Annotated in this window: 59 protein-coding genes, 4 tRNA genes and 1 riboswitch (2 of these 64 running past the window's edge); of the genes, 39 read left to right on the forward strand and 24 right to left on the reverse strand. The window is 71.7% G+C overall.

Annotation, left to right across the window (positions count from 1 at the left end):
- On the reverse strand, window positions 1–576 hold the 5' portion of the coding sequence (gene glgX, locus ABIC52_RS04265; protein WP_354026697.1) for a glycogen debranching protein GlgX. It extends 1,710 nt beyond the left edge of the window; the window shows 576 of its 2,286 coding nt (coding positions 1–576); it begins with the start codon at window positions 574–576; its stop codon lies off the left edge, out of view.
- A gap of 129 nt (window positions 577–705) precedes the next feature.
- Here glgX and ABIC52_RS04270 point away from each other — a divergent pair, with 129 nt between their 5' ends.
- The 5 genes from ABIC52_RS04270 (at window position 706) to ABIC52_RS04290 (ending at window position 5,086) form a co-directional block, all read left to right on the forward strand.
- Complete coding sequence (locus tag ABIC52_RS04270) at window positions 706–1,026, forward strand: hypothetical protein (protein ID WP_209823285.1); 321 nt, start codon at window positions 706–708, stop codon at window positions 1,024–1,026.
- Window positions 1,027–1,116: 90 nt separating this feature from the next.
- A riboswitch (TPP riboswitch) is annotated at window positions 1,117–1,228 on the forward strand.
- Window positions 1,224–1,973, forward strand: coding sequence for an ECF transporter S component (locus tag ABIC52_RS04275; protein ID WP_209823287.1), 750 nt, complete (start codon window positions 1,224–1,226; stop codon window positions 1,971–1,973). (Overlaps the previous riboswitch by 5 nt.)
- A complete protein-coding gene (locus tag ABIC52_RS04280; protein WP_435526061.1) occupies window positions 1,970–3,670 on the forward strand; it encodes an ABC transporter ATP-binding protein in 1,701 nt (566 codons plus the stop codon). The genes ABIC52_RS04275 and ABIC52_RS04280 overlap by 4 nt, the downstream gene beginning before the upstream one ends.
- Window positions 3,667–4,473 carry an energy-coupling factor transporter transmembrane component T family protein gene (locus ABIC52_RS04285; protein ID WP_354026699.1) on the forward strand — a complete coding sequence of 269 codons (807 nt, stop codon included), beginning with the start codon at window positions 3,667–3,669 and terminating at the stop codon, window positions 4,471–4,473. The genes ABIC52_RS04280 and ABIC52_RS04285 overlap by 4 nt, the downstream gene beginning before the upstream one ends.
- Window positions 4,466–5,086, forward strand: a complete 621-nt coding sequence (locus ABIC52_RS04290; protein ID WP_238638256.1) for a nucleoside/nucleotide kinase family protein — start codon at window positions 4,466–4,468, stop codon at window positions 5,084–5,086. The genes ABIC52_RS04285 and ABIC52_RS04290 overlap by 8 nt, the downstream gene beginning before the upstream one ends.
- 116 nt (window positions 5,087–5,202) lie before the next feature.
- On the opposite strand, the gene ABIC52_RS04295 is transcribed toward ABIC52_RS04290, so the two are convergent.
- Window positions 5,203–6,579 carry an MFS transporter gene (locus ABIC52_RS04295; protein ID WP_354026700.1) on the reverse strand — a complete coding sequence of 459 codons (1,377 nt, stop codon included), beginning with the start codon at window positions 6,577–6,579 and terminating at the stop codon, window positions 5,203–5,205.
- Window positions 6,580–6,679: 100 nt separating this feature from the next.
- On the opposite strand from ABIC52_RS04295, the gene ABIC52_RS04300 reads away from it, so the two are divergent.
- Window positions 6,680–8,116 carry an NtaA/DmoA family FMN-dependent monooxygenase gene (locus tag ABIC52_RS04300; protein ID WP_354026701.1) on the forward strand — a complete coding sequence of 479 codons (1,437 nt, stop codon included), beginning with the start codon at window positions 6,680–6,682 and terminating at the stop codon, window positions 8,114–8,116.
- Entirely contained in the window at window positions 8,113–9,381 is a 1,269-nt protein-coding gene (locus ABIC52_RS04305) for an acyl-CoA dehydrogenase family protein (RefSeq protein ID WP_354026702.1), read from the forward strand. The genes ABIC52_RS04300 and ABIC52_RS04305 overlap by 4 nt, the downstream gene beginning before the upstream one ends.
- A 35-nt stretch (window positions 9,382–9,416) precedes the next feature.
- Here the strand turns inward: ABIC52_RS04305 and ABIC52_RS04310 are convergent, their stop codons facing one another.
- The 5 genes from ABIC52_RS04310 to ABIC52_RS04330 all read right to left on the reverse strand — a co-directional run bounded on the left by ABIC52_RS04310 (window position 9,417) and on the right by ABIC52_RS04330 (window position 13,228).
- A complete protein-coding gene (locus ABIC52_RS04310) occupies window positions 9,417–9,761 on the reverse strand; it encodes a metallopeptidase family protein (RefSeq protein WP_126892533.1) in 345 nt (114 codons plus the stop codon).
- Window positions 9,762–9,835: 74 nt separating this feature from the next.
- Window positions 9,836–9,911, reverse strand: a tRNA-His gene (locus ABIC52_RS04315).
- A gap of 97 nt (window positions 9,912–10,008) precedes the next feature.
- Window positions 10,009–10,647 carry an oligoribonuclease gene (orn, locus tag ABIC52_RS04320; protein ID WP_354026703.1) on the reverse strand — a complete coding sequence of 213 codons (639 nt, stop codon included), beginning with the start codon at window positions 10,645–10,647 and terminating at the stop codon, window positions 10,009–10,011.
- An 896-nt stretch (window positions 10,648–11,543) separates the two neighbouring features.
- Window positions 11,544–12,782 carry an MFS transporter gene (locus tag ABIC52_RS04325; RefSeq protein ID WP_354026704.1) on the reverse strand — a complete coding sequence of 413 codons (1,239 nt, stop codon included), beginning with the start codon at window positions 12,780–12,782 and terminating at the stop codon, window positions 11,544–11,546.
- Window positions 12,779–13,228: a MarR family winged helix-turn-helix transcriptional regulator gene (locus ABIC52_RS04330; protein ID WP_354026705.1), complete on the reverse strand. Its 450-nt coding sequence runs from the start codon at window positions 13,226–13,228 to the stop codon at window positions 12,779–12,781. Before ABIC52_RS04330 ends, ABIC52_RS04325 begins: the two co-directional genes overlap by 4 nt.
- Window positions 13,229–13,289: 61 nt before the next feature.
- Between ABIC52_RS04330 and ABIC52_RS04335 the strand changes: the two genes are divergently transcribed.
- The 3 genes from ABIC52_RS04335 (at window position 13,290) to ABIC52_RS04345 (ending at window position 14,306) form a co-directional block, all read left to right on the forward strand.
- On the forward strand, window positions 13,290–13,580 hold the full coding sequence (locus ABIC52_RS04335; RefSeq protein WP_126892530.1) for an oligoribonuclease: 291 nt from the start codon (window positions 13,290–13,292) through the stop codon (window positions 13,578–13,580).
- 29 nt (window positions 13,581–13,609) lie between these two features.
- Window positions 13,610–13,870 (forward strand): thioredoxin family protein, encoded by a 261-nt coding sequence (locus ABIC52_RS04340; RefSeq protein WP_126892531.1) that lies wholly within the window; start codon window positions 13,610–13,612, stop codon window positions 13,868–13,870.
- A 363-nt stretch (window positions 13,871–14,233) separates the two neighbouring features.
- Window positions 14,234–14,306, forward strand: a tRNA-Arg gene (locus tag ABIC52_RS04345).
- Window positions 14,307–14,365: 59 nt separating this feature from the next.
- Here the strand turns inward: ABIC52_RS04345 and ABIC52_RS04350 are convergent.
- A complete protein-coding gene (locus ABIC52_RS04350) occupies window positions 14,366–15,544 on the reverse strand; it encodes a hypothetical protein (RefSeq protein WP_354026706.1) in 1,179 nt (392 codons plus the stop codon).
- 92 nt (window positions 15,545–15,636) lie between these two features.
- Window positions 15,637–15,903, reverse strand: a complete 267-nt coding sequence (locus ABIC52_RS04355; RefSeq protein ID WP_126891791.1) for a hypothetical protein — start codon at window positions 15,901–15,903, stop codon at window positions 15,637–15,639.
- Between the two features lie 170 nt (window positions 15,904–16,073).
- On the opposite strand from ABIC52_RS04355, the gene msrA reads away from it, so the two are divergent.
- From msrA to ABIC52_RS04380, 5 genes are all read left to right on the forward strand, one after another.
- The gene (gene msrA, locus ABIC52_RS04360) at window positions 16,074–16,601 is read left to right on the forward strand and encodes a peptide-methionine (S)-S-oxide reductase MsrA (RefSeq protein ID WP_354026707.1); all 528 of its coding nucleotides are present in this window, start codon (window positions 16,074–16,076) and stop codon (window positions 16,599–16,601) included.
- A gap of 37 nt (window positions 16,602–16,638) precedes the next feature.
- A complete protein-coding gene (locus tag ABIC52_RS04365) occupies window positions 16,639–16,842 on the forward strand; it encodes a hypothetical protein (RefSeq protein WP_082687396.1) in 204 nt (67 codons plus the stop codon).
- A 117-nt stretch (window positions 16,843–16,959) separates the two neighbouring features.
- Window positions 16,960–17,658: a single-stranded DNA-binding protein gene (locus ABIC52_RS04370; protein ID WP_354026708.1), complete on the forward strand. Its 699-nt coding sequence runs from the start codon at window positions 16,960–16,962 to the stop codon at window positions 17,656–17,658.
- Between the two features lie 137 nt (window positions 17,659–17,795).
- The gene (ettA, locus tag ABIC52_RS04375; protein ID WP_354026709.1) at window positions 17,796–19,481 is read left to right on the forward strand and encodes an energy-dependent translational throttle protein EttA; all 1,686 of its coding nucleotides are present in this window, start codon (window positions 17,796–17,798) and stop codon (window positions 19,479–19,481) included.
- A gap of 3 nt (window positions 19,482–19,484) precedes the next feature.
- Window positions 19,485–19,967 carry an acyl-CoA thioesterase gene (locus ABIC52_RS04380; protein WP_126891787.1) on the forward strand — a complete coding sequence of 161 codons (483 nt, stop codon included), beginning with the start codon at window positions 19,485–19,487 and terminating at the stop codon, window positions 19,965–19,967.
- Window positions 19,968–19,976: 9 nt separating this feature from the next.
- Here ABIC52_RS04380 and ABIC52_RS04385 read toward each other — a convergent pair whose 3' ends face one another.
- Window positions 19,977–20,834 carry an acyl-CoA thioesterase gene (locus ABIC52_RS04385; protein WP_354026710.1) on the reverse strand — a complete coding sequence of 286 codons (858 nt, stop codon included), beginning with the start codon at window positions 20,832–20,834 and terminating at the stop codon, window positions 19,977–19,979.
- Between the two features lie 43 nt (window positions 20,835–20,877).
- Between ABIC52_RS04385 and ABIC52_RS04390 the strand changes: the two genes are divergently transcribed.
- Window positions 20,878–21,579: a DUF8185 domain-containing protein gene (locus tag ABIC52_RS04390; protein WP_209823295.1), complete on the forward strand. Its 702-nt coding sequence runs from the start codon at window positions 20,878–20,880 to the stop codon at window positions 21,577–21,579.
- 99 nt (window positions 21,580–21,678) lie between these two features.
- Entirely contained in the window at window positions 21,679–22,521 is an 843-nt protein-coding gene (locus tag ABIC52_RS04395) for an NAD-dependent epimerase/dehydratase family protein (RefSeq protein ID WP_354026711.1), read from the forward strand.
- A 79-nt stretch (window positions 22,522–22,600) separates the two neighbouring features.
- Here ABIC52_RS04395 and ABIC52_RS04400 read toward each other — a convergent pair whose 3' ends face one another.
- The 3 genes from ABIC52_RS04400 to pepN form a co-directional block, all read right to left on the reverse strand.
- Entirely contained in the window at window positions 22,601–23,062 is a 462-nt protein-coding gene (locus ABIC52_RS04400; protein ID WP_435526062.1) for a globin, read from the reverse strand.
- Window positions 23,059–24,141 (reverse strand): mechanosensitive ion channel family protein, encoded by a 1,083-nt coding sequence (locus tag ABIC52_RS04405; protein ID WP_126891783.1) that lies wholly within the window; start codon window positions 24,139–24,141, stop codon window positions 23,059–23,061. The genes ABIC52_RS04400 and ABIC52_RS04405 overlap by 4 nt, the downstream gene beginning before the upstream one ends.
- An 85-nt stretch (window positions 24,142–24,226) precedes the next feature.
- Window positions 24,227–26,806, reverse strand: coding sequence for an aminopeptidase N (gene pepN / locus ABIC52_RS04410; protein WP_126891782.1), 2,580 nt, complete (start codon window positions 26,804–26,806; stop codon window positions 24,227–24,229).
- 120 nt (window positions 26,807–26,926) lie between these two features.
- On the opposite strand from pepN, the gene ABIC52_RS04415 reads away from it, so the two are divergent.
- The 7 genes from ABIC52_RS04415 to ABIC52_RS04445 all read left to right on the forward strand — a co-directional run bounded on the left by ABIC52_RS04415 (window position 26,927) and on the right by ABIC52_RS04445 (window position 31,745).
- Window positions 26,927–27,571: a mycothiol-dependent nitroreductase Rv2466c family protein gene (locus tag ABIC52_RS04415; protein ID WP_435526063.1), complete on the forward strand. Its 645-nt coding sequence runs from the start codon at window positions 26,927–26,929 to the stop codon at window positions 27,569–27,571.
- A 152-nt stretch (window positions 27,572–27,723) separates the two neighbouring features.
- Entirely contained in the window at window positions 27,724–28,005 is a 282-nt protein-coding gene (locus tag ABIC52_RS04420) for a hypothetical protein (RefSeq protein ID WP_126891781.1), read from the forward strand.
- Window positions 28,006–28,013: 8 nt separating this feature from the next.
- On the forward strand, window positions 28,014–29,231 hold the full coding sequence (locus ABIC52_RS04425; RefSeq protein ID WP_354026712.1) for a hypothetical protein: 1,218 nt from the start codon (window positions 28,014–28,016) through the stop codon (window positions 29,229–29,231).
- A gap of 2 nt (window positions 29,232–29,233) precedes the next feature.
- Entirely contained in the window at window positions 29,234–29,692 is a 459-nt protein-coding gene (locus tag ABIC52_RS04430) for a hypothetical protein (RefSeq protein WP_354026713.1), read from the forward strand.
- A 32-nt stretch (window positions 29,693–29,724) separates the two neighbouring features.
- On the forward strand, window positions 29,725–30,180 hold the full coding sequence (locus ABIC52_RS04435; RefSeq protein WP_354026714.1) for a hypothetical protein: 456 nt from the start codon (window positions 29,725–29,727) through the stop codon (window positions 30,178–30,180).
- A 58-nt stretch (window positions 30,181–30,238) separates the two neighbouring features.
- Window positions 30,239–30,697 (forward strand): hypothetical protein, encoded by a 459-nt coding sequence (locus ABIC52_RS04440; RefSeq protein WP_354026715.1) that lies wholly within the window; start codon window positions 30,239–30,241, stop codon window positions 30,695–30,697.
- Window positions 30,690–31,745 carry a hypothetical protein gene (locus tag ABIC52_RS04445; protein WP_354026716.1) on the forward strand — a complete coding sequence of 352 codons (1,056 nt, stop codon included), beginning with the start codon at window positions 30,690–30,692 and terminating at the stop codon, window positions 31,743–31,745. The genes ABIC52_RS04440 and ABIC52_RS04445 overlap by 8 nt, the downstream gene beginning before the upstream one ends.
- Before the next feature lie 17 nt (window positions 31,746–31,762).
- On the opposite strand, the gene ABIC52_RS04450 is transcribed toward ABIC52_RS04445, so the two are convergent.
- The gene (locus ABIC52_RS04450) at window positions 31,763–32,290 is read right to left on the reverse strand and encodes a GNAT family N-acetyltransferase (protein ID WP_354026717.1); all 528 of its coding nucleotides are present in this window, start codon (window positions 32,288–32,290) and stop codon (window positions 31,763–31,765) included.
- On the opposite strand from ABIC52_RS04450, the gene ABIC52_RS04455 reads away from it, so the two are divergent.
- From ABIC52_RS04455 to ABIC52_RS04465, 3 genes are read left to right on the forward strand one after another with little or no spacing between them, the layout of a single operon-like run.
- Complete coding sequence (locus tag ABIC52_RS04455; RefSeq protein ID WP_126891776.1) at window positions 32,289–32,942, forward strand: helix-turn-helix domain-containing protein; 654 nt, start codon at window positions 32,289–32,291, stop codon at window positions 32,940–32,942. The genes ABIC52_RS04450 and ABIC52_RS04455 overlap by 2 nt on opposite strands.
- A 10-nt stretch (window positions 32,943–32,952) precedes the next feature.
- Entirely contained in the window at window positions 32,953–33,441 is a 489-nt protein-coding gene (locus ABIC52_RS04460) for a ribose-5-phosphate isomerase (protein WP_058725512.1), read from the forward strand.
- Window positions 33,442–33,459: 18 nt separating this feature from the next.
- Entirely contained in the window at window positions 33,460–34,389 is a 930-nt protein-coding gene (locus ABIC52_RS04465) for an Fpg/Nei family DNA glycosylase (RefSeq protein ID WP_250366535.1), read from the forward strand.
- Window positions 34,390–34,398: 9 nt separating this feature from the next.
- Here ABIC52_RS04465 and ABIC52_RS04470 read toward each other — a convergent pair whose 3' ends face one another.
- Both ABIC52_RS04470 and ABIC52_RS04475 read right to left on the reverse strand, forming a co-directional pair.
- Window positions 34,399–35,877, reverse strand: a complete 1,479-nt coding sequence (locus ABIC52_RS04470) for an amidohydrolase family protein (protein ID WP_354026718.1) — start codon at window positions 35,875–35,877, stop codon at window positions 34,399–34,401.
- Complete coding sequence (locus ABIC52_RS04475) at window positions 35,874–36,527, reverse strand: FMN-binding negative transcriptional regulator (protein WP_161972655.1); 654 nt, start codon at window positions 36,525–36,527, stop codon at window positions 35,874–35,876. Before ABIC52_RS04475 ends, ABIC52_RS04470 begins: the two co-directional genes overlap by 4 nt.
- A 33-nt stretch (window positions 36,528–36,560) precedes the next feature.
- On the opposite strand from ABIC52_RS04475, the gene ABIC52_RS04480 reads away from it, so the two are divergent.
- The 4 genes from ABIC52_RS04480 (at window position 36,561) to ABIC52_RS04495 (ending at window position 41,291) form a co-directional block, all read left to right on the forward strand.
- Complete coding sequence (locus tag ABIC52_RS04480) at window positions 36,561–37,967, forward strand: serine hydrolase domain-containing protein (RefSeq protein WP_354026719.1); 1,407 nt, start codon at window positions 36,561–36,563, stop codon at window positions 37,965–37,967.
- Between the two features lie 94 nt (window positions 37,968–38,061).
- Window positions 38,062–39,657: a sensor histidine kinase gene (locus ABIC52_RS04485; RefSeq protein ID WP_354026720.1), complete on the forward strand. Its 1,596-nt coding sequence runs from the start codon at window positions 38,062–38,064 to the stop codon at window positions 39,655–39,657.
- A 61-nt stretch (window positions 39,658–39,718) separates the two neighbouring features.
- Entirely contained in the window at window positions 39,719–40,381 is a 663-nt protein-coding gene (locus ABIC52_RS04490) for a response regulator transcription factor (protein WP_354026721.1), read from the forward strand.
- A 22-nt stretch (window positions 40,382–40,403) separates the two neighbouring features.
- Window positions 40,404–41,291 (forward strand): EamA family transporter, encoded by an 888-nt coding sequence (locus ABIC52_RS04495; protein WP_209677883.1) that lies wholly within the window; start codon window positions 40,404–40,406, stop codon window positions 41,289–41,291.
- 36 nt (window positions 41,292–41,327) lie between these two features.
- Here the strand turns inward: ABIC52_RS04495 and ABIC52_RS04500 are convergent, their stop codons facing one another.
- Window positions 41,328–41,483, reverse strand: coding sequence for a hypothetical protein (locus ABIC52_RS04500; RefSeq protein ID WP_153257446.1), 156 nt, complete (start codon window positions 41,481–41,483; stop codon window positions 41,328–41,330).
- A 100-nt stretch (window positions 41,484–41,583) separates the two neighbouring features.
- Entirely contained in the window at window positions 41,584–41,907 is a 324-nt protein-coding gene (locus tag ABIC52_RS04505; RefSeq protein WP_126892100.1) for a hypothetical protein, read from the reverse strand.
- Window positions 41,908–42,148: 241 nt separating this feature from the next.
- Here ABIC52_RS04505 and ABIC52_RS04510 point away from each other — a divergent pair, with 241 nt between their 5' ends.
- Both ABIC52_RS04510 and ABIC52_RS04515 read left to right on the forward strand, forming a co-directional pair.
- Entirely contained in the window at window positions 42,149–43,315 is a 1,167-nt protein-coding gene (locus ABIC52_RS04510; RefSeq protein ID WP_354026722.1) for a hypothetical protein, read from the forward strand.
- Complete coding sequence (locus tag ABIC52_RS04515; RefSeq protein ID WP_354026723.1) at window positions 43,312–45,054, forward strand: glycosyltransferase; 1,743 nt, start codon at window positions 43,312–43,314, stop codon at window positions 45,052–45,054. The genes ABIC52_RS04510 and ABIC52_RS04515 overlap by 4 nt, the downstream gene beginning before the upstream one ends.
- Before the next feature lie 75 nt (window positions 45,055–45,129).
- On the opposite strand, the gene ABIC52_RS04520 is transcribed toward ABIC52_RS04515, so the two are convergent.
- Window positions 45,130–45,203, reverse strand: a tRNA-Gly gene (locus ABIC52_RS04520).
- A 55-nt stretch (window positions 45,204–45,258) separates the two neighbouring features.
- Between ABIC52_RS04520 and ABIC52_RS04525 the strand changes: the two genes are divergently transcribed.
- The 5 genes from ABIC52_RS04525 (at window position 45,259) to ABIC52_RS04545 (ending at window position 48,572) form a co-directional block, all read left to right on the forward strand.
- Window positions 45,259–45,582 carry a hypothetical protein gene (locus ABIC52_RS04525; RefSeq protein WP_209677911.1) on the forward strand — a complete coding sequence of 108 codons (324 nt, stop codon included), beginning with the start codon at window positions 45,259–45,261 and terminating at the stop codon, window positions 45,580–45,582.
- 53 nt (window positions 45,583–45,635) lie between these two features.
- Window positions 45,636–45,712: transfer RNA gene (locus tag ABIC52_RS04530), tRNA-Pro, on the forward strand.
- 36 nt (window positions 45,713–45,748) lie between these two features.
- Complete coding sequence (tig, locus tag ABIC52_RS04535; RefSeq protein WP_126892097.1) at window positions 45,749–47,092, forward strand: trigger factor; 1,344 nt, start codon at window positions 45,749–45,751, stop codon at window positions 47,090–47,092.
- A gap of 167 nt (window positions 47,093–47,259) precedes the next feature.
- Window positions 47,260–47,886: an ATP-dependent Clp protease proteolytic subunit gene (locus tag ABIC52_RS04540; protein WP_058742932.1), complete on the forward strand. Its 627-nt coding sequence runs from the start codon at window positions 47,260–47,262 to the stop codon at window positions 47,884–47,886.
- Window positions 47,887–47,912: 26 nt separating this feature from the next.
- Window positions 47,913–48,572: an ATP-dependent Clp protease proteolytic subunit gene (locus ABIC52_RS04545; RefSeq protein WP_058728413.1), complete on the forward strand. Its 660-nt coding sequence runs from the start codon at window positions 47,913–47,915 to the stop codon at window positions 48,570–48,572.
- A gap of 127 nt (window positions 48,573–48,699) precedes the next feature.
- Here ABIC52_RS04545 and ABIC52_RS04550 read toward each other — a convergent pair whose 3' ends face one another.
- Both ABIC52_RS04550 and ABIC52_RS04555 read right to left on the reverse strand, forming a co-directional pair.
- Complete coding sequence (locus tag ABIC52_RS04550; protein WP_354026724.1) at window positions 48,700–49,323, reverse strand: copper resistance CopC family protein; 624 nt, start codon at window positions 49,321–49,323, stop codon at window positions 48,700–48,702.
- Between the two features lie 65 nt (window positions 49,324–49,388).
- Window positions 49,389–50,114 (reverse strand): YcnI family copper-binding membrane protein, encoded by a 726-nt coding sequence (locus ABIC52_RS04555; protein WP_209823307.1) that lies wholly within the window; start codon window positions 50,112–50,114, stop codon window positions 49,389–49,391.
- Window positions 50,115–50,310: 196 nt separating this feature from the next.
- On the opposite strand from ABIC52_RS04555, the gene clpX reads away from it, so the two are divergent.
- The gene (gene clpX / locus ABIC52_RS04560; protein WP_354026725.1) at window positions 50,311–51,591 is read left to right on the forward strand and encodes an ATP-dependent Clp protease ATP-binding subunit ClpX; all 1,281 of its coding nucleotides are present in this window, start codon (window positions 50,311–50,313) and stop codon (window positions 51,589–51,591) included.
- A gap of 74 nt (window positions 51,592–51,665) precedes the next feature.
- Here clpX and ABIC52_RS04565 read toward each other — a convergent pair whose 3' ends face one another.
- The 3 genes from ABIC52_RS04565 to ABIC52_RS04575 all read right to left on the reverse strand — a co-directional run.
- Complete coding sequence (locus ABIC52_RS04565; RefSeq protein ID WP_354026726.1) at window positions 51,666–53,693, reverse strand: M3 family metallopeptidase; 2,028 nt, start codon at window positions 53,691–53,693, stop codon at window positions 51,666–51,668.
- 86 nt (window positions 53,694–53,779) lie between these two features.
- A complete protein-coding gene (locus ABIC52_RS04570; protein WP_354026727.1) occupies window positions 53,780–54,388 on the reverse strand; it encodes a TetR/AcrR family transcriptional regulator in 609 nt (202 codons plus the stop codon).
- A 135-nt stretch (window positions 54,389–54,523) separates the two neighbouring features.
- Window positions 54,524–54,636, reverse strand: partial view of a hypothetical protein gene (locus tag ABIC52_RS04575; RefSeq protein ID WP_126892563.1) — the 3' portion only. 139 nt of this gene lie beyond the right edge of the window; only the last 113 of its 252 coding nucleotides appear in the window; its start codon lies off the right edge, out of view; it ends in the stop codon at window positions 54,524–54,526.

Below are 54,636 nucleotides of genomic sequence, written 5' to 3' on the forward strand. Positions count from 1 at the left end.
CTTGAGGTGCTCGATCACGGCGGGGTGGGCGACGCCGGCGTAGGTGCCGCGCTGCTCCTCGGGCACGTCCGGGTGCGTCTCGGTGAGGCCCTTGACGTGCGCCTCGTAGATCACCGTCTCGCCGTAGGGGATCCGGGGAGCCCGGTCGCCCTGCCAGTCGAAGAACGGGTTGATGACGACGCCCTTCATCATGTGGGACGCCGAGTCCTGGTCGTCGGTCGAGTCCGGGTCGCCGAACGTGTACGAGAACAGCGCCTGGTCCCAGTCGATGTCGCCGCTGGTCGCCTTGGCGTAGGGGTCGAGGAGCAGCTTGTTCGGGTTGCCGCGCAGCCCGTTCGCCGGATCGTACGGGGCGTGCACACGGAAGCCGTACTCCTGCCCCGGGGCGACGTTCGGCAGGTAGGCGTGCCAGACGTGGGCGTCCACCTCGACCAGGTCGACGCACTCCTCGTTCCCCGCGTCGTCGAACAGGCACAGTTCCACGCGGTCGGCGACCTCGCTGAACAGGGCGAAGTTCGTGCCGCTGCCGTCGTAGGTCGCCCCGAGGGGGTACGGGTTGCCGGGCCAGGTGTGCAAACGGTCCTCCAGGTGTGGGTCCGGCCAACATATCGGCGTAGCCTGCCCGCGTCCGCAGACAAGCCACAGCCGTGGACACCAGGAGCGCGGCCCCGGCCTGTGGAGGAACGGCCGAGTAGCCTCGCGCGCATGGCCAACATCGTGAGTCAGATCGCAGACAAGGTGCGCCCGGTGGGCGTCTCGACGAACTACGGGGAGCCGGTCGAGGTCGGCGACCAGACCCTGATCCCGGTGTCGATCGGCTGGTTCGGCTTCGGCGCCGGCGGCGACGACGAGAACGGCGGCGGCGGCGGTGGCGGCGCCTCGCTCCCCGTCGGCGCGTACGTGCGCCGACCGGGTCAGGACCTGCAGTTCGAGCCGAACCTGATCTCGCTGCTCGCGGTGAGCATCCCCACCATCTGGGTGACCGGCAAGGCCCTGAGCAAGGTGATCCGCGCCCTCAAGAAGTGACCCACCGGACGGGAGGCCCGTGGCGACGCCGCCACGGGCCTCCCGTCCGTCACGGGGGCACGTCCTCCGACGCGACCGCGTCTAGACTGCTGGCACACACACGGGAGTCCGGGACCGCCGGGCTGAGAGGGAGCGAACGGCGCTCCGACCGTCGAACCTGATCCGGGTCATGCCGGCGCAGGGAGGAGTCAGCAACCATGCCTGCAACCACGCAGTCCGCAGCACCGTCCACCACCGTCCGGCGCTCGTTGCGCTGGCGGGTGGTCGACATCGTCGTCGCGAGCGTCCTCGCCGTCGCGATCGGTGTCGTCTTCAAGCTCTGGGAGTTCGGCTACGAGCCGATCAGCGCCGTCGCAGGCCTGGTCCTGCCGGGCACCCAGGCGCTCTTCGGCGGGGTCTGGCTGCTCGCCGGGCCCGTCGTCGCGATCGTCGTCCGGAAGCCCGGCGCCGCGCTCTACGCCGAGATGGTCGCGGCCAGCGTCGAGGCGCTGCTCGGCACCCAGTGGGGGTGGCTGACGCTCGAGGCCGGGCTCGTGCAGGGCCTCGGGGCCGAGCTCGTGCTCGCACTGTTCCTCTACCGGGCCTACCGACTGCCCGTCGTCGTGCTCGCCGGTGCCGCCGCCGGGCTCGCCCTCGGCATCAACGACACCGTGCTCTGGTACCCGGGCCTCGACGCCGCGTTCAAGACCGTCTACGTCGTGTCCGCCGTGGTGTCCGGCGCCGTGATCGCCGGGCTCGGTTCGTGGCTGCTCGTGCGGGCGCTCGCCGCGACCGGCGTGCTGTCCTCGTTCGCCGCGGGGCGTGAGCACGCCCGCCGCTCGACCGTGACGACCGCGCAGGAGCCGTCCGCCCCGACCGACGCGACCGCTCCGGCCGACGGTGCGCGGTCCGGCACCGCGACGCCTGCCGCCGAGCAGGCCGAGCGCGGGTCCCGCGCCGCCCGGTGACGGCCGTGTCGTCCCCGGGGGCGGCGCGCGTCGCCTTCGACGACTGGGGTTGGCGGTACGCCGGGCGTGACGCCTGGGCGGTCCGCGGCCTGGACCTCGTCGTCGAGCCGGGTGAGCGCGTCGCGGTCGTCGGCCCCTCGGGAGCCGGCAAGTCGACGGTGCTCCGGGCGGTGGCGGCGGTCCTCGCCGACGAGCCCGACCCCGACGACGACACCGCCGCAGCCGTGCAGGGCTCGGTCCTGGTCGACGGTGCCGAGCCCCGCGCGGTCCGCGGGCGTGTCGGCCTCGTCATGCAGGACCCCGAGGCGCACACGGTGATGTCGCGGATCGGCGACGACGTGGCCTTCGGGTGCGAGAACACCGGCGTCCCCCGGGCCGAGACGTGGGAACGCGTCCGGCACGCGCTCGGGGTCGTCGGACTCGACCTGCCGCTCGACCGGTCCACGAGCCGACTCTCCGGCGGGCAGCGGCAGCGTCTGGCGCTCGCGGGCGTGCTCGCGATGCGTCCGGGGGTGCTCGTGCTCGACGAACCGTGCGCCAACCTCGACCCCGAGGGTGTCGCCCAGGTCCACGACGCCGTGCGGGCGCTGCTCGACTCCACCGGCGCGACCATGCTCGTCGTCGAGCACCGGATCGGCACCTGGCTCGACCTGGTCGACCGGCTCGTGCTGCTCGAACCCGGAGGCGGCGTGGTCGCGGACGGGGCTCCGGCGACGGTGCTCGCCGAGCACGGCGCCGCCCTGACCGCGGCCGGCGTGTGGGTGCCCGGCGCCGAGCCGGCCCGGGGGTCGTCGCGAGCGGGCGGCGGACGTCCGGTCGCGCGGACGGCCGGCGCCGGTCGTCCGGTCGGGTCGACGGCCGGTGCCGGTCGTCCGGTCGTGTCGACGAGCGAGCGAGCGGGCGGATCAGCACCGGGAACACCGGTGGCCGGGGGCGCCTTCCGCCCGCTCGACGAGGGCGCGGGGCTGCTCGAGGCGCGGGGGCTCGCGACCGCGCGTGGGGGCATCCTCGGGCGTGCCGGCAGCAGCCCCGTCGGCAGCGACATCGACCTCGGGGTCCGGCGCGGACGGGTCCTCGCGGTCACCGGCCCGAACGGCGTCGGCAAGTCGACGCTCGGCCTCACCCTCGCCGGACTCCTGCGCCCCGCGAGCGGCACGCTGCATGCGACGCCCGACCTCGCCGGTTCGGCCGGTGACGCGCCCATCCGGTGGACGAGCCGACAGCTCGCCGCCCGCATCGGCACGGTGTTCCAGGACCCCGGACACCAGTTCGTCGCACGGAGCGTCCGCGAGGAACTCGCCGCCGGCCCGCACGCGCTCGGCCTCGACGACGCGGACGCACGGGTGGAGGACCTCCTCGACGCCTTCGGGTTGCGGCACCTCGCCGACGCCAACCCCTTCACGCTCTCCGGCGGCGAGCAGCGGCGGCTCGCGATCGGAGCCGTCGTCGCCTCGCGGCCGCCCGTGGTCGTGCTGGACGAACCCACGTCGGGGCAGGACCGCGCGACGTGGCAGGCCGTGGTCGACCTGCTCGGCGCGATGGCCGACGCCGGGACGGCCCTCGTGGTGGTGACGCACGACCGTGACCTCGTGCGCGCGCTCGACGCCGACGAGGTCGTGCTCGCCGCCGACGGCGTGCGCCCCGTACCCCCGGCCGGAGCCGATCAGCCCCGAACGACCACGGAGGTGCCCCGGTGACCACCTCGACCACGCACGTCGACCCGGGCGGGCGAGCCGTGCCTCCCGGCCGGACGCGTCGCGGCGTCGCCGGTGTGCAGCCCGTGGCGGCGATGCTCGGCGTGCTCGCACTCGGCCTGTGCCTCGTGACGAGCCTCGACGTCGTGTCCGCGGCGGTCGCGCTCGCGCTGGAGCTGCTGCTCCTGCCGGTGCTCCGGATCCCGCCGCGGACCGCGCTGCTGCGGGCGTCGCCGGTGCTCGTCGCCGTGCCCCTGACCGCGCTGAGCATCGCGCTGTACGGGCGGCCCTCCGGACGGGAGTGGTTCGACCTCGGCTTCGCGCACGTCACCGACGGGTCGCTGGCACTCGCGCTGGCGACCGCGCTGCGGGTCCTCGCGGTCGGGCTGCCGGCGGTCCTGCTCTTCGTCGGGGTCGACCCGACCGACCTGGCGGACGGCCTCGCACAGCTGCTGCGGCTGCCGGCTCGCTTCGTGCTCGGGGCCCTGGCCGCGGTGCGGATGACGACCCTGCTCGGCGAGGACTGGCGTCAGCTCGCGATGGCACGACGGGCACGCGGCCTCGCCGACCACGGACGGCTGCGGCGCGGGGCGTCGATGGCCTTCGCGCTGCTCGTGCTCGCGCTCCGGCGGGCGACCACCCTGGCGGTGGCGATGGAGTCGCGTGGCTTCGGCGCTCCCGGTCCGCGGACCTGGGCGCGGCCGGTGCGGTTCGCGGGCCGCGAGTGGGCGATGGTCGGGGTGCTGGTCGCCATCGGCGTCGTCTCGGTCGGCGTGGCCCTGGCTGCAGGGACCTGGCGTGCCTGAGCGCTCGTGGCCGGACGCACCCGCCGGGGGAGTGGGACCCGACGCGACGCCCGGACCGGCGCGCGACCCCGCGCTCGGATCGGCGCTCGACCCGGCGCTCGTCGACGGGCTCGCGGCCGCCGCGGCCGGGGCTGCTGCTGCCACCGGTCGGCGCCTCGTCGTGCTGGTCGACGGGCGCTCGGGCACCGGGAAGACCACGCTCGGTGACGCGCTCGCGGCGCGGCTCGGCGCAGTCGTCGTGCACCTCGACGACGTCTACCCCGGGTGGGACGGGCTGCGGGCGGCCTCCGACGCGGTCGTGTCCGACCTGCTCGGGACGCCGTCGGGGTACCGGCGCTGGGACTGGGAGCGGTCCGAGCCCGCGGGGTGGGTGGCGATCGAGCCCGACGCGCCGCTGGTGGTCGAGGGGTGCGGGGCGTTGTCCCGGGCCTCCGCTCCGCTCGCGGCCCTGAGGGTGTGGCTCGAGGCCGACGACGAGGTCCGTCGTGACCGCGCGATCGGCCGCGACGGCGAGGTGTTCGCCCGCGAGTGGGAGCGCTGGGCCGCGCAGGAGCGGGCGTTCATCGTCGCCGAGGCGCCCGCGGAGCTCGCCGACGTGCTCGTCCGGACCTAGGGGCGGGCGCGGCCCGGTGCCGGCGGCTGGGCCAGCTACCCCGCCGGGTCGAGGGGCCGGCGGCGAGACTCGGGCTGGCCGACGACCCTCGCGGCCCGGAGCCCGAGCCCCGTCGCTCAGCCCGAGACTCGCCCACCCGCGGCGGCACCCGCACCGTCGCCACGCCGCCGCGCGTCGCGCACCGGGTCGACCGCGAACACCGCGGCCACGACCGAGAGCACCGCGTACACGCCGAGGTACGCGCACAGGATCCACGGCGAGCCCCCGCCCACCTCGACGAACACCGCCGCGAGCAACGGCGTCAGCCCCACCGAGAAGATCGACCCGATCTGGTACCCGAGACTCATGCCCGAGTAGCGCCGCCCGGTCGGGAACTGCTCCGCGAACCACGCAGCCTGCGGCCCGTAGATGCTGTCGTGGAACACGCTCATCCCGATCAGCGCCACGACCGGCAGCAGCACCAGGGGCCCGGCGTCGAGGAACGCGAAGAACGGCCAGATCAACACCCCGATCCCGATCGCCGACCAGATCGCGAGCGGCCGGCGCCCGACCCGGTCGGACAGCCACCCCCAGAACGGTGTCGACACGAGCGACACCGCCGAGATCACGAGCACCGCCTGGAGCCCCGCGGCCGATCCCTCCTCGCCGCGCTTCGCCCCGAGGTAGGTCAGCGAGTACGTCGTCAGGACCGAGTACAGCGCCGGCTGCACGAGTCGCAGCCCGGCGGTGACCAGGATCGCCCGCGGGTGCCGACGGATCGCCTGCACCACCGGGAAGCGCTCGACCCCGCCCGACGCCCGGAGCTCCTGGAAGACCGGAGCGTCCTGCACGCCGAGCCGGATGACGAGTCCGACCGCGACGATCACCGCCGAGAACAAAAACGGCAGGCGCCAGCCCCACGCCAGGAACGCCTCGTTGCCGAGCAGCGTCCGCACGAGCGTGAAGACCCCCGTCGCCAGGAGCATGCCGCCCGCCGAACCCATCTGGGTGAACGCCCCGAACAGACCCCGGTGCCGTGCCGGGGCGTGCTCGACCGACAGCAGCGCGGACCCGCCCCACTCGGCCCCCGCGGCGACGCCCTGCAGCAGACGCAGGACCACGAGCGCGACGACCGCCCCGACGCCGATCGTCGCCGCCGAGGGAATCACCCCGATCAGCGTCGACGCGATCCCCATGAGCACGAGCGAGGCGACGAGCAGCTTCTTCCGCCCGATCCGGTCACCGAGGTGCCCGGCCACGATGCCGCCCAGCGGCCGTGCCACGAACCCGACGCCGTAGGTCGCGAACGACGCGATGACGCCGACGGCGGGTGTCACGGACGGGAAGAACGTCGGGGCGAACACCAGGGCCGAGGCCGTCGCGTACAGGTAGAAGTCGTAGTACTCGACGGTCGTCCCGACGAACGACGCGAGGGCGACACGACGTCGGGTCGCGTTCGTCGACGGTCGGGCGGGACGGACTGGAGGCGCGGCTGCGGTCGTCTGGGTCGGCATGCCTCAGGAGCATGGTCGCCGCCCGGCCGCGACGGAACACCGCCCGTAACGCGAGGTCACGTCATGTCGCCTGCGCGACGTCGGTGGACACCATGGAGCCATGAGCGATGCACCGACCCGTCCGCTGCGCTTCGCGGCCTTCGTCATGAACACGACGTCGCACATCCAGCACGGCCTCTGGCGGCACCCGGACGCCCGGCAGGCCGACTTCGACGACGTCACGCTCTGGACCGACCTCGCCAGGACGCTCGAGCGGGGGAAGTTCGACGCGATGTTCTTCGCCGACGTCGTCGGCACGTACGGCCCCGCCCGCGGCGACTACGCGACGAACCTCCGCGAGGGCCTGCAGATCCCCTCGAACGACCCGTCGGTACTGCTCTCCGCGCTCGCCGTGTCGACCGAGCACCTCGGTCTGGCGTTCACGTCCAGCGTCATCCAGGCGCACCCGTTCGACTTCGCCCGCAAGGTCTCGACGCTCGACCACATCACCCGCGGACGCATCGGTTGGAACGTCGTCACGAGCGCCCTCGACAGCGCGGCCCGGAACTTCGGCGCCGACCGACTCGAGGAGCACGACGAGCGCTACGCCTGGGCCGAGGAGTACCTCGAGGTCTGCGCGAAGCTCTGGGAGGGCTCGTGGGAGGACGGTGCCGTGCTCAAGGACCCGGTGCGCGGCTACGCCGACCCGGAGAAGGTGCACCGCATCGACCACCACGGCGGGCGCTACGACGTGCAGGGGCCGCACCTGTCTGCGCCCTCGCCGCAGCGCACGCCGGTGCTGTTCCAGGCCGGGTCCTCGCCAGCCGGGCGGGCGTTCGCCGCGCGGAACGCCGAGGCGCAGTTCATCCTCACCTCGAACCGCGACGCCACCGAGCAGCTCATCCGCGAGACCCGCGACCTCGCAGCCGCTTCCGGCCGACGCCGTGAGGACATCGCCTTCTTCCTCGGGCTGACCTTCGTCACCGGGTCGACCGAGGCGGAGGCGAAGGCGAAGGAGGCGGAGATCGACGAGTACCTCGCCGCCGACGGATTCCTCGTGCACTCGAACCTCGGCTTCGACCCCGACAGCGGCGAACCGCTCGACCCCGCGACGCCGCTGTCCGAGGTCCGCACGCACGCCGGGCAGTCGCACCTGCAGTGGCTCCGCGAGGCCGCCGGTGACCGCGAACCGACCATCGCCGACCTCGCCCGACTGTCCGCGAAGCTGCGGGCCCGCGTCGTCGGGACGCCCGAGCAGATCGCCGACGAGCTCGCCGCGTGGCAGCAGGTCGGCGTCGACGGCGTCAACGTCATCAACTGGACGCTGCCCGGCTCGTACGAGGAGTTCGTGGACCACATCGCGCCCACCCTGCAGAAGCGCGATCTCATGCAGTCCGAGTACCGGGAGGGCACCCTGCGCGAGAAGCTCTTCGGTCACGCGCAGCTGCCGGACTCGCACCCGGCCAGGCGCTGGCGCGGGGCGTTCTCCGGCGGAGCGAGCGGCGCCGGCGCGACCGGCGACGCCGGTGCACGCGACGCCGCGGAGGTGACCGCATGACGGACGCGACGACGACCGCCGGAGGCAGTGCGCGCCTCCCGGCCGACCGGCTCGCATCCCTGCGGGCTCGCTTCGCGCCGGTGTTCGACCACATCCGCGAGGGGGCCGTCGCACGCGAGCTGGCGTCCGGGACGCCGGGGGAGCGGGAACTGCCGCACGGCGAGGTGCGGGCGCTGGCGGAGGCGGGGTTCGGCCGACTCCGCGTGCCCGAGGACCGCGGCGGCTTCGGGGTGACGCTCGTGGAGCTCGTCCACCTGGTGTCGGACCTCGCGGCGGCAGACTCGAACATCGCGCACCTGTGGCGGGGCCACTTCGGGTACACCGAACTCGTGCTCCTGCGTCCGGGTTCGCCCGCTCGCGACGAGTGGCTGCGGCGGATCGTCGACGGGGCGATCGTGGGGAACGCGACCTCGGAGCGGACCGGAACGACGCTCGCCGACATCTCGACGACCGTCGCTCCGGACGACGCCGGCACGTGGCGGCTCGACGGGCGGAAGTTCTACTCGACCGGCACGCTCTACGCCGACTGGATCTACCTGGCGGCCGACCGCGACGGCGAGCGGGTGACCTTCGCCGTGCCGACCGATGCGCCGGGGGTCACCGGCGTCGACGACTGGGACGGGTTCGGGCAGCGCCTCACCGCGTCCGGGACGACGGTGTTCGACGGCGTCCTCGTCGACGAGTCGGCGATCTCCGCGTACCGGGACGCGCCGCTCTCGCACATCCAGGCCTTCTACCAGCTGTACCTGCTGGCGGTCCTCGCCGGGATCGGGCAGGCCGTCGTCGACGACGCCGTGGCGTTCGTCCGACCGCGGACCCGGACGTACATCCACGCGAACGCCGCCGTGCCGGGGGACGACCCGCAGGTGCTGGCCGTGCTCGGGCGGCTGTCGGCGGGGGCGTTCACCGCGCGGTCGCTCGTCGCGGCGGCGGCCGGGCTGCTCGACGCGGTCGTGGTGACGAACGAGCCGGGGGTCGGCGTCGACCACGCGCTGCTCGACACGGCCGAGAACGCCGTCTACCAGGCGCAGGTCGAGGTCGGGCCGCGTGTGCTCCGAGCGGCCACGGAGTTGTTCGAGGTCGGTGGGGCCTCGGCGGCGGACCGGACCCGGGCGCTCGATCGGCACTGGCGGAACTCGCGGGTGGTGGCGTCGCACAACCCGGCCGTGTACAAGGAGCGGCTCGTGGGGGAGTACGTGCTGCACGGGAGGGGGCCGGTGGACGCGTGGGAGCGGTACCACGAGGTGGGGCCGACGCGGTTCTGAGGGTGGGCTGCGGGCTGCGGGCTGCGGGCTACGGGCTACGCCCAGCCGAGCTCGTGCAGACGAGCGTCGTCGATGCCGTAGAAGTGGCCGATCTCGTGGACGAGCGTCGTGTGCACCTCGTCCCGGAGCTCCTCGACGGTGTCGCACTCCTCGAGGTGCTGCTTCCGGAACACCACGATCCGGTCCGGGAGCTCGCCGAACCCGTACTGCCCGCGCTCGGTCGCGGCGACTCCGTCGTAGTACCCGAACAGGTCGGAGCCGTCCTCGGGTTCGTCCTCGACGACGAACACCACGTTGTCGAGCCCGTCGACCATCTCGTCGGGCAGCAGGTCGAGCTCGTCGGTCACGAGTTGCTCGAACGCGTCGGCGGACATGTCCATCACAGATCGATCGTGGCACACGATCATCCGAGAACGGCAAAGGCCCCGTCCTGCGGGACGGGGCCTTTGCCTACTGGGGTGAATAACGGGTCTCGAACCCGCGACCTCCTAGACCACAACCAGGCGCTCTACCAACTGAGCTATATCCACCATGTCCGAACCGGCTGACCGGCGCGACCACTCAATAGTAGTACATGCCGGAGGCGACGACGACCACGCGTGTCGCTGCTCGTGTCTCCGCTCGTGACTACTCGCCGGCGGGCTGCGCGAGCCGCGGTTCCCACTTCTCGACGACCTCGGCCGCGACGGCGCGGACGACCTCGGTCGTGGGGCCGGGCTCGGGGATGAAGCCCGCGCGGCGGTAGTACTCGAGTTCGCGGATCGACTCGAGGATGTCCGCGAGGGCACGGTGCCCACCGTGCTTCTCCGGAGCGTTGAAGTACACGCGCGGGAACCAGCGACGGCAGAGCTCCTTGATGCTCGACACGTCGACGCTGCGGTAGTGCAGGTGCCCGTCCACGCGCGGCATGTACTTCGACAGGAACGCGCGGTCCGTGCCGATCGTGTTGCCCGCCAGCGGGGCGCTGCCCTCGGCCGGGACGTGATGGAGGATGTACTCGAGCACCTGGTACTCGGCGTCCGCCAGGGAGACCCCGTCCGGGATCGCCTCGGCGAGGCCCGAGGTCGCGTGCATGTTCGTGACGAACTCGTTCATGTTGTCGAGTGCCGACTGGTCCGGCTTGATGACGATGTCGAAGCCGGGGTGCACGGGAACCAGGTCGAAGTCCGTGACGACGACGGCCACCTCGACGAGTTGGTCGACCTCGACGTCGAGGCCAGTCATCTCGCAGTCGATCCAGACGAGGCGGTCGTTCGCAGTTGCCATGTCCCCGATCCTATTCCGCACGTGCGACGCTCCCGCGCCGGTGGTGTGCGGCTGTGGAACGAGGGCGGCCCTGCGCGCCCGGCCACCGCGAGCGGGCGGAACCTGCATGCGTTGGTGGGATGTTCGCGAGTGGGCGGAACGTGCGCGCAGGGGCTGCCCCGCGGCCCGGTTCCGCCCCTTCGTAACGGGACCGGTTCGCCCGAGGCGGCCCGGAGGCGGGCCGCGCCTCCGGACCGAGGGCGAATCCGGCCCAGGTGTTGGCGAGCGGGTGGAACGTGCGCGTAGGGGCTCTCCCGCGGCCCGGTTCCGCCCGTTCGCAACGGGACCAGTCCGCCGGAGGCGGGCCGTGCCTCCAGGCCGAGGCGAATACGTCCAAGGTGTTCGCGAGCGGGCGGAACCCGCGCAGAGCGAGGCGTCCCGGGAGCGAGATTCACCCGTTCACGACGAGCGGCACGGACCGTCAGGCGAATCGCTCAGATCCACCCTCACGAGCGGGCGGAACCAGCGCCCTGGGATCGGAGCGACAGCAGCATTCCGCCCGCTCGCGTGCGAGTGACGGAGGCTGCCGCTCCGAACAGTGGAGCGAGCGAGCGGGCGGAGCGGAGCGATTCGCTGGCCGCCACCCCGGACTGGAGGCTCCTCGTGCGTCCGGCGATCCGCTCCGGCCCGTCCTCGGTCCCCCGTGCGGGCGGAAGCTGCCGAACGGTCTGCTCCCGACCCACGTGTACCGCCCGCTCGCGCGGCTCGCGCGGCTCCTGCCCGGAGCTCGCGTCCTGCCCGGAGTCAGCGTCCGTCCCGAACACGAACCCGAACCCGAACACGACGAACGGGCGGGAACCACGACCGGACCAGAGTCCGCTCGTGGTTCCCGCCCGCTGTGCAGGGAGCTGCCGGCCTCAGACCATCTCGCCCGCCGAGATCGCCTCGGCCTCGATGCGTTCCGACTCTGCCCCGTCGTCGACCCGCCGCAGCACCTTCGTGGTCAGCACCACGACCACGAACGCGACCGCCACCGAGATCCCGGCGAACACGTACGCCGCCGAGGGCGAGAACTCGTCCGCGAGCAGCGTCGCCACGGGCGGGGCGATCGCACCTCCGATGAAGCGCACCGCCGAGTACGCGCTCGACGCCACCGAGCGGGGGAGGTCCGTCGCCTCCATCACGCACTCCGTGAGCACGGTGTTGAGGACACCGAGCACGAGCCCACCGATGACCACGCAGATGATCAGCCCGACCTGGGAGGTCACGACGACCGCCGCGGCGAACAGGTCGAGGGCGAGCAGCGGCAGCGCGATCTTCAGGACGGTCGTGCGGCGCATGCGTGCGGTGAGCATCGGCGCGACCCAGACCGAGGTGATCGCCAGCCCGACGCCCCACCCGAAGAACGTGAAGCCGATGCCGAGCGCGCCGAAGCCGAGCGGGAACGGCGTGTACGCGAGGAGCACGAAGAACCCGATGTTGTAGAAGAGCGCGGTCACGGCGAGTGCCGCGAGTGCCGGCTGTCCGAGGGCACGGAACGGCGCCGAGAGCTTGGTCGGTGTCGGCTTCTCGAGCCCCGAGGACTTGAGCAGCACGACGACGGCGATGAACGCGATCGCCATCAGGGTGGTGACGCCGAAGAAGGGTCCGCGCCAGCTCACCGAGCCGAGCAGACCGCCGACCAGGGGGCCGACCGCGATGCCGAGCCCGAGTGCTGCCTCGTACAGGATGATCGCCGAGGCCGTGCCGCCCGAGGCCGCGCCGACGATGGTCGCGAGCGCGGTGGAGATGAAGAGCGCGTTGCCGAGGCCCCATCCGGCCCGGAAGCCGATGATGTTCCAGACGCTGCCCGAGGTCGCGGCGAGCACCGAGAACACGACGATGAGCGCGAGCCCGATGAGCAGCGTGTTCTTCGCGCCGATGCGGCTCGACACCCAGCTGGTGAAGAACATCGCGACGCCGGTGACGGCGAGGTAGCTCGTGAAGAGCAGCTCGGTCTGCGCGGCGGTCGCGTGCAGCGACGTCGCGATCGCGGGCAGGATCGGGTCCACGAGGCCGATGCCCATGAAGGCGACGACGCAGGCGAACGCGATCGCCCAGACCGCGGACGACTGCTTGAGGATGCTGCCGGACGCAGCGGGTGCGTGGGCGTTCACGCGTGGATGTCCGTTCTGGTGGGGTTCGTGGTGGTGCGCGAAGCGATGATGGCGGCGGCGTCGCGCAGGACGTCCCAGTCGTCGTCGTCGAGGTCGGCGAAGACCGGTCCGACCGAGCCGGCGATCGTCGCCCGCCAGGTGGCGAGCCCCTCGCGGCCCGTGTCGGTCAGCTCGATGAGCTGGCCGCGGGAGTCGTCGGGGTCGACGGTGCGCGAGAGGAGCCCGTCGGCGAGCATCCCGGAGACGATCCGGGTCATGGTCGGCTGCGCGACGCGTGACGCGGCCGCGAGTTCACCGAGGCGCAGGGGCTGGTCGGTGTCGAGGATGCCGAGCGTGCGCCAGACCGCGGCCGAGGTGGCGTCGCCCGAGGCTCGCGCCGCGGCGCGGACGAGGCGGTTGACCGAGACGATCAGCGTCTCCAACGTCTGCGCCCGAGATGATTCCATGTGCAAACTATATAGCGGTGCTATGCATCCGTCAACAGGGCGCCCCTGGTACAAGGGACGCATGAGCGACATCACCATCCACGAGGGCGACGAGTACACCGCGATCTTCCACGGCGGTCCCTTCGACGGCACGACCGACACCCGCACCGCCACGAGCGACGCGGTCGACGACGAGGTCACGGTGTACGCGGACGTCGAGGGCCTGCAGACGGCCTTCACCTACAAGGCCACCAAGACCCGTCAGGTGCTCGACCAGACCTCGGTCGAGTACGAGTACGATGCCGCGGACTCCGACCCGGTCGACGACCTGCAGGACCGCGGCGACCGCAGCGGCGAGTTCGACCGGGAGTAGATCCCGCGCCGCGCACGTTGCACCGTTCCGTGCAGCTCGACCTCTGGACCTCCGCCTTCTGCGCACCGTGCGCAGCCGCCCGCCGCGTGACCGGCGAGGCCGCGGCGCTCGTCCCCGGGCTCCGGGTCACGGAGCGCGACGTCGCGGCACACCCCGACACCGCAGAGGACCTCGGCATCCGTTCGACCCCCACGATCATCGTGCGGCGGGAGGACGGCGCCGAGGTCTTCCGTTCTCCGGGCGTCCCCTCGCGGGACCAGCTGCTGGTGGCGGTCGCGAAGGCGCTCTGACCGGCCCGCCGGGAGGCGCGGTGCCCGCCCGCCCCGCCGGTCGCCACGCTGCCGTCCCCGGCCGGGAGGCGCGGTGCGCGCCCGTCCCGTCGGTCGCGCTGGCTGGGCGCGCTCGCGCGCGAGCGGGCGTTCCCTGCTGTCGCGCGCTGGCAGGCGTTCGGGTTCCGCCCGCTCGGCGCCGTGGTCGTCCGTGCTGGCTGCCGGAAGCGCCGCGGGCGGGCGCTTCCTGCTCCGCCGCGCCGCTCGTCGTGCCGCTTCCGCCCGTTTGGGTCGCTCCGAGCGTCGCGCACGATCACCGCACGCGGGCTCACGTGGTGCCCTGCAGCGCCACGTGGACCGACGGCGGTAGAATCGTCGCCGCTCGCCTCCGTAGCTCAGTGGATAGAGCAGGTGGTTTCTACCCTCCGTGTCGCGGGTTCGATTCCTGCCGGGGGCACACGCGACGAGAGGCCGCCATCCAGTGGGATGGCGGCCTCTCGTCGGACGTGGCAGGTGTCAGTCGTCCTCGGACGCCCTGCGGCGGAGTTCGCTCGCGCTGATGGGCTGGGTGTAGGGCGAGGCGTCCTCATCGTCCGCTCGTGCAGTCGCCGAAGCGCTCGACTCCGCGGAGCGGTCGAGCCCGCTCGCCGAGGCAGACGCGCGGTTCACGTGCGCGTCGGCGGAGGTCGGGCTCGCGATGTGCGGCGCGGAGGACGGTCGGACGTCGGAGCGGCGGTCCTCGCCGCGGTCGGTCACGTCGACCTCGCCGGAGTCCGAGGCGTCCGTGCCGCGGGAGCCCAGGTCGTTGCGCGCGGACGGTGCCGTGCCGCTGCCCGGTCGCCCGGACGCGATCGGCGAGCCCAGCTGCGGGCGCACCGGCGCGCCGTCCAGCGGCACGGTCTCACGGTCGCCGTAGGGCCGCGTCCGGTTGTCGGACGAGCCGCGGAGGTCGTCGATCGGGGTGGTGGCATCGTGGTCGGTCGTCGGCACCGCGGCCGAGCCGGACGGGTGCACTCCCGATGCTGCCGGCGCGGCCCCTCCGGCGGGGGAACCGGACTGCTGCGGCGCCGGACGGAGCGAGGTCGTGGTCGGTGTCGGGCTCGACGGGGCCGAGCCAGCGTCCGTGTCGGCCTGTCGCTGCTGCTGTCGGCCGGCGTTCCAGTCCTGCTGGCGGGTGATGAGTTCGGCGTCGGGGTCCGGGGAGTCGAACTTCCACCGTTCGAGATCGGCCTTGAACAGCTTCTTCGCGCGGCCCGGCTTGGCGTTCCACTCGAGCAGACGATCGCGTAGCTCACCGAGCGACTGTTCCGCCTGCGACGTGAACGTCGACGAGTTGCGCTTGATGTCGGCGATCTCGTGCTGCACCCAGTCGGCGGCCAGCGGAGCGCCGCTCACCGGCAGGAGCCGCAGCCGCACGTCGGAATCCTCGGCGAGGTGGTCCGCATAGGCGCGTTCCTCGTGTCCGAGCACTCCCCAGCGAGAAGCCTTGCGCGCCGCGGTGACCACGCCCGCGACCGCCGAGTTCCGGCTCTCGCGGTCGTGGAGCGCGACGACCCGCTTCGCTGCCGCACGCCCGATGAGCGCGGCGATCACTCCGGCGACGACGATCGCGACGAAGGGGATGATCGCGCCGGACAGCACGCGCCAACCCTCGTCGGATGCGGTCCAGTCGGTCAGGTCGTTCCACCAGTCCATGCGCGAACCCTACGCAGCGCGCGGCCCGGAACCGCGGAGGCGGGTCGGCGTTCCGTCGAGCCGGGAGTGTCCCGTCGCCGCCGCCCGGTGGCTCAGCCCCAGCGCAGGCAGTCCACGGCGTCGTCGGCCGACCACACGTTCGGCAGCTCGACGAACCGGCGCTCCGTCGCGACGTACCGACGGGCGCGGTACGCGGTGCCGCCCGCGACGTCCACCCGGTCGACGTACCCGACGATCTCGCCGTTGGCGCGGGTGACCCTGCTGAGGTCGTCCCGCACGTCGAGCACGCGCAGGTCACCACGGCTGCGTGCAACCGACGTGGAGCGGATCCGGAACGCTGGTTCGGTGCTGGTCTGCACGGGTGCCTCCTGGTGGTCTGTCGCGGTCTCGTTGCCTCGACGCTACGGCCGACCACCGACAGTGCACGGGCGTGCAGTCAGCCTCGGGAAGGCCGGTGGCGGGGAGCATCCTGTGCAGGAGCCGTACCCCCTCCTCGAGCACCGGAGCAGCGGAGCGTACGGTGAGGCACATGACGACCTTCGTGCTCGCAGGTGGATGCTTCTGGTGCCTCGACGCCGTGTACCGGACCCTGCAGGGCGTCCGGGACGTGGTGTCCGGCTACACCGGCGGCGCGACCGACCACCCGACCTACGAGGCCGTCTGCACCGGTACGACCGGCCACGCCGAGGCGGTCGCGGTCACCTTCGACGAGTCGGTCATCCCGGCCGACGTGGTCCTCGACGTCTTCTTCACGCTGCACGACCCGCGCCAGCTCGACCGCCAGGGCGCTGACGTCGGGACGCAGTACCGCTCGGCGATGTTCCCGGCGGACGACGAGCAGCGTGCGGTCTTCGAGCGGGCGGTCCAGCGCGCCGCGGACATGTGGGACGGCGGGATCGTGACGACGATCGAGCCGCTCGGTACCTTCTTCCGTGCGGAGGAGTACCACCAGGACTTCTTCGCGAAGAACCCCGGACAGGGCTACTGCCTCGCGGTCGCGCTGCCCAAGGTGAACAAGGTCCGCAGGGCCTACAGTCAGTACATCCTGGCGTCCTGACGCACGGACGCCGGGGCCACGAGGAGGTGGTCGAACGATGATGGACAACACCGGGACCTGGGTGGCCGTCGGTCCGGCGGGCGCGGTCGGCAGCATCCGCCGCGCGCCGGACGGGTTCCAGGTCGAGCTCTACGGCCGACGGGGTCGAGGGGGGACCTACCCGTCGCTGGAGTCCGCGAAGGGCGCGGTCCACGCGGCGCTCGGACCCCTCGCGGACCGTCCCGAGTTCCGCGCGCACTGACCCGTCGGCCGGGAGGCACGGGGGACTCTTCCTCCACAGCCCCCCTGAACGACGTGGTGAGTCACAGATCGAGCCCCGGGTCGCCTCCGCGACCCGGGGCTCGCCCACGATCGAGTCATGAACGACACGATCACCGTCTGCGGCATCGTCGCGACCGAGCCCCGCCACCTCGTCACCGACACCGGCATCGCCATCACGAGCCTCCGTCTGGCCTCCCCCTCACGACGATGGGACCGCAGCACCTCGTCCTGGACCAACGGCCCGACAAACTGGTACACCGTCACCGCCTTCCGCTCCCTCGCCGCCAACGTCCACAAGTCCATGAAGAAGGGCGACCGGATCCTGGTGACCGGGCGTGTGCGGATCCGAGCCTGGGAGCGGGACGGGCGGGGCGGGACCTCGGTCGAGATCGACGCCGACGGCATCGGGCACGACCTCGCCTGGGGGATCAGCAACTGGATCCGCGTCCCGCGGCAGGTCGGCGACTCGAACGCGGGGCCGGGGGTCCCACCCGGGGTGCCGACGGTGAACCCGGACACGGGTGAGGTGACGGGCACGGTACCGGAGGACGACCACCCCTCGGCCGTGGACGCGATCGACGGCGGTCACACCCTGCCCGCGGCCGCGGTCGACACGGCGCTCCCGCACCACGACGTCGAGCCCGTCCGGCTCGGACGCGCTGACGGCGGAGTCGACGGCGTCGAGCACGGCGGAGCCGCGGATCCTCGCGATCCGCGGACGAGCGGTACCGGCGACCGGACCGCCGCCGAGCAGCGTGCGCCCGACCCCGACGAGGACGACCGTGCTGTCGCGTGACCGGAGCGCCGACCGGACCACCTGCCGCGGAGCGCAGGTGCTCGGACACGGGCACGCGACGGCCACACGCCGGGTACGCGGCGCCCAGCGGCGCAGGGGGAGCGGTGGCGCGCCCGGGTCAGTAGACTTGCGCCGATATGGCTGAGTACATCTACCAGATGGTCCGCGCCCGCAAGACGGTCGGCGACAAGCTGATCCTCGACGACGTCACGATGTCGTTCCTCCCCGGCGCCAAGATCGGCGTCGTCGGGCCGAACGGTGCGGGCAAGTCGACGATCCTGAAGATCATGGCGGGTCTCGACCAGCCGTCCAACGGCGAGGCGAAGCTGACGCCCGGCTTCTCCGTCGGCATCCTCATGCAGGAGCCCGAGCTCGACGAGTCCAAGACCGTGCTCGAGAACGTCCAGATGGGCGTCGGCGCGATCAAGGGCAAGCTCGACCGCTTCAACGAGATCTCCGCGCTGATGGCCGAGCCGGACGCCGACTTCGACGCCCTCCTCGCCGAGATGGGCACCCTGCAGGAGGAGATCGACGCGGCCGACGCGTGGGACCTCGACTCCCAGCTCGAGCAGGCCATGGACGCACTGCAGTGCCCGCCGGCGGACGCACAGATCGCCAACCTCTCGGGTGGTGAGAAGCGCCGCGTCGCGCTCTGCAAGCTGCTCCTCGAGAAGCCCGACCTGCTCCTCCTCGACGAGCCCACCAACCACCTCGACGCCGAGTCCGTCCTCTGGCTCGAGCAGCACCTGTCGAAGTACCCCGGCGCCGTGCTCGCGGTCACCCACGACCGGTACTTCCTCGACCACGTCGCGCAGTGGATCGCCGAGGTCGACCGCGGTCGTCTCTACCCGTACGAGGGCAACTACTCGACCTACCTCGAGAAGAAGCGCGAACGTCTCGAGGTCCAGGGCAAGAAGGACGCGAAGCTCGCGAAGCGCCTGACCAGCGAGCTCGAGTGGGTCCGGAGCAACTCGAAGGGCCGTCAGGCGAAGTCGAAGGCTCGTCTGGCCCGCTACGAGGAGATGGCTGCCGAGGCCGAGCGCACGCGGAAGCTCGACTTCGAGGAGATCGTGATCCCCGTCGGTCCGCGCCTGGGATCCCAGGTGATCGACGCCGAGAAGCTCCGCAAGCAGTTCGGTGAGCGCGTCATCATCGACGGCCTGTCGTTCACGCTGCCGCGCAACGGCATCGTCGGCGTCATCGGCCCGAACGGTGTCGGCAAGACCACGCTGTTCAAGACCATCGTCGGCCTCGAGCCGCTCGACGGCGGGCAGCTGAAGATCGGTGACACCGTCGACATCTCGTACGTCGACCAGAGCCGCGGGGGCATCGACCCGAACAAGAACCTGTGGGAGGTCGTGTCCGACGGTCTGGACTTCATCCAGGTCGGCAAGACCGAGATCCCGTCCCGCGCCTACGTCTCGCAGTTCGGCTTCAAGGGCCCGGACCAGCAGAAGAAGGCCGGCGTGCTCTCCGGTGGTGAGCGCAACCGCCTGAACCTCGCGCTGACGCTCAAGCAGGGCGGCAACCTGCTGCTCCTCGACGAGCCGACCAACGACCTCGACGTCGAGACCCTCGGCAGCCTCGAGAACGCGCTGCTCGAGTTCCCGGGCTGCGCCGTCGTGATCACCCACGACCGCTGGTTCCTCGACCGGATCGCCACGCACATCCTCGCGTGGGAGGGCCTGAACGAGGACGGCACCCCCGACTGGTACTGGTTCGAGGGCAACTTCGAGGCGTACGAGGAGAACAAGCTCGTCCGTCTCGGGCCGGACGCGAACAAGCCCGGTCGCTCGACGTACCGCAAGCTCACGCGCGACTGACCCGTGGCGAGGCTGCACGTCCCCGTCCGCATCCGGTGGAGCGACATCGACGCGTACGGGCACGTCAACAACTCCGCGATGCTGCGTCTCCTGGAGGAGGCGCGCATCGCGGGGTTCTGGGGCCACGACCCCGCCGACGTCGCGCCCGAGGACGACCTGCCGGACCCGATCATCGACGGTCGCCCCGGCTCCGGGACGATGACCGTGATCGCCGCCCAGCGGCTCGAGTACCTGGCGTCGATCCCGTACCTGCGGCGGCCGCTCGACGTCCAGATGTGGATCGGGCGCATCGGGGGCGCGAGCATCGACGTCTCGTACGAGATCCGGTCGCCCGCCGGTGTCGAACCCCAGGTGCTGTACACCCGTGCCACGACCGCCCTGGTCATGGTCGATGCGGCGACGAACCGACCCCGGCGCCTGTCCGAGGCCGAGCGTGCCGCGTGCGCGCCGTTCGTCGAAGCCCCGGTGGAGTTCTCCCGCCCGTAGCGCGGAGCGTCAGCGCGGGACGCGCATCATGCCCTCCTGCGCGACCGAGGCCAGCAGACGGCCGTCACGGGAGAACATCCGCCCGAACGCCAACCCCCGGCCACCCTGAGCGCTCGGCGACTCCTGCACGTACAGCACCCAGTCGTCGGCACGACCGTCCCGGTGCCACCACATCGCGTGGTCGAGACTCGCGCTCTTGACCCCGGGCGTGCCCCAGGCGACCCCGTGCCGACGCATGATCGGCTCCAGGATCGACACGTCGCTCGCGTAGCCGAGCACGGCCCGGTGCAGCGACGGGTCCTCGGGCAGGTCGCCGTCGACGCGGAACCACACGGCCTGGTGCGGGACGCGCTCACCCTGCACGTCGACGAACACCGGGCCTTCGACGTGCCGCAGGTCGATCGAGCGCTCCGCCCAGGCCTGCGCCACGGGGTGGTCGATCGCCGAGAGGATCGACGCGGCAGACGGCAGCGACTCCGGCTCCGGGGTGTCGACGGGGAAGGGGTCCTGGTGCTCGACTCCGTCGTCCGGTCGCTGGAACGACGCGATCATCGAGAAGATCGGGACACCGCGCTGGTAGGCCTGGACGCGTCGGGTGGCGAAGGACCGGCCGTCGTGGATGCGTTCGACGGCGAACGTGATCGGCACGTCGATGTCACCGGGACGCAGGAAGTACCCGTGCATCGAGTGGATGTCGCGGTCCTCGATCGTGTGCTGCGCGGCGACGATGCACTGCGCGAGCACCTGTCCGCCGAACACCCGGCCGCCGGGTGACCAGTGGCTGGCACCGGTGAGGATCGTCTCGCCCGTGCTCGCGCCGGTGTCCTGCAGGCGGAGGGTGCTGAGGAAGTCGGGTTCGCCGTTCACCCCCGCAGTCTACGAACCCGCCACCGGTAGGATCGGTGTCGACATGGGCACCTCGTTCACGCTTCCCGACGCCGCCTCGCTCGGCGACCTCCGCACCTACCTCGGACGCGCTGCCCGGATCGAGGACGGCTCCGTGCGGCTCATCGCCGACTCGGGCGTCCTGGCGGTCTACACGGCGATCCTCTACCCGCTCGGACTGCTCGACGAACTCCCGACCGTGCTCGGCCTCCGCACCTTCTCGCTCACGGAGCCGGCGACGATCGACGCGGTCGTCCCGCTCGCGTCGTTGCAGGAGCGACTCCGTGTCCTGGCCGAGGAGCACGACGCCGCCGGGGCCGACGGCGCCGATCCGACGCGGCCGACCCCGATCGAGGTCGAGCTCCCGCACGAGGTCAACACGGTCACGTGGGCCGCGATCTCGCCGCCCCGCGGCGGCTGGGTACCGCTGCCCGACATCTCGCCGGAGCTGCTCCGCCGCGCCGCCCGCGACGGCATCGCGGAGGTCGCCGACGCCGTCCCGTCGAACGCCGGCGAGGCGATCGTCCGTCGCATCCGCGCCGAGGTGTGGGGGCGCCCCGTCCCCGGGATCGAGCACGTGCCGGCGGCCGCGGGCTTCGCGGGGGAGAGCCTCGGGTTCCTCGGACACGACCCGGTGCGGCTGTTCGAGACCGGCCCCTGGAGCCGTCTGACCTCGTCGCGCGGGCACATCCTGGTGAAGCGGCGCAGCTGGAACCTCGACCGGTAGCACGGGCCAGTTTGTGCACGACGAGGCCCGTCCGACTCGCCGTCCCCAGGTCTCCCTGACGTCCACCCGGCACCACGATCGGAGTGGTTGGGTTGCGTCATGAACGTCTTCCTCACCGGTGCGTCCGGCTACATCGGGTCATCAGTCCTCCGCGCTCTCGTCGCCCACGGGCACGAGGTCACGGCGGTCGTCCGCTCCGACCAGAAGGCGCAGGCGGTCCGCGACGCCGGCGGGCAGGCGATCGTCGGCGACCTCAGCGACACCGACCTCGTCCGTCGCCTCGCGCACGAGAGCGACGCCGTCGTCCACACCGCCTCGGCCGAGTCCGTGGACCCCGACTTCACGGCGACGGTGATCGACGCCCTGTCCGGTACACCGAAGCCGTTCGTGCACACCGGCGGCATCTTCACGTTCGGTGACTCCACCGACATCTCGGAGCAGTCGCCCGTCGACCCGCCGGAGCTGACGGCGTGGCGCGCTCCGATCGAAGCGCGGGTGCGCGCGAGTGCGGCCCGGACCACCATCGTCGCACCGGGCATCGTGTACGGCCGCGGCGCGGGGATCCCGATGATGTTCGTCGGGGACGGGGAACACGAGGTCCGCCTGGTCGGCGACGGGTCGCAGCGGTGGACGACGGTGCACGTCGACGACCTGGGCGAGCTGTACGTCCTCGCCGTGCAGCGCGCCGAGCAGGACGGCTACGTCGTCGCTGCGACGGGTGACAACCCCACGGTGCGCGAGATCGCGGAGGCGGGCGCGCACGGTTCGCCGGTCGTCGCCGAGAGCGCCGACGACAGCCGGCGACGGCTCGGCCGCACGTTCGCCGACGCCCTGCTGCTGCACCAGGAGGCGTCCGGGGCGCATGCGCGTGCCGCCTTCGGCTGGAACCCGACCCGACCGTCCTTGGTCGAGGAGCTGGCGGACGGGCCGTCCGTCCGGTAGTCCCGCCCCGGGGCGGACGGGAGGCCCGTGGCGGGCCCGCCACGCGCCTCCCGTCCGTGGCCGGGCCGAGACGGGACGGTCAGTCGAACGTGTTCGTCATCGCGTGGGCGGCCCGGTCGAGGTACGCCCACAGTTCGGCCTCGTCGAGGGGCGCCAAGCTGAGCGACTCGACGGCATCGTGCATGTGGTGGAGCCAGCGCTCCCGCGCCTCGGACGTGATGCGGAACGGGTTGTGCCGCATCCGGAGCCTTGGGTGCCCGCGCTCCTCGCTGTAGGTGCCGGGGCCTCCCCAGTACTGCTGCAGGAACGCCGAGAGCCGCCAGATCGCACCCTCGAGGTCGTCTGCCGGGTACATCGGCCAGATGACCTCGTCCCGCTGCACGCCCTCGTAGAAGCGGCGGACGAGCCGGTCGAAGGTCGGTGCGCCGCCGATCCGTTCGTACAGGGAACCCGTGGCGCTGGTGCCGTGCTCGCCGACGCGGAGCGTGATCGGCTGTGCCGGCACGCCGCCGCCCCGTGTCGGAGGGGTGAGGTCGCTCACTGGTGGTCCTTCCCGGGCTCCTGCCCGCGGTCCTGGTCGTCCGTGCGGATCGCCCGTCCGAACAGGTTCCCACGCTTGCCCCCTCGGGACTTCGTGGGCGCCGGGGTCGGCTGCGTCCGGACCGAGCGGAGCCCGTTGATCGACGTGGCGTTCTCCCACCCCTCGGGCATGATCATCGCCATCGCGGGCAGCGTGATGCCGAGCTCGTCGACGGCGCGCTTGAGCCGCACGCGCATCTCGCGTCCGACGACGTCGAGCTCGGAGGCGCGGGTCTTCACGACGAGGCGGAACACCATGCCCGCGTCCGACACGGACTGCAGGCCCCAGATCTCCGGCTTCTCCACGATGCGCTGCCGCCAGCGGGGCTCCTGCGACATCGTCACCGCGGCGCGGAGCAGGGCGTCCTGCACGGCGTCGATGTCGGTGTCGTACGGCACGGTGATGTCGACCAGGACGCGCGACCAGCCCTGCGAGAGGTTGCCGACGCGCAGGATCTGCCCGTTCGGGACGAACCACAGGATGCCGTTCACGTCGCGGATCTGCATGACGCGGAGGCCCACGTTCTCGACGACGCCGGTGGCCTGCCCGGTGTCGACGACGTCACCGACGCCCGCCTGGTCCTCGAGGATCATGAACACGCCCGACAGCAGGTCCTTCACGATGCTCTGTGCACCCACCGCCAGGCCCGCGGCGATGAGGGACGCGCCACCGACGATCCCCACTGCGGCGTTCGGCAAGACCTGCGGGATGATCACGGCGAGGGCGATGATGACAACCGCCACGGTCGCCAGGTTCTCGAGCACGCTGCCGAGCGTCCGCGTCCGCTGCACCACGCGCGCGGTCTGCACCGGAGAAGCGATGAGCGCCTGGGTGTCGTCGACGTTCTGACGACGCTTGGCGCCGTTCACCACCCGGTCGACCACGCCCTTGATGACGCGGCGCAGGAGTAGCCGCACGAGGATCGCCGCGATGATCGTCACGACGATCACGATCGGCACGTGCCAGGTCTCGACGAACTGGGTGAAGGTGTTCGACATCCAGGCGGGGACGTCGTCGGTCGTGTTCGCTGCCGAGTTCATGATCCGAACGATGCTAGAGGGCGGGGCCTCGGTGACCCTTGAGGATCACCGAGGCCCCGCCCTCAGTTCGACCGCAGCGCTGAGATCAGGCGTCAGCCGCCTGGACCCGCAGCGCACGCTCGGTGCCCGCGAGGTTCTCGGAGACGATGCGGCGGAGCGCCGGGGTCTCCGGGTGTGCCTCGAGCCACGCGTTCGCGGCGTCACGGAGCTCGACCGACGCGAGCGGCGCGGGGTAGAGCCCGCTGACGATCGTGTCGGCGATGTGGTAGCTCCGCTCGGCCCAGATGCGCGTCAGCACGTCGAAGTACTTCGACACGAGCCCCTCGAGCACGACCGGGCTGTTGGTGTGCTGGAACCCGACGGTCGTCTGCCGGACGATCGCGTTCGGTGCCTCGGACGAGTCGACGAGCGACGAGAACGCCGCGAGCTTGCCCTCGGCGGTCGGGATCGTCGCGCGCGCCCGGGCGGCGGCCTGCTCACCCGAGGCCGTCTTGTCGGCCGCGAGTTCGGCGTCGACCTCGGCGTCGCCGGCAGCGCCGGCGAGCACCAGGCCCTCGAGCAGCTCCCAGCGCAGGTCGGTGTCGATCTCCAGGCCCTGGAGCGTGACGGAACCGTCGCGCAGGCCCTGCAGCGTCGCCACGTGCTCCGGCGTTGACGCGATCTGCGCGAAGAACTTCACGAACTGGAACTGGGCGTCGGACCCGGCTTCGGCCGAGGACGCCAGCTGCCAGAGCGTGTCGCCGACGGTGCGGACCGTGGTGTCGACCTTCGCCGGCGCGACGTAGCTGCGCGCGCTCAGGAGCAGCTGCGAGAGCGTGGTGCGGATCGTCGTCGACTCGGTCTCGGTCGCGATGTTGCCGAGCACCAGGCGGACGTAGTCGCTCGCGGGCGACTCGGCGTCGCGCGTGGCGTCCCACATCGCACCCCAGACGATCGAGCGGGCCAGCGGGTTCGCGATCGAGGCGAGGTGCTCGATCGCGGTGCGGCGGGACTGCTCGTCGAGACGGATCTTGGCGTACGCCAGGTCGTCGTCGTTGAGGAGCACGAGGTCGCCGCGGTGGACGCCGACGAGCTCGGGGACCTCGGTGCGGGCGCCGTCGACGTCGATCTCGACGCGGTGCGTGCGCTCGAGCTTGCCGCCGGCCGATGCGGTGTCGGCACCGAACGGAGCCGACTCGTCCGTCGTGAACCCGTACACGCCGATCGCCAGACGGTGCGGGCGGAGCGTCGGGTGGTCGGCGGGGGCCTCCTGCAGCACGGCGAACGACGTGATCATGCCGGACTCGTCGACCTCGATCTCGGGGCGCAGCGTGTTCACGCCGGCGGTCTCGAGCCACAGCTTCGACCACTCGGACAGGTCGCGGCCGCTGGTCGCCTCGAGCTCGACGAGCAGGTCACGGAGCTCGGTGTTCGAGTGGTGGTGCTTCTTGAAGTACGCCGAGACGCCCGCGAAGAACGCGTCGATGCCGACCCAGGCCACGAGCTGCTTGAGGACGGAACCGCCCTTGGCGTACGTGATGCCGTCGAAGTTGACCTGGACGTCCTCGAGGTCGTTGATCGTCGCGACGATCGGGTGCGTCGAGGGGAGCTGGTCCTGGCGGTAGGCCCAGGACTTCTCCATCGCCTGGAACGTGGTCCACGCCTCGGTCCACTCGGTGGCCTCGGCCGTGGCGATGGTCGACGCCCACTCGGCGAACGACTCGTTCAGCCACAGGTCGTTCCACCACTTCATGGTCACGAGGTCGCCGAACCACATGTGCGCGAGCTCGTGCAGGATCGTGACGACCCGGCGCTCCTTGATGGCATCGGTGACCTTGGACCGGAACACGTAGGTCTCGGTGAACGTCACGCAGCCCGCGTTCTCCATCGCGCCGGCGTTGAACTCCGGCACGAAGAGCTGGTCGTACTTCTCGAACGGGTACGGGACGTCGAACTTCTCCTCGTAGTAGGCGAAGCCCTTCTTCGTCGTCTCGAAGACGTACTCGGGGTCGAGGTACTCGGCGAGCGAGCGCCGCGCGAAGACACCCAGCGGGATGGTGCGACCGTCGCGGCTCGTGAGCTCGTCGCGGACGACCTCGTACGGGCCGGCGACGAGCGCCGTGATGTAGCTCGAGATCTTCGCGGTCGGGGTGAACGCCCAGGTCGCGACCTCGCCGTCGACGTGCGGCTCGGGCGTCGGGGAGTTCGAGACGACCTGCCAGCGGGCCGGCGCCGTGACGGTGAAGGTGAACTCGGCCTTGAGGTCGGGCTGCTCGAACACCGCGAACATGCGGCGGGAGTCCGGGACCTCGAACTGGGAGTACAGGTACACCTCGTCGTCGACCGGGTCGACGAAGCGGTGCAGGCCCTCGCCCGTGTTCGTGTACATCGCGTCGGCGACCACCACGAGCTCGTTCTGCTCCTGCAGGTCGTCGAGCTGGATCCGGACGCCGTCGTTGACGGCCGCGACGTCGAGCGCGGTGCCGTTCAGTGTGATCGAGTGCACGGTCTTCGTGATCGCGTCGATGAAGGTCGAGGCACCGGCCGTCGCGGTGAACCGGACGCGCGTGGTGCTGCCGAAGGTCTCGGCCCCGCGGGTCAGGTCCAGCTCGACGTCGTACGTCTGCACGTCGACGATCGCGGCGCGTTCCTGGGCTTCGGTTCTGGTGAGGTTCTCTCCGGGCACGGACGCTCCAACTTCGCTTGCGGCGCGGACGATCGATGTCCGCGGTGAGGGGATCCCGGCAGGCGTCGTGCGCCGTCGGGACGATGGGATCAGCCTAGCGAGCGCGCGTACGCTCGCAGCGTGACCGAGACGACTGTGGACAACACCGAGACCGCTCGTACCGCTGTGGAGTTCTGGTTCGACCCGAACTGCCCGTGGGCCTGGATGACCAGCCGCTGGGTCGGCGAGGTCGAGCGGCAGCGCCCGATCGACGTGACCTGGCGGGTGATGAGCCTGTTCGTCCTGAACGAGGACCAGGACATCCCCGACGAGTACCGGGAGCGCATCCACAAGGGGCAGCTCTACCCGCGCATCGTGACCGCCGCGCTGCTCCGCCACGGCCAGGACATCGTCAAGCCGCTGTACGACGCGCTCGGCGAGCACGTCCACCACCGCCAGGAGTCCGACCCCGACCAGGTCGTGCCCGCCGTCCTCCGCGAACTCGACCTCGACGAGGACCTGCTCGAGTACGCCTGGACCGACGAGGTCGACCAGGCTGTCCGCGCGAGCCACCAGGACGGCATCGACCGCGTCGGTCAGGACGTCGGCACCCCGGTCATCGCCGTCGAGGGCGCCGCCTTCTTCGGTCCCGTCATCTCCCCGGCGCCGAAGGGCCAGGAGGCGCTCGACCTGTGGGACGGCGTCGTGGCCGTCGCCAAGTACCCCGGCTTCTTCGAACTCAAGCGTTCGCGGACGGTCGGCCCGATCTTCGACACGGTCGCGTAGCCCGACCCGCGTCGCGGACGCGACCAGCGGGCGGACGGGAGGCACGGTGCGGCCCCGCGCCGCACCTCCCGTCTGCTACGGTGCTGACTGAACGCTGAAACATCACGAGCACGGGGGTCTCGATGGGGGAGCAGTACCGGGTCGACCGGGGGATGACCGAACAGACGGTCGCGGACGTCCGCGACGCGGCGTCCGAGGTCGCCGAACGGGCAGCGGCCCTGACCGAGGGGCTCGATGCGGTCACCTCGGCAGCGAGCGGTTCGGACGTCGTCGCCTCGGCCGTCGCGTCCTTCGCCGCTGCGCGGTCGGCCACCGCACCGCGGATCGGTGCGCACCTCGCGGCGGTGAGCGCGGTCGGCCGGGTCGCCCTGGCCGCGGTGGACGAAGCAGACACGGAGATGGCCGTCCGGGCCGAGCGGGGCGCCGTCCGGTGAGTGCGCCGGTGAGCGCGGGGCTCCTCGACGAGATCCGTCTCGACATGGCCGCGGTCGTGGCCGCGGCCGGTGCGGCGAGCGCTGCCGCAGAGCGCGTCCGGACCGCTGCCACGGATGGCGAGCGGTCCTGGGCGGCCATGCCGTCCGCCTTCGCGATGCACGGTGTGAGCGAGGCGATGCCCGCGATGACCCGCCGGTCCAGCGACGCAGCCGACGGCCTGGCCGACAGCGTCACGGCCCTGCACCGGCTGCTCGACGGGGCCTCGTTCGAGTTCGCCGACCTCCGCTCTCGACGGGCCGTGCTGGCGGAACGGATCGCCTCCTTCACGGACGGGATCGGGCACGCCGTCGCACAGCACGACGCGGCGCTCGTCGACCCGCCGGCGTCGACCACGCCGTGGCGGGAGGTCCCCGGCCTCGCCGCCGAGGACACCGCGCTCCGATCGGCGGTGCGGGCGTGGAACGAGCAGTGGCGCGAGTGGCAGCGGGACCTCGCCTCGCGCATCCGTCGGATCGACGGTGGAGACTCGACGGACGGACTCGCCACCGACGCGACCGATGTCCGCACCGCGAGTCTCGTGGCGCCGATGCCGCTCCCGGGGTTCCCCTCGACGCCGTTCCAGTTCCCGTGGCCGTGGCTCGGCGCGGCCGGGGGCACGGCCGCCGGGGCGGGGAGTGCGGCCGCCGGAGCGTCCGCGCTCGGGCTCCTCGGGATCCTCTTCGGACTGAGCGGCGACACCGCGAAGCAGACTCCCGCGGACGCGATGCGGCAGCGGATGGCGCAGGCCGACGCCGATGCCTGGTCGTGGGTGCACGACCCCATCACCGGCAGGCCGCGCGAGGTCGCCGGCGGCGCTGGCATCATGACGGATGCGGTCGGGCCGATGACCGGGCCCGAGGCGAACGAGCACATCCGTTCGGTCGGTCGTCCGGGGAAGACCGAGCCGCACCGAGAGGTGGACACGCCCGAAGAGGTCGTGGCGGCCTGGCGTGACCTGAGTCGTGGCGGGAAGCTCGTCACCGGGGCCGCTCGAGATCGCATCCAGGTGGTTCTTCCGGATGGTACGAGGGTGCAGTACCGGCGCGACAGCGGAACCGGGGGACCAGTGGTCGAGGTGCACAACCCGAAGTCGTCGGAGTGGGAGAACGTGAAGGTACACCTGCCAGAGCGCGTCGATCGACCTGGTCCGCACGATCTTCCTGATGACGCTCTACCGGAGGGCTGACGATGAACGAGTTCACCTACTACTGCCTCGCCAGTGTCGAAGACGGGACGGGAGACGACCTCTGGGCGTGGTCCGGCAACGTCGAGAAGGGTCGCCATCGCCCTCTCGAGGACACCCGCTCGTGGCTCCTCGGACGGCTTCAGCAGCTCCTCGAAGGCGATCTGGTGTCGGTCGGGAACTTCGAGGACGGCGACTCTGGCAGAGCCGTCTGGCGACCGTGGCCCGGCGATCCCGAGTCCCTGGTCGAACGCGTCGCCGCGATCTACACCGTTGACGTCCAGCCTGACGAGGTGCAGTTCTGGGATTGCTACCTGATGAGGACGGAGCACGGCTCGGAGCTGTACGCGCGGGAACGTGCCCGGCGTCTGTCCGAAGGTCGGGACACGGTGCCACGGCTTCGGAACGTCTGGGACGACGACGGGACCGTCATCGACACACGCGGTGATGAGATCGTCGTCTGACGCTGACCCGTGAACCCACCAGAGGACGCGCGATGAACGAACTGACCTACCAACTCCTCGCCGACGTCGCGGACGGTCTGGGTACGGACCTCTACGGATGGCACGTGCCCATCGCCTACCGCACCGGCGAGGACGACGCGACCACTCGCTCCCGCGTGCTCGGCTGGATCCGGGCTTCGGTCGAGCAGGACATCATGGGTCTTGGATCTCTCGAACCTGATGAGGACGGGCGTGGGAGGTGGTCGAACTGGGACGGACCTCTGGAGGAACGTCTCGAGCGTGCTGACGCACGCTACGGCACGACCGACACGCTCTGGAACGTCTTCGCGACCGACACTCCTCGCGGGATGGATCTCTACGCGGCCGAACGAAGTCGGCGCGAGGCAGCGGGTATCGACCCGGATGCGCACGTGGACCACTACTTCGACGGGATCTGGGACGCCGACGGGAACGTCATCGAGCCGAACGGGGACAAGGTCGTTCTCTGAAGCAGATTCGGAGGGCCCTACACGAGCTTCCACACGATGCGCTTCCCGAAGGACACTGATGAACGACTTGACCTACTACGTCCTCGCGACCGTCTCCAACGGCACCGGTGAGAACCTCTGGGACTGGAGTACAGACGTCGGGATCGAGCGGAAGCGGGACCCGGAGGACACACGCGATTGGATCCTCGGGCTGCTCCGGACACTGCTCCTGAAGGGGTTGGTCACAGTCGGCAACTACGAGTCGAACGGACCTGGTCGAGCCGGATGGGACGAATGGCGCGGCACTCCAGATGAGATCGTGCAGCGCGTCGCCGCGACCTACACGATCGAGCCGGAAGGAGGGGCGGTGCCGTTCTGGCCGTGCTACCTGCTGAACACTCCGGCCGGCGATGCGCTGTTCGAGCACGAACGAGACCGACGCCTCCGGGCCGGTCTCGACCCGGTAGCGGACGACGACGGGATCTGGGATGCCGACGGGAACGTCATCGAGCCGAACGGGGACATGGTCGTTGTCTGACGCAGACCTGCAGTACGTGGCGTTCCCGACCGTCGAGGTGCGGGAGATGCCCGACGGCTCGATCGCAGCGCTCCGCGAGCCGCTGCCCGATCACGAGCAGTACATCGACGTGATCCCACCCTCCGACGCCGAGGACCCGAAGGTGCAGCGGCGCAGCGTCCGGCGCGACGAAGGCCTTCCACCGAGCGCCGAGCCTGCACCGCGGACGCCCGAGGAACGCCTCCTCCTCGACGTCCTCGAGTTCGGCGTGAACGGGTGCGCCACCGACCTCCGTGCCGTGCACCGGCTCGCCCGCACCGACCACGAGCCGGATCCCGTCGCCGCTCGCGCGATGGCACTCCGGGCCCTGGAGGTCGGACTCCGGCGAGGGCTGTTGCAGAGCGGCATGTTCGTGCGGGCACAGGGCGTGCTGGCGTTCGTCGAGACCGACCGGACGATCGCGGACCAGGTCGCCACGCTGCGGTCCCGGTACGTGAGCGCGCCGGGAGTCGGCGAGTCCGACGAGGACCTCGCCGCGACGCTGTGGCTCATGAACGCGCCCGAGGGCGAGCGATACGCACGGACGCACGGTGCGAGCGCGCAGCCGGCCGCGCCGACGAGCACCGAGACCGCTACGCCGTCGGTCCCCTCGGACGACCCGGCCGTCGTCGTGCGCTCGTCGAGTGATGCGTGGGACAACCGGCACCACGAGCTCCTGGCCGACAACGTCTTCGAGGAACTCCGGAACGGCTGGCTGTCGTGGGAGCAGGGCATCGAGGACGCTGCACTGCGCAAGGTGGCGTGGGGCGTCGCCGCCGAGATCGTCTACGCCTTCGACGTCACGTGGTCGCCGAACTGGGTGCCGCAGGGACACCCGCACCGCTGGCACGACGACGAGGGGTGGCACGCGCGGTGCAACGACTGCCTCGCGGAGAGCCCCGCGGAAGCCGAGGAAGCGGTCGCGTGGGACTGGTTCGCCACCCATCGTGCCGTCGTTCACGGCGACACCGCCCCGGCGTTCCGCCCGTCTCCACCGCCGATCGAGGTTCCGCTCCCCGGCGACGAGTGACGTCCGGATCGTGCGCGTCAGGCGATGCGCAACTGCATGAGCGTCAGGTCGAGCCACCGGTCGAACTTCCGGCCGACCTCGGGCAGCACCCCGACGGTGACGAACCCGAGCCGCTCGTGCAGGGCGATCGAGCCCGTGTTCGACGAGCAGATGCCGGCCATCACGACGTGCACGTCCGCCGCGCGGGCGTGTGCGACGAGGGCGTCCATCAGTACGGTCGCGACGCCCCGTCCGCGGAACGTCGGCACGACGTAGACGCTGTGCTCGACCGTGTGGCGGTACCCCTGGTGTGGCCGGAACGCACTGTAGGTGACGTAGCCGGCGACGACCCCGTCGAGCTCGGCGACCAGCACCGGGAGTCCGGCGGCACGACGCTCGGCGAGCCACCCGTCGAAGTACTCCCGCGGGTGCGGCTCCTCCTGCCAGATCGCCGTCGAGTGCAGCACGGCGTCGACGTGCAGGGCGTGCACGACGTCGAGGTCGCGCGGCTCGCAGTCCCGGACCGTGACCGGCGCCGTCGACTCCGTCGCATATGCTGTCGCCATGTCTCAGATCGTAGACGACGTCGAGCCGGCGACGGAACCCGGTGCCGAGCACCCGGACGACGCCGACCAGCGCCGCCTGGGGGAGCGGCTGCAGCGTCTGCGGACCGAACGGAAGTGGAGCCTGACCGAGCTCGCCGAGGAGTCCGGCGTCTCCCGCGCGATGATCAACCGCGTCGAGCGCGGTGTGTCGAGCCCGACGGCGACCATCCTCGGCAGGCTGTCCGGTGCCTTCGGGCTCACGATCTCGCAGCTCCTCGACGAGGCACTCGACCACGAGGTGCCCCGGGCGACCGATCCCGACGAGGCGCGCGGCGTCCAACGCGGCGCGACCGCCGACTCCTGGACCGATCCCGAGACCGGGTACCGCCGTCGTCCGGTCTCGAGTGCCGACTTCCCCGCGGACGTCACCGAGGTGCGCCTCCCGGCCGGTGCGCAGGTGGCGTACCCGGCGTCCGCCTACGCGTTCCTGCGGCACTGCATCTGGGTGGTCGACGGCGTGCTCGAGGTCGTCGTCGGCGACGTGCCGACGCGACTGAGTGCCGGCGACCGCATCGAGCTCGGCGAACCCGCCGACGTCGTCTACCGGAACCCGGGCGCGGAGCCCGTGCGGTACGTCGTGGTGGTGGTCCGGGCCGCGCGGGGCCGGGAATAGGATCGGAGCCATGCGCATCCACCTCGGAACGGACCACGCCGGCCTCGAGTTCAACAAGACCCTCGCCCAGCACCTGACCGAGGCGGGGCACGAGGTCGTCGACCACGGTCCGACCGAGTACGATGCGCTCGACGACTACCCCTCGTTCTGCATCAACGCCGCGCACGCCGTCGTGCAGGACCAGCGCGCGGGCGTCGAGGCGCTCGGTGTCGTCTTCGGCGGCTCGGGCAACGGTGAGCAGATCGCCGCGAACAAGGTCGAGGGCATCCGCGCCGCCCTGGTCTGGAACGAGTCGACCGCGCTCCTCGCCCGCCAGCACAACGACGCGAACGTCATCTCGATCGGCGCGCGGCAGCACACCGAGGACGAAGCGATGCGCTTCGTCGACCTGTTCGTCGCCGAGCCGTTCTCCGGCGAGGAGCGTCACGCTCGCCGCATCGCGCAGCTGGCCGAGTACGAGACGACGGGGCACATCGCCGGTAAGCAGATCGACGAGTAGTCCGGGTAGACAGGACCGATGCCAGAGGGTCACTCCGTCCACCGCATCGCGAACCAGTTCTCCCGGCACTTCGTCGGCAAGCGCTGCGAGGTCTCCAGCCCGCAGGGGCGGTTCGCCGCCGGCGCCGCGCAGCTCGACGGCAAGCGCATGATCGCCGCCCGTGCCGTGGCGAAGCAGATGTTCCTGGAGTTCGAGGACGACCTGTTCCTGCGCGTCCACCTCGGTCTCTACGGCGCGTGGGACTTCGCGGGCGTGATCTCGTCCGCCGAGGCGCTGTCCGAGGACGGCGACGGTGAGGAGTCGCTGTCGTCGATCGGCGCCCCGCGGCTCGCCCGGTACCGGATGGCCGAGCAGGAGAAGGCCGAGGACCCGATCGAGTCCTTCCCGCCGGACCCGGTCGGCCAGGTGCGCGTCCGCATCCTGACCGAGGACACGGTCGCGGACCTCCGCGGCCCGACCGCCTGCGTCGTCGAGGACCCGGCCGGCGTGCAGCGTGCGCTCGACAAGCTCGGACCGGACCCGATCAACGACGACGGCCCGGAGGCCGAGAAGACCTTCGTCGACAACGTCCGGAAGCGCAACGTCGCGATCGGGCAGCTGCTCATGGACCAGGCCGTGGTCGCGGGCATCGGCAACATCTACCGCGCCGAGCTGCTCTTCCGGCAGCGCATCGACCCGTACAAGCCCGGCAAGAAGATCACCGTCAAGCAGGCGAAGGCGCTCTGGCAGGACTGGTCGAAGCTGCTGCACGCGGGGGTCCGTGACGGCCTCATGCTGACCATGGACGACCTGTCCGAGGCCGACCACGCCAAGGCCGTGCGCTCGCGGAAGGACCGCCACTGGGTGTACCACCGCGAGGGGGAGCCCTGCCGGGTGTGCGGGACCGAGATCCGGATGGCGGACATGGCCGGACGCAAGCTCTACTGGTGCCCGAAGGACCAGAAGTAGGGGCGTCGGCTACAGGTCGCGGTGCGTGAACCGCCCCGCGACCGCGGTGCCGAGCACCTCGGCGTGCCGCAGCGCCGCCGAGTCGGCGACCGCCAGCGGGTCCGCCGCGAGCAGCACCACGTCGGCGACGTCGCCCACCGCGACGCCGACGCGTCCGCCCTCGGTCGAGCCGCGCCACGCGGTGAGCGCGGACAGCCGATCCGCGGGGTGCCACGGCGCGCGGCCGTCGCGGTCCCGCCCGACCGCGGCCGCCATCGACACCCACGGGTCGAGCGGCGCCACGGGAGCGTCCGACCCGAGCCGGAGCTCGGCCCCCGCCCGGTGCAGCGACGCGAACGGGAAGGCCCGGTCGGTCACGTCCGCCCAGTACCGGTCGGCGATGTCCCGGTCGTCCATCGCGTGCTCCGGCTGCACCGACGCCACGACCCCGAGCCGGGCGAACCGGTCGACGTCGGTGTCGACGAGCAGCTGGGCGTGCTCGATGCTGCCCCGCGCGCCCACGGCCTCGAACACGTCGAGCGCCAGGGTGTTCGCCCGGTCGCCGATCGCGTGCACGGCCGGCACGAGCCCGGCGTCGACCGCGCGCCGGACCATCGCGACGAGGTCCTCGAACGGGTACGCGAGCACGCCCTCACCCGACGTCATCGCGGCGGTCCGCGTCCCGAGCGAGCCGTCGGTGATCACCTTGAACGGACCCATCCGGACCAGCCCACGGGTGCCGTCCACGACGTCGCCGGTGCGCAGGCCACGGGCGATCGCCGCGTCGAGCTCGCCCGGGTACACGCCGGAGTCGACCCGCAGGCCGTCCGTCCCCGCGTGCACCCGCCGGGTCCAGCGGTCGAGTCCGAAGACCATCTCGAGGTCGACGACACGGGTCACGCCGCGGGCGGCCGCCGCGTCGACCGCCTCGGCCACCCAGCCGTCGAGCACGTCATCAGGGGCCCGGGACAGCACCGCGGTCACGTCGAAGGCGTCCTGCTCGCGCACCACCCCGTCGTCACCGGCCGCGAGCGGCCGTCCGAGGAGCGCCGAGCAGTGGGCGAGCGCGAGCGCGTTGCACCAGACGGCGTGCAGGTCGGCGCTGATGACGACGACCGGGAGGCCCGGTGCGGCCCCGTCGAGCAGCTCGCGTCGTGCGGGGCGGGGCCAGGTCCCGTCGCGGTAGCCGTGGCCGACGAGCACCAGGTCCGACACCCCGGTACGTGCGACCGCGGCGAGCGCGTCGGCGGTCGCCTCCGCCGACGTGCAGGCGGACACGTCGACGCGTCGGCGGACCAGGGCCCACTGGTCGAAGTGCACGTGGTGGTCGACCAGGCCCGGGCCGAGCCACGCGCCGTCGGTCTCCACGACGTCGGCGTCGACGCTGGGCGGCGGGTCGAGTGTGCCGGCGGGCGCGACCGCCTCGATGCGGCCACCGACGATGCGGACGTCGCACGGTGCGCCGGAGGTGCCCACCCGGCGGACGGTGCGGAGCAGGACGTCGGTCACGATGCCTCCCGTCCGTCCTGTCGTCCCGCCTGCGCGCGCTCGACGGCGTCGGCGAGCGCGGGGGAGGCGTAGGGGCCGTCGCCGCGGAGTCCCGCGACGATCCGCTCGACGACCTCGGGAGCCTTGTTCTGCGAGAGCTTCGCGCGGGCGTCGAACCGGGCGACCCGGATGCGGATGCCGACAGTGCCCTTCGCCACGCGGCGGGCGGTCCCGGGATCGACGTCGAGCGAGACCGGCTCGGGCATGACCCGCTCGAAGTGGTCGACGAGCTCGCCGAGCACGCGGAAGTTCTCGTCGTCGGACAGGATCTCCGGCGTCCCCCAGCAGTGCGCCGTCACGTGGTCCCAGGTCGGGACGAACTGCTCCGGCGGGTACCAGGCGGGGGAGACGTAGCCGTGCGGGCCCTGGAACACGACGAGGACCTCGTGCTGTCCGAGCTCGTGCGCGACCTCGTCCGGCCGGCCGACGTGCGACACGAGGACGATCTCGTCGGGGTCGTCGTCCGGCCCGGTCGCCTCGAGCAGGAACGGGTAGTGCGAGGCGACGAGCCCGGCGGCGGTGTGCGACACGATCGTGGCCCACGGATGTCCGTCGATCAGGCGTCGCACCTCGTCGACGTCGGTCATCAGGAAGTGAGGTGTGTGCCGCATGCGACGAGCGTGGCACATGCGAGGCTGGTCGGCATGGAGAAGCGCGCCGCGTACGAGTCCGTCCTGCCCTACGTCCGTGAGTGGATCGACTACAAGGTGTGGCAGCTCCGGCTCCCCGGCGTGCAGGTCGCGATCGGCTTCGAGGACGAGGTGCTGTTCTCCGCGGCCTGGGGCTGGGCGGACGTCGAGGCCGGACGGCGCCTGACGACCACGGACCTGTTCCGGATCGCGTCGCACTCGAAGACCTTCACCGCGACCGCACTGCTGCAGCTCGCCGACGCCGGCGCGCTGCGGCTCGACGACACCGTCGGGTCGTTCGTCCCCGCCCTGGTCGAGGCCGGGTCGCCGATCGCCGACGCGACCGTCCGCGAGCTCATGGAGATGGGCGCCGGGGTCGTCCGCGACGGTGCCGACGGTGACCACTGGGCGCTCGACCACCCGTTCCCGGACGTCGACCAGCTCGTCGCGCTCGTCGTCGAGGGCGGCGCGAAGGTGCCCGTCGGGTCCGCCTTCAACTACTCGAACCTCGGCTACGGCCTGCTCGGGCTCGTCGTCGAGGCCGTCACCGGCACGACCTACGCGGAGCACGTCCGGCGTGCGATCGTCGAGCCGCTCGGGCTGACCGGGACCGGGCCGGAGTACGACCCGGCCCGCGAGGACGACTTCGTCGTCGGCTACACCGGTCTGCACACCGCCCGCACCCGCCAGCGCGTCCCGCACGTCACGACGGGGGCGCTCGCCGCGGCGACGGGCTTCCACGGCACGGCGTCCGACCTCGTCCGGTACTTCTCGGCGCACGTGCCCGGCCGGGGCTCGCTGCTGTCCGACCACGCGAAGCGCCTGGCGCAGCGGAAGGCGTGGAGCGCGCTCGACACCGACCCGGCCGCGCGCGGCTACGGCGCCGGGTTCATCGTCGACCGGATCGGTGGGCGGGAGGTGCGCGGGCACTCCGGCGGGTTCCCCGGACAGATCACCCAGACGGTGTTCGACCCGGCGTCGTCGCTCGTCGTCTCCGTCCTGACGAGCAGCGCGACCGGCCCGGCGGGGATGCTCGCGACGGGCATCGTGCACCTGCTCGACGCCGCGGCCGACGAGCAGGCTCCCGGTCCCGAGCTGCCCGAGGGCGTCGACACCGACCGGTACACGGGACGGTTCACGACGTTCGAGGGCATCACCGACGTCGCACGGGTGGGGGACCGGCTGCTCGCGATCGACCCGACCCAGCCGGTGCCGACCGAGTCCCCGGTGCGCCTCCGGGTCGTCGACGAGGACACGCTCGTGATGGCGGCGGGGAACCGCTTCGGCTCGGTGGACGAGCGCATCACCTACGCGCGCGACGAGGACGGCACCGTCGTGTCGTTCCGCGGGGACAGCGGCATGACGCACCGTCCGTGGTCGGTGCCCGAGGAGTCGCCGGAGGTCGCCGCCGCCCTCGTCTGACGGTGCGACGGGCGCAGGGGGTGGGGACAACCCCACCCCCGATCCGGGAGACGGCAGGATGGGACGCGGGGACGGGCTCCGAGAGGCTGGACCCATGACCGACACCGACCGCCTCGACCAGGCCGAGACCGTCCCGCTGGACGACCACGCCGCCGATCGTGCACAGACCGTCCCGCTCGACGGTGCCGTGCACCAGGGAGCCACGAAGCCGATGCCCGAGCAGCCCCGCACGCCCGACCCGCGCCTCGCGGCGGCGCCCTCGGGCTGGAGCGCCACGCCGACGGCGGGAGACGCCCCTGCTCCGGGGCAGCCGCCGTTCGCCGCCGCGGCAGCCCCGGGGAGCGGGAACGGGAGCGGGAACGGCGCTGGCTCCGGGATGACCGCGGGCCGGTTCTACCGCGAGGCCTGGCGTCGCCTGCCGCGGGACTTCGGCTACATGGCGCTGACGGCCGTGCTGCTCTGCACGCTGTACGCGGCGTTCCCCGCGGCGTTGTTCGGCCGGGGCCTGCGCGACCTGTTCAACCCGTTCGTGCTCCTGATGTTCTTCATCGCGCTGTTCGTGGCGCGGTGGCTCGGGCAGTTCGAGAAGACCCGCATCGGGTGGGCCGACCCCCGGCCGATCCGCCCGGTCGACTGGACACCACGGTGGCAGCAGAACTGGTGGACGCGCACCGGGTCCGCGGTGGCGAACCCGCACTACTGGCTGTACCTGCTGCACGCGGCCGTCGTGTACCCGCTCGCGGCGCTCGTGACGGTCGGGGCCGGTGTCGTACTCCTCGCCGGGTTCGCGTGGCCGTTCGTGGTCGCCGTCGCGTGGGGCTTCCTCGGCGTGGGCGGCATGTACCTGCCCAGCTCCGACAGCGGCGCGCTGCTCGCGGTCGGACTCCTCGGCCTGCTCTCGATGGCGGCATCGGTGGCGCTCCTGCCCCTCTGGGCACGTGGCTCCGTGCTCGCCCACTACTGGATCGACCTCGGCCTGCTCGGCGGCTTCCGTGCGGAGCAGCTCGAGCAGCGCGTCGCCGGGCTGCAGGCCTCCCGTGCCGGAGCCGTGACGGCCGAGGGCCAGGCGCTGCGCCAGATCGAGCGCGACCTGCACGACGGCCCGCAGCAGCGCCTCGTCCGCCTGCGGATGGACCTCGCGGCTGCCGAGCGCGCCCTCGACCGCGACCCGGAGAAGGCGAAGCAGCTCATCGGCGAGGCGACCGAGCACGCGCAGGACGCCCTCGACGAGCTGCGCGCCCTGTCCCGGGGGTTCGCACCGCCGATCCTGCTCGACCGTGGCCTGGTCGCCGCGCTCGAGGCCCTGGTCGCCCGCACGCCGATCCCCGTCGGGCTCGACGTCCGCCTGCCCGAGGGACTCGAGCTCGCGACGGAGATCCAGCGCAACGTGTACTTCACCGTCAGCGAGCTCCTGACGAACACGACGAAGCACGCCGGTGCCTCGACGGCCGGTGTCTACCTCGGCCTGATCGTCGACGCCTCGGGCCTCTGGTACCTCACGGTCAGCGTCACCGACGACGGCCGGGGCGGCGCACGACCGCAGGAGGGGCACGGCATCGAGGGCCTGATGGGCCGGATGCGCGCCCTCGACGGCGAGCTCCTCGTGAACAGCCCCGAGGGTGGCCCGACCGAGGCGACCGCCCGGATCCCGCTCGGCGCCCTGAACGGCGTCCCCATCGCCCGCGGTTGACGGCGCGGGGGAGCTGTCCGACGCCACGGCAGGCGCGACCGCTCCCACTAGGCTGGTCGGCATGAGCGACGGCCCGGGTGCAGCACGCATCCGGGCCGTCGTCGTCGACGACGCCGTGCTCCTGCGCGAGGGACTCGCCCGGGTGCTCGACGAGGCCGGCATCGACGTCGTCGGCCAGTACGCCGACGCCGACGCGTTCCTCGCCACGCTGCCGCACGACGCCCCCGACGTGGTCGTGATGGACGTCCGGATGCCGCCGACCTTCACCGACGAGGGGGTCCGCGCCGCCGTCGAGACCCGCCGCGCCGCACCGCGCACCGGGGTCCTGCTGCTGTCCCAGTACGTCGAGGCCACCTACGCCGAGGACGTCCTGGCCGCGGGGGCGACGGGCATCGGGTACCTGCTCAAGGACCGCGTGACCCGGCTCGAGGAGATCGACGACGCCGTCCGCCGCATCGCCGCCGGCGGCACCGTGCTCGACCCCGAGGTCGTCACGCAGCTCATGGGCCGCCGACGGGACCCGCTCGCCGCCCTGACGCCCCGCGAGCGCGAGGTCCTCGGGCTGATGGCCGAGGGCCGCACGAACGCCGCCATCGCCCGCGCGCTCGTGATCGGCACCGGCGCGGTCGAGAAGCACGTCTCGAGCATCTTCGGCAAGCTCGCCCTCGAGGACACCGGCGAGGACCACCGCCGCGTCCTCGCCGTGCTCGCGTACCTCGGCTGACCCGACACGTGGCGACCGCACCGTGATCCGCGTCCCCGCGCCGCTCCTCGCGCTCACCGCGATGCTCTCGGTGCAGATCGGTGCCGCACTCGCCAAGACCCGCTTCGACGAGGTCGGCTCCGTCGGCGCCGCGTCGCTCCGGCTCGTCATCGGCGCGGTCGTGCTCGTGCTCGTCGTCCGCCCGCGCGTCCGGCACTGGACCCGAGCACAGTGGACCGCCGCCGTGCTGCTCGGCCTGGCGCTCGGCGGGATGAACGTCTTCATCTACGCGGCCTTCGCGAGCATCCCGATCGGCGTCGCCGTGACGATCGAGTTCCTCGGGCCGCTCGCCCTGTCGCTCGCGCACACCCGACGCTGGCGGGACGTGACCTGGGCCGCGCTCGCGCTCGCCGGGGTCGTGCTGCTCGGCGTCGGCCCGGCCGCGGTCACCGCGGTCGGGGGCGTCGTCGCCGCACTCGCCGCCGCCGCGTGCTGGGCGGGCTACATCGTCATGAACCGACGCGTCGGTGCGGCGATCCCCGGGGTCGACGGGCTCGCGGTGTCGATGGTCGTCGCGATGCTCGTGTCCCTGCCGACCGGGCTGCGTCCGGCCGTCGACGGGGTGGTCGGGGACCCGTCGCTGCTGCTCGTCTTCGCGGGGGTCGCCCTGCTGTCGACCGTGCTGCCGTACGCCCTCGAGATGCTCGCCCTCCGCCGGATGCCGACGCGGGTGTTCGGGGTGCTGCAGAGCCTGGGGCCGGCGATCGCGGCCCTGGCGGGCCTGGTGGTGCTGCACGAGGGGCTGGCGGCGCAGGAGGTCGTCGCCCTCGCGTGCGTGAGCGTGGCCAGCATCGGGGTCACGCTGTCGGCGCGACGCGGTCGCGCGCGACCGGACGCGGGTCGGACGGGAGGCGCGGGGCAGGTTCCCTGACGTCGGGGACGTCCGTCGTGCCTCCCGGCCGACCGCCTACTCGGCGCGCAGGAAGTCCGCGTACGTGGGTTCCGACTGCACACCCGACAGCAGGGCCGGATCGTTGATCCGGCGTTCGACGTAGGCCGCGATGACCTCCGGCGGGGTGAGCACGTGGGCGACCCAGGACGGCACCTCGTTCTTCTTCATCATCGTGCCTCCTTCCGTCGGGTCGTCGCCGTCGAACTTCTCGATGATCGTGTAGTTCGGCGAAGCAGTACGGGCAGAACGATCCTCGTGATGCGGGTGGAAGTCAATGCGGTGCGTTCCCCGGATGCCGTGCCGCCAGGTCGGCTCGGAGCGTGCGGTGCTTCACGGCGGACCGCCAGACCCAGGCGTCGGCCTGCTGGCCGAACTGTGCCCACTCGACGAGCACGGCGTCGCGGGTCCAGCTCCTCGCGAAGCCCTTCACGCGGATGTGGAAGGTCGGGAACTGGATCCACGCCCACACGGGGGCGGGGGTGACGGCGTGGCAGACGTCCGGTCCGCGCGCTTCCTCCGACAGGGAGTAGGCACGCGGGCGCTCGACCTCCGGGTGCTCCGGGGGCTGCCACCGGTTCTCGCGACGCCGTCCCACACGGGTATTCGAACGTGTGTTCGAACCGGCGTCAAGTCGGACGTGCGGTCAGCGCGGGGTGCAGCCCTCGGGTGGGCGTGTCGACGTCGCGCGTGCAGTGGGCGCCAGAGCGCGTCCGGCGCCTCGTGTCGTCCGTGAGGGGGACAAGTCTGTACCCCGTTCGTGGGCTGTCGCGCTCCGTGGACACGGGGTGGAATGGACGGTGCAGGACACCCCTGCGTGCTTCACCCGGAGGAGCCGCATGACCGTCACGCTCTCCCGCCCGCACCCGGCGCCGACCGGTGCGGTGCCGGCACCCGCACCGCTGCGGCCCCTGCCGTCCCTCGCCGTCCGGTGGCTGCTCCGCGCCGCCTTCGCGCTGCCCTACGTGGTCCTCGCGCTGGTGGCGTCGCACATCACGACGACGCCGTCCCTCGGGCTGACCGGCAACCAGGTCACCTTCGACCGGGCGACGGCCGCGCTCGACGGTGGCGTGGTCCAGGCCATCGGGCAGCTCTGGCCGCTGCTCTCCGGGGTGCTCCTGCGCTTCATGCCCTTCGGTGTGCAGGGTGCCGCGGTGCTCGGCGGGGTCGTCGCCGGTGTGCTGCTCCAGCTCCTCGCGCAGGACATGCTGCGCCGCGGCCTGCGCATGCGCGAGGTCGTCGCGTTCACGGTCGCGCTCGGCGCCAACCCGCTGTACGCCTTCCTCGCGCTCGACGACCTGCAGGCGTTCCTCGGCATCGCCCTCTTCGCCCTGGCCGTCGTCGACATGGTGCGGTTCTTCGCGTGGGGGGACACGCAGGCGGGCTTCCGTGCCGGCCTCGCGCTGATGCTGTCCACGCTGGTGGACCCGATGGGCTTCGTCTACGTCGGGATCGCGGCGCTCGCGGCACCGCTGCTCGACCTGGCACGGCACGACCAACGGGGCATCCGGCGGGCCAACGTGCTCGTCCTGGTGTTCCCGAGCCTCGCCGTCGCACTCTCGACGGCCGTCCTGGACCTGATGGTGCTCCACGACCCGTTCGCGGCACTGCGCGGGACGATCAGTGTGTCCGAGGAACGACTCGACGGTCTGCGCCACCTGTTCGCCACGGCGGACGGCCTGCTCCTCGTGGCGATGCTCGTCGCCGGCGCCACCCTGGCCCTGCTCGTCCGCCGACCCGGCGCGATCGGGCTCGTCGCGGCGCTCTTCGTCGGGACCGTGGGCGGGTACGCGATCGGGCTCGTGCCGGTCGCGACCGCCGGGAACGTCTTCGTCACGATGCTCAGCGTCGCGATCGCGATCCTGCCGCCGGTCGAGGGCCGGGTCACCAGCACCCTCGTCGTCGTCCTCGCCGTCCTCCAGGTCCCGCTCGCGTGGGCCGCTGCCTCCGAACGCCAGGTCGTCGTCGAGTGGATGCACGCCGTCGTCGCGGTGGTGACCCGGTGACCGCCGTCGCTCCGCGGCCGCCCCTGGACGCCGACGGGGCCGAGCGGTCCGTCCTGGACGCCGACCGGGCCGTCGTGGTCGGTCCGACCGGACGGCACCGCGGCGAGGAGGTCGACTGGCGACCGCTGCACCGGTGCTCCGTGCAGCGGCACGTCGAGGAGGGCTGGGTCGCGTCCGCGCGCATCCGCGAGGGCGTCCTCGTCCTGACCAGCGGCCGGTCCGACCCGGACGTCCTCCGCGCGGCGCTCACCGAGGAGTTCGGCGAGCCCGTCGTCCTCCGCAGCGCGTCCGAGGCGGACGTCCGGCAGCGCATCGCGTACGAGCTCGAGGAGGAGGTCGCCGACCTCGCCGCGCACGGCCTCGCACGGACGAACCCGGCGCTGTCCGCACGGACCGTCCTCTCACGTGGACAACGGGTCGGCGGTGCGGTCGCCCTGCTCCTGTTCGCGGTGTGCCTCGTCCTCGCACCGGGCAGCACGGTCGCGATCGCGACGGCGGTGCTCTCGCTCGGCTTCCTGGCGGGCATCCTCTTCAAGTTCTGGGTCTCGATGGTCGGCGCCCGCTTCGACCTGGTCGAGCAGGTGTCGGTCGAGGACGTCGCGGCCCTCGACGACGACGCCCTGCCGACGTACACCGTGCTCGTGCCCGTCTTCCGCGAGGCGAACATCGTGCACGACCTCGTCCGGAACCTCGAGGTGCTCGACTGGCCGAAGGACCGGCTCGAGGTCCTCGTGCTCGTCGAGGCCGAGGACCACGAGACCCGCGAGGCCGTCATCGACGCGGCACCGCCGGAGTGGATGCGCATCGTCATCGTGCCGCCGGGATCGCCGCAGACGAAGCCCCGCGCGTGCAACGTCGGCCTCGCCATCGCGCAGGGGGAGTACGTCGTCATCTACGACGCCGAGGACCGTCCCGACCCCGACCAGCTCAAGAAGGTGTTCCTGACCTTCGACCGCGCCGGGGACGACACCGTGTGCGTGCAGGCGGCGCTGAGCTACTTCAACGCCGACGAGAACGCCCTCACGCGCATGTTCACGCTCGAGTACTCGTACTGGTTCGACTACATGCTCGCCGGCCTCGACGCACGACAGCTGCCGATCCCGCTCGGCGGCACGTCGAACCACTTCCGCACCGACCTGCTCCGCGAGCTCGGCGGGTGGGACCCGTACAACGTGACCGAGGACGCCGACCTCGGCATCCGGGCGTCCGCCGTCGGGTACCGCGTCGCCGTCGTCAACTCCACGACGATGGAGGAGGCGAACACCTCGATCCCGAACTTCGTCCGGCAGCGCTCCCGCTGGATCAAGGGCTACATGCAGACCGCCCTCGTGCACGCGCGGCGGCCGCGGGCGCTCGTCCGCGAGATCGGGCCGCGTCGGGCGGCGGCGTTCGCCCTGCTCATCGCGGGGACCCCGCTGACCTTCCTCGGGATGCTGCCCGGCGTCCTCGTGACGATCGCGACGCTGCTGCTGCCGGGAGACTGGACCGCGCCGCTGTTCCCGGCGCCCGTCCTGTGGCTCTGCGTGCTCGACTTCCTGCTCGGCAACGCCACGATGATCTACCTGACGATGATGGGGCCGTACAAGCGCGGGCGGTTCGACTTGATGGGCTGGGCGCTGCTCAACCCGCTCTACTGGATCCTGCACTCGGTCGCCGCGTACAAGGGACTGTGGCAGCTGATCACCCGGCCGCACTACTGGGAGAAGACCGAGCACGGCCTGACGAAGACGACCGCCTGATCCCGACGACGGTGTGGAGGGGATGACGGAAATCGAGCTTCGGCGCCGCGCCAGCTCGAAGCCGTGAAGAGGACGTGGAGGGGATGACGGGAATCGAACCCGCGTGGCCAGTTTGGAAGACTGGGGCTCTACCATTGAGCTACATCCCCGCACTGCGGCACGAGTCCGCAGCGCCACCATCGTAGCGGACGAACGGCCCCCGACATGCCATCGAACGTGCTGCCGCAGCCGGACGGCTCCGACACGCGCCGCATCAAGCGCTCCCGGGTCCTCTCCTTCGTGCTCCTCGCGGTCGCCGCCGTGGTGTTCTCGCTCCGTCCCGAGGTCTTCGGCGACCCGCAGTCCCAGCCCTGGCACGCGCTGCTGCACGTCTGGCGGATCGTCCTCGGGGTCGCGCTCATGGTCGCCGCACTCGGGGTGCAGGTCGTCGTCGGGGTGCGGTGGCGGCAGGGTCTCCGACGCAGCGCCGGACAGGAACCGTCCACACACGGCACGCCGCCCGGGAACCAGGCAGCGGGGGACCGCTAGACTCGTCGCGGTCGTGCGTGCCCTCGGGCGTGCGCGGACACCTGGCCCAGTCACGGGGCGTAGCTCAGCTTGGTAGAGCGCCCGCTTTGGGAGCGGGAGGTCGCAGGTTCGAATCCTGTCGCCCCGACCAGGTCCACTCGAACGTCAACCAACAGGAGTACATCCCTTGGCCACCAGCACCGTCGACAAGGTGAGCGACACCCGCGTCAAGCTCACCGTGAACGTGACGCCGGACGATCTCAAGCCGAGCATCGACCACGCCTACAAGCACATCGCCGAGCAGATCAACATCCCCGGCTTCCGCAAGGGCAAGGTCCCGCCGGCGATCGTCGACCAGCGCGTCGGCCGCGGCGAGGTCCTGAACCACGCCGTCGGTGACGCCATCGACACCTTCTACCGCCAGGCGGTGGAGGAGCAGGAGCTCCGCATCCTCGGTCGTGCCGAGGCCGACGTCGCCGAGCTCCCGAACGTGAAGGACTTCTCGGGCGACCTCGTCCTCACCTTCGAGGTGGACGTCCGTCCGGAGTTCGACCTGCCGAAGTACGACGAGTACGAGCTCACGGTCGACGCCGTCGAGGTCTCCGACGACGAGGTCGAGGAGGAGCTGCAGAACCTGCGCACCCGCTTCGGCACGCTCGTGACGGTCGACCGTCCGGCCAAGACCGGCGACTTCGCCCAGATCGACCTCACCGCGACCATCGGTGACGACGAGGTCGACTCGGCCACCGGCGTCTCCTACGAGATCGGCTCGGGCGACCTGCTCGAGGGCATCGACGAGGCGCTCGAGTCGCTCACCGCCGGTGAGTCGACCACGTTCGAGTCCACGCTGGTCGGTGGCGACCGCGAGGGCGAGACCGCGCAGATCGCCGTGACCGTCACCGCCGTCAAGGAGCGCGAGCTCCCCGAGGCCGACGACGAGTTCGCGCAGATCGCCAGCCAGTTCGACACCATCGACGAGCTCAAGGGCGACCTCAAGGAGCAGATCGCGAAGTCCAAGACCTTCGGTCAGGGCGCCGCGGCTCGCGACAAGCTCGTCGAGAAGCTCATCGAGGACGTGGACATCCCGATCTCGGAGCAGCTCATCGAGGACGAGGTGCACCGTCACCTCGAGCAGGAGAACCGCCTCGAGGACGACGAGCACCGCAAGGAGGTCTCCGAGTCCAGCGAGAAGGCCTTCCGCTCGCAGCTGCTCCTCGACGCCATCGCCGAGAAGGAGGAGATCCAGGTCTCCCAGGAGGAACTCACGCAGTACCTCATCCAGGCTGCGGCGCAGTACGGCATGGAGCCGGCCGAGTTCATCAAGGTCATCGACCAGAACGGCCAGATCCCCGGCATGGTCGGCGAGGTCGCTCGCTCCAAGGCCGTCGCGACCGTCCTGTCGAAGGTGACCGTCAAGGACACCAACGGCGACGTCGTCGACCTCTCCGCCTTCACCGCCGGTGTGGCGCAGGACTCGGCTGACGACGAGTCGGCCGACGCCGACGAGGCCACGGAGGCCGACGCGAAGTAACGCGACGCGCTGACGGACGGGAGGCACGGTGCCAGCTGGCATCGTGCCTCCCGTTCGTCGTCTGCGCACTTCCCGCGCCCGCGCACCGCCCACAGCGAACAGGCGCGAACAGCCGCGTTGCACCCGATAAGTTCGACATCAAGCGACAACTGAACGGGAGCTTTTCCATGGCCGAAGCGACACTGAACCCCAGTGTTTTTGACCGCCTTCTGAGAGACCGGATCGTGTGGCTCGGCTCTGAGGTCCGCGACGAGAACTCGAACGAGATCGCAGCGAAGCTGCTGATGCTCGCCGCCGAGGACCCTGAGAAGGACATCTACCTCTACATCAACTCGCCCGGTGGCTCGATCACCGCGGGCATGGCGATCTACGACACGATGCAGTTCGTGCCGAACGACATCGTCACCGTGGGCATCGGCCTCGCCGCCTCGATGGGGCAGTTCCTGCTCTCGTCGGGCACGCCGGGCAAGCGCTACATCACCCCGAACGCCCGCGTGCTCCTGCACCAGCCGTCCGGTGGCTTCGGCGGCACCGCTGCCGACATCCAGACGCAGGCCAAGGTCATCCTCGACATGAAGCAGCGGATGGCGGAGCTCACGGCCGAGCAGACCGGCAAGTCGATCGAGCAGATCCTCAAGGACAACGACCGCGACAACTGGTTCACGGCGCAGGAGGCCCTGGAGTACGGCTTCGTCGACCACCTCCGCGCGTCCTCGAACGAGGTCGTCGGCGGCGGCGGCACCGTGGGCGACGGCGAGACGCCGACCGCGGCCGCCGAGCCCGAGTCCCACTGACCACCACCGAAGAGAAGGAAACGAGAATGCACCTCCCCATGCTCGGTGGCGCGCAGAACGTCCCGGCTCCGTCCGATCGCTACATCCTCCCCAGCTTCGAGGAGCGCACGGCCTACGGCTTCAAGCGCCAGGACCCGTACGCGAAGCTCTTCGAGGACCGCATCGTGTTCCTCGGCGTGCAGGTCGACGACGCGTCGGCCGACGACGTCATGGCCCAGCTGCTCGTGCTCGAGTCTATGGACCCGGACCGCGACATCGTGATGTACATCAACTCGCCCGGTGGCTCGTTCACCGCGATGACGGCGATCTACGACACGATGCAGTACATCCGCCCGCAGATCCAGACGGTCTGCCTCGGCCAGGCCGCCTCGGCCGCGTCGGTGCTCCTCGCTGCCGGTACGCCCGGCAAGCGTCTGGCGCTGCCGAACGCCCGCGTGCTCATCCACCAGCCCGCGACCCAGCAGGGTGGCGGTCAGGCCTCCGACATCGAGATCCAGGCGGCGGAGATCCTCCGCATGCGCACCTGGCTCGAGGAGACGCTGTCGAAGCACTCGAACCGCACGCCGGAGCAGGTCAACAACGACATCGAGCGCGACAAGATCATGTCCGCCGAGGAAGCCCTCGAGTACGGCCTGATCGACCAGGTCCTCACGAGCCGCAAGAACCTGCCGGCGCTCGTCAAGTAGCGCTGGACACACGAGGGCCCCGCACCGAACGGTGCGGGGCCCTCGTCGTGCCGGGTGCAGCAGGTGCTGCCGTCGTCGTGGTCGTGCTCCCGGCCTGGAGGCGCGGTGCCGGTCCGGTGGGAGGGTGTCAGTCCTCGTCGTGGTCGTCGGCCGCCGGTGCGGCGGGACGGCGACGGAGCAGCAGCAGGACCGCGACGACGACGCCGGCGAGGACGATCCCGCCGGCGCCGATGAACAGGGCGTCGGTCGCGCTCGAGTCGCCGGTGTCACCGGATGCGGCGTCGGGTGCGCTGGACGCTGCGGCCCCCGAGCCGCCCCCGCTGCCGTCGGCGCAGGTCGCCGGCGCCGCGGTGCCGCGGTCGGGGGAGAAGCCGGCCGGCGCCTTCCAGGTGAAGTCGTACCGGTCGGAGACGGTGTGGCCGTCGGCGGACACGATCTGCCACTCGACCTCGTACTCGCCGGAGTCGCCGAGGGCGGCCTTCGTGGTCATCGAGGGGCCGTCGACGGAGACGCAGCCGTCCTCGTGGTACCGGCCGTCGGGGCCGATGACCCGGAAGGCGAAGCCCGAGTCCGACCCGCCGATCGCGAGCAGCCGGTCGTTCGTGGTGATGTCGAAGCGGTCCGGGAGCTCGGTGAGCGTCCCACCGACCGCCGGGGTCGAGGACACCAGGTAGTTGTGCGCGCTGGCGGGGGCGGCGAGCCCGAGGACCGCACCGCCCGCGACGGCGAGGGTCGCGGCGGTCGCGGCCACGGGCCTCCAGGCCGCGCGTCGGGGCGTGCCGGACCGGCGGCCGTCCGTCGGACGCGCGCGACGGGTCACTTGGCGGCGTCCCGACGGCGGGTGGCGGCGACGGCGACGACCAGGCCCACGGCACCGACGAGCAGACCGCCGAGGCCGAGGAAGCGGCCGACCAGGTCGGGCTGCGCGGACGTCGTGGCGCTGGCGTCGCTCGCGGTCGCCGTCGTGGCGTCGTCGTCGTCACCGCTCGCCGTGCTGGCGGCGGTCAGGACGATCGAGGGAGCGGGGTGCTCGGGCTCGGCCTTCCCGCTCTCCTGCGCCTGGTCCCAGTCCACGGAGCCCTGCTCGCACGTCTGCACGACGGGGAAGGACACACGGTCGCCGGGCTTGCCGTCGGGCAGCGCGAAGGACAGCGCGAAGGTGTCGCGCTCGTCGGCGGGCAGCGGCGTCTTCGCGGTGTAGGTGACGCTCGTGACGCGCTCGGCGCCGGCCTCGGACTCCTCGTCGCTCGCGGTGCTGCTCGACGGCGCGGTGTAGGGCTCGGTGGCCTTGGTGATCGTCCAGTTCGGGTTGACCGTCGGGGTGACCTCGATGACCGACTCGGGCACCTGGAAGACGAGCTTCGTGGTGGGGGAGCCGTCGCAGCCGTGCGGCACCGAGAACGTCGCGGTCGTGTACGAGTTCGCCGCGGTCGAGGTCGCGTCGGCCTCGACGTGCGCGCTCGCGGCGGCCGCGGTGCCGAGGACGATCGCGGCGGTGACGCCGAGGGTTCCGGTGCCGAGGAGGGCGAGGCGCTTCGTCATGGGGTCCTTCCGGTTTTCTACAACTTGTAGAGGAACGGGTCCACGCTACCAGGTGTGCACGCCCTGGGCGAACGGGCGGGGACAGGCCGGACGGCGTCGCCGTCGCTGTCACCGGATGCGGTTAGAGTCGATCACATCGCGCGGGTCACCAGCCTGCATCGGTCAACCGCACCGGTCATCCAAGGAGGGCACCGACATGGCACGCATCGGGGAGAGCGCTGACCTGCTGAAGTGCTCCTTCTGTGGCAAGAGCCAGAAGCAGGTCCAGCAGCTCATCGCGGGGCCGGGGGTGTACATCTGCGACGAGTGCGTCGAGCTGTGCAACGAGATCATCGAGGAGCGCCTCGCCGAAGCGGGTGAGGACACCACGAGCGGTGACTTCGAGCTGCCGAAGCCCCGCGAGATCTTCGACTTCCTGCAGGAGTACGTGATCGGGCAGGACCCGGCGAAGCGTGCGCTGGCCGTGGCTGTCTACAACCACTACAAGCGCATCCGGGCGCAGGGACAGATCACCGCTGCCGAGGACCGCGACGACGTCGAGATCGCCAAGTCGAACATCCTGCTCATCGGCCCGACCGGCTGCGGCAAGACCTACCTGGCGCAGACCCTGGCGAAGCGGCTCAACGTGCCGTTCGCCGTGGCCGACGCGACCGCGCTGACCGAGGCCGGCTACGTGGGCGAGGACGTCGAGAACATCCTGCTCAAGCTCATCCAGGCCGCCGACTACGACGTCAAGCGCGCCGAGACCGGCATCATCTACATCGACGAGGTCGACAAGATCGCACGCAAGGCGGAGAACCCGTCGATCACGCGCGACGTGTCGGGCGAGGGCGTGCAGCAGGCGCTGCTCAAGATCCTCGAGGGCACGACGGCCTCGGTCCCGCCGCAGGGCGGCCGGAAGCACCCGCACCAGGAGTTCATCCAGATCGACACGACGAACGTGCTGTTCATCGTGGCGGGGGCGTTCGCCGGGCTCGAGGACATCGTGTCGTCGCGCGTCGGCAAGCGCGGGATCGGCTTCGGCGCTCCGCTGCACAGCCCGCTCGACCAGCAGGACCTGTTCGCCGACGTCCTGCCCGAGGACCTGCACAAGTTCGGGCTCATCCCCGAGTTCATCGGGCGTCTGCCCGTCGTCACGACGGTGTCGCAGCTCGACCAGGCGGCGCTCATGCAGATCCTGACCGAGCCGAAGAACGCGCTCGTGAAGCAGTACCAGCGGATGTTCGCGATCGACGGGGTCGAGCTCGAGTTCGACGGCGGTGCGCTCGAGGCGATCGCCGACCTCGCCGTGCTGCGGCAGACGGGTGCCCGCGGGCTCCGGGCGATCCTCGAAGAGGTCCTCGGCCCGGTGATGTTCGACGTGCCCTCGGACGACGACGTCGCCCGTGTGGTGATCACCCGTGAGTCCGTGCTCGAGAACGCCGCGCCGACGATCGTGCCGCGCCCCCGTGCGAAGCGCGTGGAGAAGTCCGCGTAGCGTCCGACGCCCGCAGGCCGACGGCCCGGTCCCCGCGTGGGGCCGGGCCGTCGTCGCGTGCGGCGCCCGCCGCGCTACTCGAGCCCGCGGCGCCGCAGCAGCGGCCCGACCTCGGCGTCGCGGCCGCGGAACGCGCGGTAGGCCTCGAGCGGGTCCTGCGCGCCGCCGACCCCGAGCACGAGCGACGCGAACCGCTGCCCGGCCTCGCGCGAGAGTCCGCCGTGCTCCCGGAACCACTCGACCGTGTCCGCGTCGAGCACCTCGGACCAGATGTAGCCGTAGTAGCCGGCGTCGTACCCGCCCGAGAACGTGTGCGCGAAGTACGTCGACGAGTACCGCGGCGGCACGGCGGCCACGTCGATGCCCGCGGAGGCGAGGGCCTGGCGCTCGAACGCCTCCACGTCGGTGACCTCCGCAGCCTCCGCCGCCGACAGCCGGTGCCACGCCTGGTCGAGCAGCGCCGCGGCGAGGTACTCCGTCGTCGAGAAGCCCTCGTTGAAGCCGGCCGAGTCGCTCAGCCCGAGGACGAGCTCCGGCGGCAGCGGCTCCCCGGTCTCGTGGTGCTTGGCGTAGTTCGCGAGCACCGAGGGCCACGTCACCCACATCTCGTTGACCTGCGAGGGGAACTCCACGAAGTCCCGCTCGACGTTCGTGCCCGAGAACCGCGGGTAGGTCGTCCGCGCGATCAGCCCGTGCAGCGCGTGCCCGAACTCGTGGAACAGCGTCTCGACCTCGTCCTGGATCAGCAGCGTCGGTGACCCGGGTGCGGGCTTCGCCACGTTGAGGTTGTTCACGACGACGGGCAGCGTGCCGAGCAGGTGCGACTGCTCCACGACGGGGTTCATCCACGCACCACCACGCTTGCCGTCCCGCGTGTACAGGTCGAGCAGGTAGAGCCCGACCTCCTCGCCGGAGTCACCGCGCACCTCGAAGACCCGGACCTCGTCGTTGTAACCGCGCAGGTCCGGGCGCTCGGTGAACGTCAGCCCGTACAGGGCGCCGGCGGCGTGGAACACCCCGTCGTGCAGCACGCGGTCGGCCTCGAGGTAGGGCCGCAGCGCCGAGCTGTCGGCGGCGAACTGCTCACCGCGGAGGACCTCGGTCGCGAACGCCCAGTCCCACGCCTCGACGCCGAAGCCGACCGTGCGGGAGCGTACGGCGCGCTCGTCCTCGGCGTTTGCCGCGGCCGCCGGCACGAGTGACGAGAGCAGTCCGTCGACGGCCTCCGGCGTGCCCGCGGTCTCGTCGGCGGTGACGACGGCGGCGTGGTTCGGGAAGCCGAGGAGCTCGGCCCGCTCGGCCCGGAGCCGGACGATGCGCAGCAGCACCGCACGGTTGTCGTGGGCGTTCCCGCGACGCCCGCGCGACAGCGAGGCGCGCATGATCCGTTCGCGCAGGCCACGGTCGGTCAGCGAGGCGAGCCACGGGTGGCCGGTGTAGAGCGGCAGCGTCACGAGCCAGCCGTCGAGCCCGCGGTCCTGCGCAGCGGCCGCCGCAGCGGACTTCGCGCCGTCGTCGAGCCCGGCGAGCTCCTGTTCGTCGGTCACGTGCACGGCGAGGTCGTTCGTGTCCTCGAGCAGGTTGCGCTCGAAGGTCGTGGTGAGCGTCGACAGCTCCTGGTTGATGGCGGTCAGGCGCTCCTTCCCGCCGTCGTCGAGACCGGCCCCCGCGAGCGTCATCTCGGTGTGCACCCGCTCGACGAGCCGGCGGTCCTCGTCGGACAGGTCCGCGCGGTCGGCCAGCGAGGACCGCACCGCGTCGACCCGGGCGTACAGCCGGGAGTCGAGCGTGATCGCGTCGCGGTGCGCGGCGAGGAGCGGCGACACCTCGGCCTCGAGGTCGTGCAGCTCCGGCGTCGATTCTGCTGAGGACAGCGTGAAGAAGACGTGCGAGACCCGGGTCAGCAGCTGCCCGGAGCGTTCGAGCGCCACCAGGGTGTTCTCGAAGGACGGTGCACCGGGATCGGTGGCGATGGCCTCGACCTCGGCGCGCTGCTCCGCGATGCCGGCGTCGAAGGCGGGGCGGAAGTGCTCGAGCCGGACGTCGTCGAACGGCGGCAGGGCGTAGGGGAGGGTGCTCGGCTGGTCGAACGGGGTGTCCATGGCCCCACCCTACGGACCGGGCCGGACGCCGGTCTGGAGGCCCGTGGCGGCGCCGCCCGGCGCCTCCCGACCGACGTCAGTCCGCCTCAGCGCGGCGGGTCGGTCGCCTCGCGCGTCGCCACGTCGATCAGCGTGGCCGCCGCACGCCGCGCGTGCCGCGCCGGCGTCGTGTCCCCGGCGATCGCGGCCGTCGTCTGCGCGCCCTCGGCGAGGAGCGCGAGCTGGGCGGCGAGCTCCTCGGCCGCGTCGAGGTCCGGCACGGCGGCCGCTGCGAGCCCGGCGACGAACCGCTGGAACGAGTCCTTGTGCGCACGGGCGATCTCGGCGACCGCGGGGGAGGTCGCACCCAGCTCCCCGAAGGCGTTGATGAAGCCGCAGCCGCGGAAGGTGTCGTCGCCGAACCACTGCTCCAGGAAGTCGTACACCGCGAGCAGCCGGTCCCGCGGGGTCCGGGCTGCCGCGACCGCCTGCTCGATGCCGCGCTCCCAGAAGTCGTGCCGCCCGCTGAGCACCGCGGCGACGAGCTGTTCCTTGCCGGGGAACACCGAGTAGAGCTTCTTCAACGAGACGCCGGCGGTCGTCCGGATCTCGTCCATGCCGACCGACTGGAACCCACGGGCGTAGAAGAGCGCGTCCGCGGCGTCGACGATGCGCGTCCGGACCTCCGGGTCCACGGTGCTGCTGGTGCTGGCCACGGGCGTCCCCTTCCCTGCGCATTGCGCCCCTGCGATCCGTCCGTCACGCCGTGCGGTGGTGCGCCGGCGCCGGGAACGGACGTTCTCCAGTCTAGGACCGGGTCGGCGGCGACGTCCGGGGCCGCGGGTCCGGCGCTAGTCCTCCTCCGGCGCGTCGTCCGGGTTCGTCACCTGCGCCCGGCCGGCGGGGTCGAGGTGGATCGAGGTGCCGTCGTCGAGCTCGACGATCGGCTTGCCCTCGAGGTACG

Origin of the sequence: Curtobacterium oceanosedimentum, from assembly GCF_040545555.1 — a bacterium.
Taxonomy (GTDB): domain Bacteria; phylum Actinomycetota; class Actinomycetes; order Actinomycetales; family Microbacteriaceae; genus Curtobacterium.

Coding starts and splice junctions, on each gene's coding strand:
- orn (WP_354026703.1), bottom strand. CDS start 10,647: ATGGCAACTGCGAACGACCGCCTCGTCTGGATCGACTGCGAGATGACT.
- ABIC52_RS04430 (WP_354026713.1), top strand. CDS start 29,234: ATGAACGAGTTCACCTACTACTGCCTCGCCAGTGTCGAAGACGGGACG.
- ABIC52_RS04440 (WP_354026715.1), top strand. CDS start 30,239: ATGAACGACTTGACCTACTACGTCCTCGCGACCGTCTCCAACGGCACC.
- ABIC52_RS04395 (WP_354026711.1), top strand. CDS start 21,679: ATGAACGTCTTCCTCACCGGTGCGTCCGGCTACATCGGGTCATCAGTC.
- ABIC52_RS04455 (WP_126891776.1), top strand. CDS start 32,289: ATGTCTCAGATCGTAGACGACGTCGAGCCGGCGACGGAACCCGGTGCC.
- ABIC52_RS04480 (WP_354026719.1), top strand. CDS start 36,561: ATGGAGAAGCGCGCCGCGTACGAGTCCGTCCTGCCCTACGTCCGTGAG.
- ABIC52_RS04545 (WP_058728413.1), top strand. CDS start 47,913: ATGCACCTCCCCATGCTCGGTGGCGCGCAGAACGTCCCGGCTCCGTCC.
- ABIC52_RS04310 (WP_126892533.1), bottom strand. CDS start 9,761: ATGGACATGTCCGCCGACGCGTTCGAGCAACTCGTGACCGACGAGCTC.
- ABIC52_RS04555 (WP_209823307.1), bottom strand. CDS start 50,114: ATGACGAAGCGCCTCGCCCTCCTCGGCACCGGAACCCTCGGCGTCACC.
- ABIC52_RS04485 (WP_354026720.1), top strand. CDS start 38,062: ATGACCGACACCGACCGCCTCGACCAGGCCGAGACCGTCCCGCTGGAC.
- ABIC52_RS04540 (WP_058742932.1), top strand. CDS start 47,260: ATGGCCGAAGCGACACTGAACCCCAGTGTTTTTGACCGCCTTCTGAGA.
- ABIC52_RS04300 (WP_354026701.1), top strand. CDS start 6,680: ATGAGCGATGCACCGACCCGTCCGCTGCGCTTCGCGGCCTTCGTCATG.
- ABIC52_RS04330 (WP_354026705.1), bottom strand. CDS start 13,228: ATGGAATCATCTCGGGCGCAGACGTTGGAGACGCTGATCGTCTCGGTC.
- clpX (WP_354026725.1), top strand. CDS start 50,311: ATGGCACGCATCGGGGAGAGCGCTGACCTGCTGAAGTGCTCCTTCTGT.
- ABIC52_RS04475 (WP_161972655.1), bottom strand. CDS start 36,527: ATGCGGCACACACCTCACTTCCTGATGACCGACGTCGACGAGGTGCGA.
- ABIC52_RS04450 (WP_354026717.1), bottom strand. CDS start 32,290: ATGGCGACAGCATATGCGACGGAGTCGACGGCGCCGGTCACGGTCCGG.
- ABIC52_RS04500 (WP_153257446.1), bottom strand. CDS start 41,483: ATGATGAAGAAGAACGAGGTGCCGTCCTGGGTCGCCCACGTGCTCACC.
- ABIC52_RS04565 (WP_354026726.1), bottom strand. CDS start 53,693: ATGGACACCCCGTTCGACCAGCCGAGCACCCTCCCCTACGCCCTGCCG.
- ABIC52_RS04275 (WP_209823287.1), top strand. CDS start 1,224: ATGCCTGCAACCACGCAGTCCGCAGCACCGTCCACCACCGTCCGGCGC.
- ABIC52_RS04390 (WP_209823295.1), top strand. CDS start 20,878: ATGGGCACCTCGTTCACGCTTCCCGACGCCGCCTCGCTCGGCGACCTC.
- ABIC52_RS04365 (WP_082687396.1), top strand. CDS start 16,639: ATGATGGACAACACCGGGACCTGGGTGGCCGTCGGTCCGGCGGGCGCG.
- ABIC52_RS04335 (WP_126892530.1), top strand. CDS start 13,290: ATGAGCGACATCACCATCCACGAGGGCGACGAGTACACCGCGATCTTC.
- ABIC52_RS04435 (WP_354026714.1), top strand. CDS start 29,725: ATGAACGAACTGACCTACCAACTCCTCGCCGACGTCGCGGACGGTCTG.
- ABIC52_RS04350 (WP_354026706.1), bottom strand. CDS start 15,544: ATGGACTGGTGGAACGACCTGACCGACTGGACCGCATCCGACGAGGGT.
- ABIC52_RS04305 (WP_354026702.1), top strand. CDS start 8,113: ATGACGGACGCGACGACGACCGCCGGAGGCAGTGCGCGCCTCCCGGCC.
- ABIC52_RS04525 (WP_209677911.1), top strand. CDS start 45,259: ATGCCATCGAACGTGCTGCCGCAGCCGGACGGCTCCGACACGCGCCGC.
- ABIC52_RS04490 (WP_354026721.1), top strand. CDS start 39,719: ATGAGCGACGGCCCGGGTGCAGCACGCATCCGGGCCGTCGTCGTCGAC.
- ABIC52_RS04510 (WP_354026722.1), top strand. CDS start 42,149: ATGACCGTCACGCTCTCCCGCCCGCACCCGGCGCCGACCGGTGCGGTG.
- ABIC52_RS04465 (WP_250366535.1), top strand. CDS start 33,460: ATGCCAGAGGGTCACTCCGTCCACCGCATCGCGAACCAGTTCTCCCGG.
- msrA (WP_354026707.1), top strand. CDS start 16,074: ATGACGACCTTCGTGCTCGCAGGTGGATGCTTCTGGTGCCTCGACGCC.
- ettA (WP_354026709.1), top strand. CDS start 17,796: ATGGCTGAGTACATCTACCAGATGGTCCGCGCCCGCAAGACGGTCGGC.
- ABIC52_RS04295 (WP_354026700.1), bottom strand. CDS start 6,579: ATGCCGACCCAGACGACCGCAGCCGCGCCTCCAGTCCGTCCCGCCCGA.
- ABIC52_RS04460 (WP_058725512.1), top strand. CDS start 32,953: ATGCGCATCCACCTCGGAACGGACCACGCCGGCCTCGAGTTCAACAAG.
- ABIC52_RS04405 (WP_126891783.1), bottom strand. CDS start 24,141: ATGAACTCGGCAGCGAACACGACCGACGACGTCCCCGCCTGGATGTCG.
- ABIC52_RS04370 (WP_354026708.1), top strand. CDS start 16,960: ATGAACGACACGATCACCGTCTGCGGCATCGTCGCGACCGAGCCCCGC.
- ABIC52_RS04270 (WP_209823285.1), top strand. CDS start 706: ATGGCCAACATCGTGAGTCAGATCGCAGACAAGGTGCGCCCGGTGGGC.
- ABIC52_RS04420 (WP_126891781.1), top strand. CDS start 27,724: ATGACCGAACAGACGGTCGCGGACGTCCGCGACGCGGCGTCCGAGGTC.